59 protein-coding genes and 1 pseudogene (1 of these 60 cut by a window edge) are annotated in these 55,290 nt (G+C 71.1%); 38 read left to right on the plus strand and 22 right to left on the minus strand.

Going from position 1 to position 55,290, the window contains the following annotated elements:
* On the plus strand, positions 1-78 hold the end of the coding sequence (locus tag GTY58_RS24275) for a DUF2786 domain-containing protein (RefSeq protein ID WP_010986062.1). 1,050 nt of this gene lie to the left of the window's left edge; only the last 78 of its 1,128 coding nucleotides appear in the window; its start codon lies beyond the left edge, outside the window; its stop codon occupies positions 76-78.
* Positions 79-88: 10 nt separating this feature from the next.
* On the opposite strand, the gene GTY58_RS24280 is transcribed toward GTY58_RS24275, so the two are convergent.
* The 4 genes from GTY58_RS24280 to rpmB all read right to left on the minus strand — a co-directional run bounded on the left by GTY58_RS24280 (position 89) and on the right by rpmB (position 2,185).
* Entirely contained in the window at positions 89-607 is a 519-nt protein-coding gene (locus tag GTY58_RS24280) for a DUF4232 domain-containing protein (RefSeq protein WP_010986063.1), read from the minus strand.
* A 462-nt stretch (positions 608-1,069) separates the two neighbouring features.
* The gene (locus tag GTY58_RS24285; RefSeq protein WP_010986064.1) at positions 1,070-1,579 is read right to left on the minus strand and encodes a hypothetical protein; all 510 of its coding nucleotides are present in this window, start codon (positions 1,577-1,579) and stop codon (positions 1,070-1,072) included.
* Between the two features lie 64 nt (positions 1,580-1,643).
* Positions 1,644-1,949 (minus strand): 30S ribosomal protein S14, encoded by a 306-nt coding sequence (rpsN, locus tag GTY58_RS24290; RefSeq protein WP_010986065.1) that lies wholly within the window; start codon positions 1,947-1,949, stop codon positions 1,644-1,646.
* Positions 1,949-2,185: a 50S ribosomal protein L28 gene (gene rpmB / locus GTY58_RS24295; protein ID WP_037649145.1), complete on the minus strand. Its 237-nt coding sequence runs from the start codon at positions 2,183-2,185 to the stop codon at positions 1,949-1,951. Before rpmB ends, rpsN begins: the two co-directional genes overlap by 1 nt.
* A gap of 70 nt (positions 2,186-2,255) precedes the next feature.
* On the opposite strand from rpmB, the gene rpmG reads away from it, so the two are divergent.
* From rpmG to GTY58_RS24325, 6 genes and pseudogenes are all read left to right on the plus strand, one after another.
* A complete protein-coding gene (gene rpmG, locus GTY58_RS24300) occupies positions 2,256-2,420 on the plus strand; it encodes a 50S ribosomal protein L33 (protein ID WP_010986067.1) in 165 nt (54 codons plus the stop codon).
* A gap of 5 nt (positions 2,421-2,425) precedes the next feature.
* Positions 2,426-2,674: a type B 50S ribosomal protein L31 gene (locus GTY58_RS24305; RefSeq protein WP_010986068.1), complete on the plus strand. Its 249-nt coding sequence runs from the start codon at positions 2,426-2,428 to the stop codon at positions 2,672-2,674.
* A 4-nt stretch (positions 2,675-2,678) separates the two neighbouring features.
* Complete coding sequence (locus GTY58_RS24310; protein WP_010986069.1) at positions 2,679-4,022, plus strand: GTP-binding protein; 1,344 nt, start codon at positions 2,679-2,681, stop codon at positions 4,020-4,022.
* Positions 4,022-4,258, plus strand: a complete 237-nt coding sequence (gene rpsR / locus GTY58_RS24315) for a 30S ribosomal protein S18 (protein ID WP_010986070.1) — start codon at positions 4,022-4,024, stop codon at positions 4,256-4,258. Before GTY58_RS24310 ends, rpsR begins: the two co-directional genes overlap by 1 nt.
* A gap of 97 nt (positions 4,259-4,355) precedes the next feature.
* A pseudogene (locus GTY58_RS24320) lies at positions 4,356-4,674 on the plus strand (SRPBCC domain-containing protein); the annotation flags it as partial.
* Positions 4,675-4,810: 136 nt separating this feature from the next.
* Positions 4,811-5,074: a DUF397 domain-containing protein gene (locus GTY58_RS24325; RefSeq protein WP_037649147.1), complete on the plus strand. Its 264-nt coding sequence runs from the start codon at positions 4,811-4,813 to the stop codon at positions 5,072-5,074.
* A gap of 120 nt (positions 5,075-5,194) precedes the next feature.
* On the opposite strand, the gene GTY58_RS24330 is transcribed toward GTY58_RS24325, so the two are convergent.
* Positions 5,195-5,740: an ATP-binding protein gene (locus tag GTY58_RS24330; protein WP_078234370.1), complete on the minus strand. Its 546-nt coding sequence runs from the start codon at positions 5,738-5,740 to the stop codon at positions 5,195-5,197.
* A gap of 334 nt (positions 5,741-6,074) precedes the next feature.
* Between GTY58_RS24330 and GTY58_RS24335 the strand changes: the two genes are divergently transcribed.
* The 6 genes from GTY58_RS24335 to GTY58_RS24360 all read left to right on the plus strand — a co-directional run bounded on the left by GTY58_RS24335 (position 6,075) and on the right by GTY58_RS24360 (position 11,697).
* Entirely contained in the window at positions 6,075-6,899 is an 825-nt protein-coding gene (locus GTY58_RS24335; RefSeq protein ID WP_010986073.1) for a helix-turn-helix transcriptional regulator, read from the plus strand.
* Positions 6,900-7,031: 132 nt separating this feature from the next.
* Positions 7,032-8,492, plus strand: coding sequence for an aldehyde dehydrogenase family protein (locus GTY58_RS24340; protein WP_010986074.1), 1,461 nt, complete (start codon positions 7,032-7,034; stop codon positions 8,490-8,492).
* Positions 8,493-8,691: 199 nt separating this feature from the next.
* Positions 8,692-9,231 (plus strand): DinB family protein, encoded by a 540-nt coding sequence (locus GTY58_RS24345; RefSeq protein WP_010986075.1) that lies wholly within the window; start codon positions 8,692-8,694, stop codon positions 9,229-9,231.
* A 24-nt stretch (positions 9,232-9,255) separates the two neighbouring features.
* Entirely contained in the window at positions 9,256-9,897 is a 642-nt protein-coding gene (locus GTY58_RS24350; RefSeq protein WP_010986076.1) for a PadR family transcriptional regulator, read from the plus strand.
* An 88-nt stretch (positions 9,898-9,985) separates the two neighbouring features.
* Positions 9,986-10,918: a daunorubicin resistance protein DrrA family ABC transporter ATP-binding protein gene (locus tag GTY58_RS24355; RefSeq protein ID WP_010986077.1), complete on the plus strand. Its 933-nt coding sequence runs from the start codon at positions 9,986-9,988 to the stop codon at positions 10,916-10,918.
* Between the two features lie 17 nt (positions 10,919-10,935).
* On the plus strand, positions 10,936-11,697 hold the full coding sequence (locus tag GTY58_RS24360; RefSeq protein WP_010986078.1) for an ABC transporter permease: 762 nt from the start codon (positions 10,936-10,938) through the stop codon (positions 11,695-11,697).
* Positions 11,698-11,721: 24 nt separating this feature from the next.
* On the opposite strand, the gene GTY58_RS24365 is transcribed toward GTY58_RS24360, so the two are convergent.
* Positions 11,722-13,134 carry a glutamate decarboxylase gene (locus tag GTY58_RS24365; RefSeq protein WP_010986079.1) on the minus strand — a complete coding sequence of 471 codons (1,413 nt, stop codon included), beginning with the start codon at positions 13,132-13,134 and terminating at the stop codon, positions 11,722-11,724.
* 33 nt (positions 13,135-13,167) lie between these two features.
* Positions 13,168-14,451, minus strand: a complete 1,284-nt coding sequence (locus GTY58_RS24370) for an ion channel protein (RefSeq protein ID WP_010986080.1) — start codon at positions 14,449-14,451, stop codon at positions 13,168-13,170.
* A 99-nt stretch (positions 14,452-14,550) separates the two neighbouring features.
* Here GTY58_RS24370 and GTY58_RS24375 point away from each other — a divergent pair, with 99 nt between their 5' ends.
* The gene (locus GTY58_RS24375; protein WP_010986081.1) at positions 14,551-15,312 is read left to right on the plus strand and encodes a MerR family transcriptional regulator; all 762 of its coding nucleotides are present in this window, start codon (positions 14,551-14,553) and stop codon (positions 15,310-15,312) included.
* A gap of 63 nt (positions 15,313-15,375) precedes the next feature.
* On the opposite strand, the gene GTY58_RS24380 is transcribed toward GTY58_RS24375, so the two are convergent.
* The gene (locus GTY58_RS24380; protein ID WP_010986082.1) at positions 15,376-15,741 is read right to left on the minus strand and encodes a YbjQ family protein; all 366 of its coding nucleotides are present in this window, start codon (positions 15,739-15,741) and stop codon (positions 15,376-15,378) included.
* A gap of 140 nt (positions 15,742-15,881) precedes the next feature.
* Here GTY58_RS24380 and GTY58_RS24385 point away from each other — a divergent pair, with 140 nt between their 5' ends.
* Positions 15,882-16,901, plus strand: a complete 1,020-nt coding sequence (locus tag GTY58_RS24385; protein ID WP_010986083.1) for a VTT domain-containing protein — start codon at positions 15,882-15,884, stop codon at positions 16,899-16,901.
* 102 nt (positions 16,902-17,003) lie between these two features.
* Here the strand turns inward: GTY58_RS24385 and GTY58_RS24390 are convergent, their stop codons facing one another.
* Both GTY58_RS24390 and GTY58_RS24395 read right to left on the minus strand, forming a co-directional pair.
* Positions 17,004-18,650 (minus strand): threonine/serine exporter family protein, encoded by a 1,647-nt coding sequence (locus GTY58_RS24390; RefSeq protein ID WP_037649152.1) that lies wholly within the window; start codon positions 18,648-18,650, stop codon positions 17,004-17,006.
* A 147-nt stretch (positions 18,651-18,797) separates the two neighbouring features.
* On the minus strand, positions 18,798-19,289 hold the full coding sequence (locus GTY58_RS24395) for an inorganic diphosphatase (RefSeq protein WP_010986085.1): 492 nt from the start codon (positions 19,287-19,289) through the stop codon (positions 18,798-18,800).
* 79 nt (positions 19,290-19,368) lie between these two features.
* Here GTY58_RS24395 and dacB point away from each other — a divergent pair, with 79 nt between their 5' ends.
* From dacB to folE, 6 genes are all read left to right on the plus strand, one after another.
* On the plus strand, positions 19,369-21,051 hold the full coding sequence (gene dacB / locus GTY58_RS24400; RefSeq protein WP_042493492.1) for a D-alanyl-D-alanine carboxypeptidase/D-alanyl-D-alanine-endopeptidase: 1,683 nt from the start codon (positions 19,369-19,371) through the stop codon (positions 21,049-21,051).
* A 95-nt stretch (positions 21,052-21,146) separates the two neighbouring features.
* On the plus strand, positions 21,147-22,280 hold the full coding sequence (locus tag GTY58_RS24405) for a zinc-dependent metalloprotease (RefSeq protein ID WP_010986087.1): 1,134 nt from the start codon (positions 21,147-21,149) through the stop codon (positions 22,278-22,280).
* A gap of 195 nt (positions 22,281-22,475) precedes the next feature.
* Entirely contained in the window at positions 22,476-23,513 is a 1,038-nt protein-coding gene (gene tilS, locus GTY58_RS24410) for a tRNA lysidine(34) synthetase TilS (RefSeq protein ID WP_010986088.1), read from the plus strand.
* A 53-nt stretch (positions 23,514-23,566) separates the two neighbouring features.
* The gene (hpt, locus tag GTY58_RS24415) at positions 23,567-24,127 is read left to right on the plus strand and encodes a hypoxanthine phosphoribosyltransferase (protein ID WP_010986089.1); all 561 of its coding nucleotides are present in this window, start codon (positions 23,567-23,569) and stop codon (positions 24,125-24,127) included.
* A gap of 197 nt (positions 24,128-24,324) precedes the next feature.
* Positions 24,325-26,352, plus strand: a complete 2,028-nt coding sequence (gene ftsH, locus GTY58_RS24420) for an ATP-dependent zinc metalloprotease FtsH (protein WP_037649154.1) — start codon at positions 24,325-24,327, stop codon at positions 26,350-26,352.
* Positions 26,353-26,494: 142 nt separating this feature from the next.
* Positions 26,495-27,100, plus strand: coding sequence for a GTP cyclohydrolase I FolE (folE, locus tag GTY58_RS24425; RefSeq protein WP_010986091.1), 606 nt, complete (start codon positions 26,495-26,497; stop codon positions 27,098-27,100).
* Positions 27,101-27,148: 48 nt separating this feature from the next.
* On the opposite strand, the gene GTY58_RS24430 is transcribed toward folE, so the two are convergent.
* The 6 genes from GTY58_RS24430 to GTY58_RS24455 all read right to left on the minus strand — a co-directional run bounded on the left by GTY58_RS24430 (position 27,149) and on the right by GTY58_RS24455 (position 32,380).
* Positions 27,149-27,637: a DUF3180 domain-containing protein gene (locus GTY58_RS24430; RefSeq protein WP_010986092.1), complete on the minus strand. Its 489-nt coding sequence runs from the start codon at positions 27,635-27,637 to the stop codon at positions 27,149-27,151.
* A 53-nt stretch (positions 27,638-27,690) separates the two neighbouring features.
* Entirely contained in the window at positions 27,691-28,302 is a 612-nt protein-coding gene (gene folK / locus GTY58_RS24435) for a 2-amino-4-hydroxy-6-hydroxymethyldihydropteridine diphosphokinase (RefSeq protein ID WP_010986093.1), read from the minus strand.
* Positions 28,299-28,658 (minus strand): dihydroneopterin aldolase, encoded by a 360-nt coding sequence (folB, locus tag GTY58_RS24440; RefSeq protein WP_010986094.1) that lies wholly within the window; start codon positions 28,656-28,658, stop codon positions 28,299-28,301. The genes folK and folB overlap by 4 nt, the downstream gene beginning before the upstream one ends.
* Before the next feature lie 270 nt (positions 28,659-28,928).
* Positions 28,929-29,438, minus strand: coding sequence for a nuclear transport factor 2 family protein (locus tag GTY58_RS24445; RefSeq protein WP_010986095.1), 510 nt, complete (start codon positions 29,436-29,438; stop codon positions 28,929-28,931).
* On the minus strand, positions 29,435-30,367 hold the full coding sequence (gene folP, locus GTY58_RS24450) for a dihydropteroate synthase (RefSeq protein ID WP_010986096.1): 933 nt from the start codon (positions 30,365-30,367) through the stop codon (positions 29,435-29,437). The genes GTY58_RS24445 and folP overlap by 4 nt, the downstream gene beginning before the upstream one ends.
* A 207-nt stretch (positions 30,368-30,574) precedes the next feature.
* Positions 30,575-32,380 (minus strand): phosphatidylglycerol lysyltransferase domain-containing protein, encoded by a 1,806-nt coding sequence (locus tag GTY58_RS24455; protein ID WP_010986097.1) that lies wholly within the window; start codon positions 32,378-32,380, stop codon positions 30,575-30,577.
* 229 nt (positions 32,381-32,609) lie between these two features.
* Here GTY58_RS24455 and GTY58_RS24460 point away from each other — a divergent pair, with 229 nt between their 5' ends.
* Positions 32,610-33,740 carry an alpha/beta hydrolase-fold protein gene (locus GTY58_RS24460; protein ID WP_010986098.1) on the plus strand — a complete coding sequence of 377 codons (1,131 nt, stop codon included), beginning with the start codon at positions 32,610-32,612 and terminating at the stop codon, positions 33,738-33,740.
* A gap of 270 nt (positions 33,741-34,010) precedes the next feature.
* On the plus strand, positions 34,011-35,597 hold the full coding sequence (locus tag GTY58_RS24465; protein ID WP_107082979.1) for a hypothetical protein: 1,587 nt from the start codon (positions 34,011-34,013) through the stop codon (positions 35,595-35,597).
* A gap of 99 nt (positions 35,598-35,696) precedes the next feature.
* On the opposite strand, the gene GTY58_RS24470 is transcribed toward GTY58_RS24465, so the two are convergent.
* Together GTY58_RS24470 and GTY58_RS24475 are read right to left on the minus strand one after the other, a co-directional pair.
* The gene (locus GTY58_RS24470) at positions 35,697-37,070 is read right to left on the minus strand and encodes a PH domain-containing protein (RefSeq protein ID WP_010986100.1); all 1,374 of its coding nucleotides are present in this window, start codon (positions 37,068-37,070) and stop codon (positions 35,697-35,699) included.
* A gap of 14 nt (positions 37,071-37,084) precedes the next feature.
* Entirely contained in the window at positions 37,085-37,606 is a 522-nt protein-coding gene (locus GTY58_RS24475) for a PH domain-containing protein (protein WP_010986101.1), read from the minus strand.
* Between the two features lie 31 nt (positions 37,607-37,637).
* On the opposite strand from GTY58_RS24475, the gene GTY58_RS24480 reads away from it, so the two are divergent.
* On the plus strand, positions 37,638-38,789 hold the full coding sequence (locus GTY58_RS24480; RefSeq protein ID WP_010986102.1) for an NADH-quinone oxidoreductase subunit D: 1,152 nt from the start codon (positions 37,638-37,640) through the stop codon (positions 38,787-38,789).
* On the opposite strand, the gene GTY58_RS24485 is transcribed toward GTY58_RS24480, so the two are convergent.
* A complete protein-coding gene (locus GTY58_RS24485; protein ID WP_010986103.1) occupies positions 38,754-39,812 on the minus strand; it encodes an SAM-dependent methyltransferase in 1,059 nt (352 codons plus the stop codon). The two genes, GTY58_RS24480 and GTY58_RS24485, sit on opposite strands and share 36 nt — an antisense overlap.
* 118 nt (positions 39,813-39,930) lie before the next feature.
* Here GTY58_RS24485 and GTY58_RS24490 point away from each other — a divergent pair, with 118 nt between their 5' ends.
* The 3 genes from GTY58_RS24490 to GTY58_RS24500 all read left to right on the plus strand — a co-directional run bounded on the left by GTY58_RS24490 (position 39,931) and on the right by GTY58_RS24500 (position 42,553).
* The gene (locus GTY58_RS24490) at positions 39,931-41,136 is read left to right on the plus strand and encodes a sensor histidine kinase (RefSeq protein ID WP_010986104.1); all 1,206 of its coding nucleotides are present in this window, start codon (positions 39,931-39,933) and stop codon (positions 41,134-41,136) included.
* 80 nt (positions 41,137-41,216) lie between these two features.
* Positions 41,217-41,888, plus strand: coding sequence for a response regulator transcription factor (locus GTY58_RS24495; RefSeq protein WP_010986105.1), 672 nt, complete (start codon positions 41,217-41,219; stop codon positions 41,886-41,888).
* Positions 41,889-41,920: 32 nt separating this feature from the next.
* Positions 41,921-42,553 carry an AAA family ATPase gene (locus tag GTY58_RS24500; RefSeq protein WP_010986106.1) on the plus strand — a complete coding sequence of 211 codons (633 nt, stop codon included), beginning with the start codon at positions 41,921-41,923 and terminating at the stop codon, positions 42,551-42,553.
* Between the two features lie 6 nt (positions 42,554-42,559).
* Here the strand turns inward: GTY58_RS24500 and GTY58_RS24505 are convergent, their stop codons facing one another.
* On the minus strand, positions 42,560-43,678 hold the full coding sequence (locus GTY58_RS24505) for a DUF5937 family protein (RefSeq protein WP_037649244.1): 1,119 nt from the start codon (positions 43,676-43,678) through the stop codon (positions 42,560-42,562).
* A 266-nt stretch (positions 43,679-43,944) separates the two neighbouring features.
* Between GTY58_RS24505 and GTY58_RS24510 the strand changes: the two genes are divergently transcribed.
* Positions 43,945-44,160 (plus strand): hypothetical protein, encoded by a 216-nt coding sequence (locus tag GTY58_RS24510; RefSeq protein WP_037649159.1) that lies wholly within the window; start codon positions 43,945-43,947, stop codon positions 44,158-44,160.
* 65 nt (positions 44,161-44,225) lie between these two features.
* Here GTY58_RS24510 and GTY58_RS24515 read toward each other — a convergent pair whose 3' ends face one another.
* Complete coding sequence (locus GTY58_RS24515) at positions 44,226-45,467, minus strand: beta-eliminating lyase-related protein (protein WP_010986109.1); 1,242 nt, start codon at positions 45,465-45,467, stop codon at positions 44,226-44,228.
* Between the two features lie 172 nt (positions 45,468-45,639).
* Between GTY58_RS24515 and GTY58_RS24520 the strand changes: the two genes are divergently transcribed.
* The 10 genes from GTY58_RS24520 to GTY58_RS24565 all read left to right on the plus strand — a co-directional run bounded on the left by GTY58_RS24520 (position 45,640) and on the right by GTY58_RS24565 (position 54,292).
* On the plus strand, positions 45,640-46,560 hold the full coding sequence (locus GTY58_RS24520) for a DUF2520 domain-containing protein (protein WP_010986110.1): 921 nt from the start codon (positions 45,640-45,642) through the stop codon (positions 46,558-46,560).
* The gene (gene panC, locus GTY58_RS24525) at positions 46,557-47,558 is read left to right on the plus strand and encodes a pantoate--beta-alanine ligase (RefSeq protein ID WP_010986111.1); all 1,002 of its coding nucleotides are present in this window, start codon (positions 46,557-46,559) and stop codon (positions 47,556-47,558) included. The genes GTY58_RS24520 and panC overlap by 4 nt, the downstream gene beginning before the upstream one ends.
* Positions 47,555-49,372, plus strand: a complete 1,818-nt coding sequence (locus GTY58_RS24530; protein WP_010986112.1) for an L-aspartate oxidase — start codon at positions 47,555-47,557, stop codon at positions 49,370-49,372. Before panC ends, GTY58_RS24530 begins: the two co-directional genes overlap by 4 nt.
* A gap of 5 nt (positions 49,373-49,377) precedes the next feature.
* On the plus strand, positions 49,378-50,364 hold the full coding sequence (gene nadC, locus GTY58_RS24535) for a carboxylating nicotinate-nucleotide diphosphorylase (RefSeq protein WP_037649162.1): 987 nt from the start codon (positions 49,378-49,380) through the stop codon (positions 50,362-50,364).
* 9 nt (positions 50,365-50,373) lie between these two features.
* Positions 50,374-51,171, plus strand: a complete 798-nt coding sequence (locus GTY58_RS24540; RefSeq protein ID WP_010986114.1) for a type III pantothenate kinase — start codon at positions 50,374-50,376, stop codon at positions 51,169-51,171.
* A 337-nt stretch (positions 51,172-51,508) separates the two neighbouring features.
* Positions 51,509-52,201, plus strand: coding sequence for a hypothetical protein (locus GTY58_RS24545; protein WP_037649163.1), 693 nt, complete (start codon positions 51,509-51,511; stop codon positions 52,199-52,201).
* Between the two features lie 43 nt (positions 52,202-52,244).
* The gene (locus GTY58_RS24550) at positions 52,245-52,424 is read left to right on the plus strand and encodes a hypothetical protein (RefSeq protein WP_010986116.1); all 180 of its coding nucleotides are present in this window, start codon (positions 52,245-52,247) and stop codon (positions 52,422-52,424) included.
* Positions 52,425-52,590: 166 nt separating this feature from the next.
* Entirely contained in the window at positions 52,591-53,124 is a 534-nt protein-coding gene (locus tag GTY58_RS40860) for a BlaI/MecI/CopY family transcriptional regulator (protein WP_010986117.1), read from the plus strand.
* Between the two features lie 10 nt (positions 53,125-53,134).
* A complete protein-coding gene (locus GTY58_RS24560; RefSeq protein WP_042493499.1) occupies positions 53,135-53,707 on the plus strand; it encodes an amino-acid N-acetyltransferase in 573 nt (190 codons plus the stop codon).
* Positions 53,708-53,956: 249 nt separating this feature from the next.
* Complete coding sequence (locus GTY58_RS24565; protein WP_010986119.1) at positions 53,957-54,292, plus strand: Lsr2 family protein; 336 nt, start codon at positions 53,957-53,959, stop codon at positions 54,290-54,292.
* On the opposite strand, the gene GTY58_RS24570 is transcribed toward GTY58_RS24565, so the two are convergent.
* The gene (locus GTY58_RS24570; protein ID WP_010986120.1) at positions 54,271-54,972 is read right to left on the minus strand and encodes an SCO3374 family protein; all 702 of its coding nucleotides are present in this window, start codon (positions 54,970-54,972) and stop codon (positions 54,271-54,273) included. The genes GTY58_RS24565 and GTY58_RS24570 overlap by 22 nt on opposite strands.
* Between the last annotated feature and the right edge of the window lie 318 nt (positions 54,973-55,290).

The following is a 55,290-nucleotide window of genomic DNA, read 5'->3' on the forward strand; positions in this document are numbered from 1 at the left end:
AGCGACGCGGCCGGATGGGAGCAGGGGGCGGCCGCCGCCGACCGGGCCCAGGTCAGGGGCCGGCGGCCGATCCCCTGACCCCGCCGGCTCAGTCGCCCGCGACCTGGAAGGGGCTGACGGAGGCGTTCGGGTCGTCCCCGGTCTTCAGCGCGACAGCGCCGTACGACCACGGGAAACTCTTCGCGTCGCCGCCGCCGGGGATCGTGATCTTCACGGTCTTCACGGCGGCGCTGTCCTTGGCGCCGGACTTCCCGCGGACGTAGGTGATCGTGAAGGTCGCCGCGGTGTCCGGCTGGAGCGTGACCTTCGCCGCCTTCGCGCCCGGCTGCCTCCCGGCGGTCCAGGAGGCGTCGCCGCTGTTCAGCTCGATGCCGGGGAAGCCCTTGAGCGTGCAGGGGGCCGAGTCGAGGTTGGTCACCGTGACAGGGACGTTGCCGGTGTCGCCGGCCGTGGTGGCGGCGTTGCCGGGCTCGACCTCGATGCCGAACCGGCAGGAGGCGGCCTTGCTGCTCTGGTCGCTGCTGCCGCTGCCGCTGCCGCCGCTGTCGCAGGCGGTCAGGGCGAGGGCCGCCGCGAGGGCGGTGACGGCGATGGGGATGGCGCGCATGAGGATCCTCTGGAGCTACGGGAGCCGAAGCCGTACGTCGTGACGGCGCCCATGGATCATCACGCAGGCGGACGGGCAGGCGTCGCGCGCCCCCCTCCTACCACCGCGCTCCCTGCACGGAGGACCGGAGCCGTTCGTCCACAAGGGCGCCGATCTCCTGCCGGAGTCGCCCGTCGCGCTCACCGAGACCCGCGCAGGCGAAGCAGGCGGCGACGCGAACGCGAACGGACCGCGGCGACGCGAACGCGAACGGACCGCGGCGACGCGAACGCGAACGGACCACGACGGCGCGAACGCGAACGGACCACGACGGCGCGAACGCGAACGGACCGCGGCGACGCGGACCCGAGCGGGCCGCGACGACCCGAGCGGGCCGCGACGACCCGAGCGGGCCACGACGGCGCGAACGCGAACGGACCGCGGAGCCCGAAGGACTCCGCGGCCCGTCGAAGCACGGCCGGCTCAGGAGCTCAGGCTCGCCGTGGGCAGCCCGCTCGGCAGGGCCCCGCCCTTGGACTTCATGTACGTCTCCGCGCCGAGCTTGCCCGTCCACGTCACCTTCATGGACTTGGCGTCGACGGAGTCGACCATGCCGGTCTTGCGGTCCGTGTTCCCGTCGCTGCACTTCAGGTGGATCATCTGCATGCCCGCCTCCTCGCCGGCGGTCCCGCTGCACACCGTGCCGCCGGTCGAGAAGAGCCCGGCCTGCTTGCCGGTGATCACCAACGCCACGGCCTTGCCGTCGGAGGTGGCCAGCCAGCTGCCCTCGAGCTTCCCGGCCGCGGCGCTCGGTGAGGCTTTGCCGGAGCCGCCGCTGTCCGTAGCGGACGAGGACGCGGACGCGCTCGGGGTCGAGGAGTCGCTGTCGCCGGATCCGCTGCTGCACCCGGTCAGCGCGAGCGCGGCCGCCAGACCCGCGGACGCGACCGCGATACGCGCCGGACGGTGCGGGACGTAGGACGCCGAAGTCACTGAAGTCTCCCAACGATGTGCCGGTGATGTCGCCCGAACGGCAGCGGCGAACGACAGCGGCAAGCTACCAGGAGGACTTACGAACGCCCGGGAGAAATCCCGCGTGCGCTTGCTCACGCAGGTTCACCCGGGACAGGCCGAAGGCCCGGTGATAGCCGCGTGGCCGGCCGTCCACGCTGTCCCGGTTGCGTACGCGCGTGGCGCTGGCGTCGCGCGGCTGCCTGCGCAACTCCTGCTGGGCGGCGCGCCGCTCGGCCTCCGGTGTCGACGGCCGGCGGATGATCTCCGTCAGTTCGGCCCGCCGTGTGGCGTACCGCGCGACGGTCTCCTGGCGCCTGTCGTTCTTCGCGATTTTGCTCTTCTTCGCCATCAGACCTTCACCCCGCGGGCCCGGATCCGGGCGACGGCCGCTTCGACGCCGAGGGTGTCGACGGTCTTGATGCCCTTCGCGCTCAGTCGCAGCCGCACATGGCGGCCCTCGCTCGCCAGCCAGTAGCGCTTGCTCTGGATGTTGGGGTCGAAGCGGCGCGAGGTGCGCCGGTGGGAGTGGGAGATCCGGTTGCCGAAGCCCGGCCGGGCGCCGGTCAGCATGCAGTGGGCGGACAGGGTGACGCACCTCTCTCGGTTCGCTGGAGCGACTTGTGGAAATGGAAGTCGTTTTCAGTAAGATACCAGCATGGCACGCAACGAACTCCGTCCCGTCATCAAACTCAGGTCCACGGCCGGAACCGGTTTCACCTACGTCACCCGCAAGAACCGCCGCAACGACCCGGACCGCATGACCCTGCGCAAGTACGACCCGATCGCCCGCCGGCACGTCGACTTCCGAGAGGAGCGCTGAGCGTCATGCGCGAAGGAATCCACCCGGCGTACGCGCCCGTCGTCTTCCGGGACCGCGCCGCGAACCACGCCTTCCTCACCCGCTCGACCATGACGAGCGAGAAGACGGTCGAGTGGACGGACGGCCACACGTACCCCGTGGTCGACGTCGAGATCTCGAACGTCAGCCACCCCTTCTACACGGGCACCGCACGCGTGCTGGACACGGCCGGGCGCGTGGAGCGCTTCGAGCGCCGGTACGGAAAGGGGAGCTGAGCCGATGAGTCACCTCTCAGTGGTGATCGTCGGCGGGCTGCACGCCGACGCGCGGCGGGCCGCCGTCGCACGGTTGCTCGCCGACGTACCGGGCAGCGTCGCGCTCCACCACGACCTCGCGACCGCCGCGGCGGGCACGGTCGTACGCACCGTCCGCGACGCCACCGGCCTGCTGTCGGCCGGTGAGGCCCCCCTCGTCGACGACTGCGCGTGCTGCGCCCTGCGCGAGGACCTGGTGCCGGAACTGGAGCGCCTCGCGGACGCGGGCCGCACCAGGCTGGCCGTCGTCGAGCTGTGGGACTCGGTCGAGCCGAAGGCGATGGCCGAGGTGGTGGCGGGGAGCGGGCTGCGGCTCACCGGGGTGATCACCGCGGTCGACCCCGCGCTGCTGCTGCCCTGCCTCGGCAACGGGGACGATCTCGCGGACGCCGGACTCGCCGCCGCCGCCACGGACCGGCGGACGGTCGCCGACACGTTCGCCCGGCAACTGGAGTACGCGCCCGTCCTGGCCGTCGCCGAGTCCGAGCACGCCGACGACGAGGACCGGGCCCTGCTCGCGCAGCTGCACCCGACCGCCCGCCAAGTCCCCATCGCGGGCGACCGGCCAGAGGGCTCGGCGGGCTCGGGCCACCAGGGCGGGGAGCCCGCCGACGGGCACACGGTCAACGGGCATACGGACGACGGGCACACGGTCAACGGGCATACGGACGACGGGCATACGGACGACGGGCATACGGGCGTCGGGCGCACGGAGGGTATGCGTACGGAGAGCGTGCGCGCCTCGGGACGGACACCCGCGGGCGCGCCCCTCTCGGCGCTCGCGCACGCCGCCCTCGCCGGGTTCGACGTGGAGGCGGCCGCCGCCGCCCAGCACCCGGCGTGCGCGAGGCTGCCCGCCGAGGCCGATGCCCACGGCGTCGCCACCCTCGTATGGCACCGCAGGCGCCCCTTCCACCCCGAGCGGCTGTACACGGCCTTGGAGGATCTGACCTGCGCGGCGGCCCGGAGCCGAGGACGGTTCTGGCTCGCCGACCGGCCCGACACACTGCTGCACTGGGACGCCGCCGGGGGTGCGCTGTGCGTGGAGAACGCGGGGCCCTGGCTGGCCTCGCTGCCGGACGCGGCCTGGGACCTGGTCCCACCGGTGCGCCGGGCCGCCGCCGCGCTGGACTGGCACCCGGAGCACGGGGACTGCTGCCAGCACCTGGTCTTCACCTCGCCGGGCCTGGACCGCGACGGCCTCGAACTCCTTCTGGAGTCCTGCCTGTTGACCGACACCGAGTACGCCGCGGGCCGCGCCGCCTGGCAACAGCTGCCGCCCGCCTTCGACACCCTCCTGGAGGCCTGATGCCCCGCAAGCCCGTCCGCAAGGTCGCGTCCACGCCGCGGCCGAACCCCCTGGACCAGAACGGCATCACCTACATCGACTACAAGGACACCGATCTGCTGCGGAAGTTCCTCTCCGACCGAGGCAAGATCCGCAGCCGCCGGGTCACCCGCGTGACGGCCCAGCAGCAGCGGCTGCTGGCGAGGGCCGTCAAGAACGCGCGGGAGATGGCGCTGCTGCCGTACTCCAGCCGCTGATCCCGAAGCCGGGCACCGGTACACGACGCCTCCGCGCGGTACGACGCCCTCCGCGCGGTACACGACGCCCTCCGCGCGGTACACGATGACGTTCGTGCGGTACACGATGACGTTCGTGCCGCGGCCCCGACTCCGGCTTCTCCGGCACGGTCTACGTGCGGGTTCTCGCGTTCTCGGCCCGGCGGACGCCGCGCGTCCGCCGGGCCGACGCCGACCCCGCCCGTCCCGCGGACTGGACCATTACGTGGACACTGGAACAGGAAGGCCGCGGTACGCGTCTGTTCCTAGTACATGAGGGATTCGATCCGGACGACCCGGCACGGCTGATGGCGCGGAAAATCATGGACGGGGGCTGGAGATCGCATGTGGTGCGAGCTCCGGGGAAAGCGCTTGAGCGACTGGTCAAGCAACCGTAAAAGCTGTAATCGCGGGACCACCCCCCGTGCACGTGCATCTGCTCATGCATCTGCATGTGAACGGAGTTATGATCCGGGGCAGTTGACCACTGCATCAATGGCCACATCAGCCAATGCACCACCCGGGGAGCGACCTGTGGACCACGACGTGTACGACGTGGATGACGTGTACAACGGCATGGCTGCGACGAGGCTGCACGGGGCGGCCTGGCAGAAGAGCAGGCACAGCAACTCGCAGGGGTCCTGCGTGGAGTTCGCCCGGCTGCCCGGGGGTGAGGTGGCGGTGCGGAATTCGCGGTTCCCCGACGGGCCGGCGCTCGTCTACACCCGTGCCGAGATAGAGGCCATGCTCCTCGGCATCAAGGACGGCGAGTTCGATCACCTGATCGTCGGCGGCTGAACCCACGACGCGCGGCAATCGCGCGACGACCCTGCGTGACGCGCGTAGAACCGCGGCGCACAAAGGCGCCGCGGTGTGTAACACGCGTAGATACGGGGCGTCAGAAAACGCCGTGGTGCATTACTCGGAAGCCGGATTGTGGGTCAGCCGGAACAGCGCCCAGACCACCTTGCCGTTGAACGCGGCGGTGACCGCGTGTCCGCGCCCCGACTCGTGGTGCGGGCTCGGTGACGGGTGCCAGCCCCAGCTGTCCGCGAACGAGTCGACCAGGAACAGGCCGCGGCCCGACTCCGCCGAGAAGTCCTCCGACTCCCGTGCGACGGGACTGTCGTGGCTGGGGTCGCGCACGGCGCACACCAGTCGCGAGGTCCAGCGCATCAAGTGGAGCCGCACGGGCGGGTCCTGCTCGTTCGTGCGCGGGGTGTCCGAGGGCAGCGCGTGCCGCAGAGCGTTGGTGACGAGTTCGGAGACCACGAGACATATGTCGTCGAAGCGGTCGCCGGCGTCCCACTGGTCGAGCGTTCTGCGGGTGAACTGCCGCGCCTCGCGCACCGCTTCATAGCGGGCGGGCAGGGCACACGAAGCGGCGTTGGACACGGCCGCGGGATCGAGTGGCGGAAGCCCCTGCCGTAAGGGTTCGAGCATGGTCGATCCATTCGTCCCCATGCGAGGCACTCCCGGGTGTTCGCGGTCGTTGCGATGCAGCGGTGGCGCGAGACCATGGTTTCGGATGCGTACAGCAGATGCAAGGGCAGATGCACGTGCACGCGCCTGAATTGACCTCCCCGTACCGCTTGTTACTCATTTCTTCTGTCACTTTCTTCCCGCCTGCTTGCCTTTTCCTGATCATCCCCTGTGGCTCATCCGTAACTCCTTACTCTTTCTGTAACTGGATGAGTACAGCTCGGAGTGTTTTAGTGGCAGACTTCGCGGTCGGAAGACGGTTGGGGAGGCTGAGGAAGTGAGCGCTGGGGAGTCGAGCGGCTCGGTGGTGCGGCGCATGCTGCTGGGATCGCACCTCAGGCGTCTGCGGGAGTCGCGCGGCATCACCCGGGAAGCGGCCGGCTACTCGATCCGCGCCTCCGAATCGAAGATCAGCCGCATGGAGTTGGGACGGGTGAGCTTCAAGACGCGCGATGTCGAGGACCTGCTGACCTTGTACGGCATCACCGACGACTCCGAACGCACCTCCCTCCTCTCGCTCGCGAAGGAAGCCAACGTCGCGGGCTGGTGGCACAGTTACTCGGACGTCCTGCCGAGCTGGTTCCCGACGTACGTCGGCCTGGAAGGCGCGGCGCACCTCATCCGGTCGTACGAAGTCCAGTTCGTGCACGGCCTGTTGCAGACCGAGGCGTACGCGCACGCGGTCGTCGCGCGCGGCATGCAGGGCGCGTCCGCCGCCGACATCGACCGGCGGGTGGCGCTGCGTCTGGAGCGGCAGAAGTACCTTGCCGCGAAGTCCGCCCCCGAGTTCCACGTCGTCCTCGACGAGGCCGCGCTGCGCCGCCCGTACGGCGACCGCACGGTGATGAGGGGCCAGCTCCAGCACCTGATCGACATCTCGGAGCGCCCCAACGTACGGCTTCAGGTCACGCCGTTCAGCTTCGGCGGGCACTCGGGCGAGAGCGGCTCCTTCACGATCCTCAGCTTCCCCGAGTCCGATCTGTCCGACGTGGTGTACCTGGAGCAGCTGACCAGCGCGCTGTATCTGGACAAGCGCGAGGACGTCACCCAGTACGAGGGCGCGCTGAAGCAGTTGCAGCAGGACAGCCCCGGGCCGGCCGAGAGCCGCGATCTCCTCAGGGGACTGCTCCAGCTTTCCTGAACGCCTCCCCGGGCTCCCCGAGTTGCCCTCAACTCCCTTGAAACACACGTACGATGACGTGTAATCAGACCGTGATGTCGACCGACGTCGATCGGGTGTCCGCCCCGGCTGCAAGGGATTGAGGGATCACACATGTCGTCCTACTTCACCGATCTGGCTCAGCAGTACATCGGTGGTGAGTGGCGCCCGGGCACAGGGTCCTGGGACATCATCGACTTCAACCCGTACGACGGTGAGAAGCTCGCGTCGATCACCATAGCCACGGTCGACGAGGTGGACGAGGCCTACCGGGCGGCCGCCGCGGCCCAGAAGGAATGGGCGGCGACCAACGCGTATGCCCGCCGTGCCGTGTTCCAGCGGGCCCTGCGCCTCATCGAGGACCGCGAGGCCGAGATAACCGAGGCCATCATCGCCGAGCTCGGCGGCACGCATCTGAAGGCCGGCTTCGAGCTGCACCTCGCCAAGCAGTTCCTCCTGGAGTCGATCAACCTGGCGCTGCGCCCCGAGGGACGGATCATCCCCTCGCCGGTCGACGGCAAGGAGAACCGCCTCTACCGCGTGCCCGTCGGCGTCGTCGGCGTGATCAGCCCGTTCAACTTCCCCTTCCTCCTGTCGCTGAAGTCCGTCGCCCCGGCCCTGGCCCTCGGCAACGGCGTGGTCCTCAAGCCGCACCAGAACACACCGATCGTCGGCGGCTCGCTGATCGCGAAGATCTTCGAGGACGCGGGTCTGCCGGGCGGCCTCCTGAACGTCGTGATCACCGACATCGCGGAGATCGGCGACGCCTTTCTCGAGCACCCGGTCCCGAAGGTCATCTCCTTCACCGGCTCCGACAAGGTTGGCCGCCACGTGGCCACCGTCTGCGCCGCCCAGTTCAAGCGCTCGGTGCTCGAACTCGGCGGCAACAGCGCCCTGGTGGTCCTGGAGGACGCGGACATCGACTACGCCGTGGACGCCGCGGTCTTCAGCCGGTACGTGCACCAGGGGCAGGTCTGCATGGCCGCGAACCGCGTTCTCGTGGACCGCTCGATCGAGGCGGAGTTCACCGAGAAGTTCGTCGCCAAGGTGAAGACGCTGAAGTCCGGTGACCCGCGCGACCCGCAGACGATCATCGGCCCGGTCATCAACTCCTCGCAGGCGGACGCGATCTCGGGCGCCGTCGACCAGGCGATCGCGGACGGCGCCATCGCGCTGGTGCACGGCACCACCACGGACAACCTCGTGGAGCCGTCCGTCCTGACCGGCCTGGCCGCCGACGCGCCCATCCTCCAGGAGGAGATCTTCGGCCCGGTCGCGCTCCTCATCCCCTTCGAGGGCGAGGAGGAGGCGGTCCGTATCGTCAACGACACCCCGTACGGCCTGAGCGGCGCCGTCCACACGGCCGACGTCGAGCGCGGTGTCGCCTTCGCCAAGCAGATCGACACCGGCATGTTCCACGTCAACGACGGCACCGTCCACGACGAGCCGCTGGTCGCCTTCGGCGGCGAGAAGTCCTCGGGCATCGGCCGGCTGAACGGCGAGGCGACGGTCGAGTCGTTCACCACGCAGAAGTGGATCTCGGTGCAGCACGGGCGGAGCTTCTTCCCGTTCTGATCCCGGGCACATGCCCTTCGGATCCCTTTCGGATCCCCTCGGATCCCCTTTCTGGTCCCCTTCGGATCCCCTTCTCATCCCGGGCCGACCCCGGGAGTGATTCTTTCGGTACGCCGGGTCCTTGCGGACAGAACCTGACCGCAAGGGCCCGTAGCTTCGTCGGTGTCAGGCAAGAGGAACCGAAGAAAGGCGGCCGGTCATGGTCACCCACGTATCCGCGGAAGCACCCGGCGACGAGCGCGGGGCGCTGCTCTCCTTCCTCGAGGGCGAGCGCGGAGGTATCCGGCGGGCGCTGCTCGGCCTGACCGACGAGCAGGCCGCGACCAGGCCGAGCGCCAGCGAACTGTCCCTGTCCGGGCTGGTCAAGCATGTCGCCGAGGTCGAGCAGAGCTGGATCGCCCGCGCCCGGCAGGAGGCACCCGCGGTCAAGCGGGACGAATCGAACTGGCACGAGTGCTTCGTGCTCGTCGGCGACGAGACCGTCGCGTCGCAGCTCGCGTACTGGGAGAAGGTCGCGGCACAGACGGAGGCGTTCATCCGCTCCGTACCCAGCCTCGACGACACCTTCCCGCTCCCGAACGATCCCTGGTTCCCCCCGGACGAGCGGGTCTCGATGCGCTGGGTGGCGCTCCACCTGATCCGCGAGACGGCCCGCCACGCCGGCCACGCCGACATCATCCGGGAGTCCCTCGACGGCGCGACCGCCTTCGAGCTGGTGGCCCGGGAGCAGGCCGGTTGAGCACCGCGCTCTAACCTGGACCGCATGTCAGCGATCCGTCTCCTGGTGCTCGGCGCGGTCCGCCAGCACGGGCGGGCCCACGGCTACCAGGTGCGCAACGACCTGGAGTACTGGGGCGCGCACGAGTGGTCCAACGCCAAGCCCGGCTCGATCTACCACGCCCTCAAGCAGATGGCGAAGCAGGGGCTGCTGCACGCCCACGAGATCGCGCCGTCCACGGTCGGCGGGCCGCCGCGCACGGAGTACGAGATCACGCCCGAGGGAACCGAGGAGTTCCGCTCGCTCCTGCGTGAGTCCCTGGTCGCCTACGACCAGAAGATGGACATCCAGTCGGCGGGCATCGGCTTCATCGTCGATCTGGCGCGGGACGAGGCGGTGGCGCTCCTGAAGGAGCGGATCCGGCGGATCGAGGAGTGGCGGGCCGCCGTCACCGAGCACTATGTGCCCGAGGACGGCCCCGAACAGCTCGGCCACATCGGCGAGATCATGAACCTTTGGGTCCACCGGGCCGACTCCGACGCCGCGTGGACCCGTGGGCTCATCGAGCGGATCGAGGGCGGTGCCTACACCTTCACGGGCGAGGGCGAGCCGTTCGTCGGCGTGCTGACGGAGGGCGAGGAGAACCCGTACGCGACGGGGGAGCGGCATCCGGAGGACGCTCGCTAATCAAGTTTGACTAACGCCTCGAGCGGGCATAGCCTCCGTCGGCAGTGCACTAGTCAAGTTTGCATACTTGGGAAGTGGGGGATGGCTGATGACCGACGCGATCGTCGTCGAAGGCCTACGGAAGCGGTACGGGGACAAGGCGGCCCTGGACGGGCTCGATCTGACGGTGGCGCGCGGCACCGTCCACGGTCTGCTCGGCCCGAACGGCGCGGGCAAGACCACCGCGGTGCGCGTACTGACCACGCTGCTGCGGCCGGACGAGGGCCGCGTCGAGGTCGCCGGACGCGATGTCCTGCGCCGGGCCTACGACGTGCGTCTGCGCATCGGCCTCCTCGGCCAGCACGCCGCGCTCGACGAGGAGCTGGGCGGCCGGCAGAACCTGGAGATGTTCGCGCGCCTGCACCATCTGCGCACCCGCCACGCGCGCGTGCGGGCCGGCGAGCTGCTGGACCGCTTCGGGCTCGCGGACACCGGACCCAAGGCGGTCAAGCACTACAGCGGCGGCATGCGGCGCCGCCTCGACCTCGCCGCGTCCCTCATCGCCGAGCCCGAGGTGCTGTTCCTCGACGAGCCGACCACCGGCCTCGACCCGCGCGGACGCGCCGAGGTGTGGGCCGCGGTGCGCTCCCTGGTCGGCGGCGGCACCACCGTGCTGCTCACCACCCAGTACCTGGAGGAGGCCGATCAGCTCGCCGACCGCATCTCGGTGGTCGACCACGGGCGGGTCGTCGCGGACGGTACGGCGGACCAGCTGAAGGCGCGCACCGGCGGCGACCGCATCGACGTCGTTCTGCGGGACGCCGGTCAACTGGGCGCCGCGGTCGCCCTGTTGCCGGTCGGTACGTCCGGGGTCCGCGTGGACCGCGACCGCCGTCTGCTCAGCGCCCCGGTCACCGACCGCATGGCGGCGCTCTCCGGGGTCGTACGCGCCCTGGAGGCGGCCGGCATCGAGGCGGAGGACGTCGCGCTGCGCAGGCCGACGCTGGACGAGGTGTTCCTGCGCCTGACCGGACGTGCCTAAGCTACGAAGGAGGCCGTGTGAGCACGTATGCGCTGATCGATTCCTGGACCATGACCCGGCGCGAACTCGCCCACTGGGCGCGGCAGCCGGTCCAGGCGCTCATCGGCCTGGTCTTCCCCGTGATGCTGCTGCTGATGTTCGGCTACCTGGTCGGCGGCGGCCGGGGCGTCGCGGGCGACTACGTCGACTTCCTGGTGCCCGGGATGCTCGCGCTGACCATGGCCTTCGGGCTGGAGGGCACGATGCTGGCCGTCACCCAGGACCTCAACAAGGGCGTGATCGACCGGTTCCGCTCGCTGCCGATGGCCAACGGCGCCGTCCTGGTGGGCCGCGCGGCCGCCGACATGCTCCAGTCGGCGCTGGGCCTGGCCGTGCTGACCGGCGTCGGGTACGCCATCGGCTGGCGGGCGCACGGCGGACCCGGGGCCTTCCTCGCGGCCGTGGCACTGCTCCTGCTCCTCCGTTTCGCGATGCTCTGGATCGGCATCCACCTGGCGATGGTCGCCGGGCGGCCGGAGATGGTGCAGGCCGTGCAGATCCTGGTCTGGCCGGTCGGCTTCCTGTCCAACGCCTTCGCGACCCCCGACGCGATGCCCGGCTGGCTGGGCACGGCGGTCGAGTGGAACCCCATGTCGCACACGGTCACAGCGGTACGGGACCTGTTCGGCGGCCCCGGCGGCGAACCGGGGCACATCTGGGCCGCCGTGGCCTGGCCCCTGGCACTGCTGGCGGTGTTCTTCCCGCTGGCGGTACGGAGGTTCGCGCGCCTGAGCCGCTAGGGCCGGAAGTCCGCCGGGCAGGCCCTAGTGATGGAAACCGGTCGCCGCGTCCTTGTCGTGGGTCTGTGGGCGCGCCTGGCGGCGCAGGTCGGGCAGGAGGCGGCTCAGGTCCTCGACGAACAGTTCGGCGAGGTCGGTGGAGAAGCCGTTGCGGCACACCACCCGCAGCACGGACAGGTCCTCCCGGTTCGGCGGGAACGTGTACGCGGGCACCAGCCAGCCGTGCTCACGCATCCGCCGGGACACGTCGAAGACGTCGTACGAGGCGACCTCCGGCGCGGTCGTGAAGGCGAAGACGGGCAACTCGTCGCCGCGGGTGAGCAGATGGAAGTCGCCCAGCGCCGCCACACGCTCGGCGAGGCTGCGCGCCACGTTCCGCGTCGTCTGCTGCACGGCCCGGAAGCCCTCCCGGCCGAGCCGCAGGAAGGTGTAGTACTGCGCGACGACCTGGGCTCCCGGCCGGGAGAAGTTGAGCGCGAAGGTCGGCATGTTGCCGCCCAGGTAGTTGACGCGGAAGACGAGTTCCTCGGGCAGCGCCTCGCTGTCCCGCCACAGCGCCCAGCCGACGCCCGGGGAGACGAGGCCGTACTTGTGCCCGGACGTGTTGATCGACGCGACCCGCGGCAGCCGGAAGTCCCAGACCAGGTCCTCGTCGAGGAAGGGCGCGATCATGGCGCCGGACGCGCCGTCCACATGCACCGGTATGTCGAGCCCGGTCCGCTCCTGGAGGGCGTCGAGGGCCGCGCACAGTTCGGCGATCGGCTCGTACGACCCGTCGAAGGTGGAGCCGAGGATCCCGACGACCCCGATGGTGTTCTCGTCGCACAGCTCGGCGGCGGCTCCCGGATCGAGGTGGTACCGCTCGCCCTCCAAGGGGACCTGGCGCATCTCGACCTCCCAGAAGTTGCAGAACTTCTCCCAGCAGACCTGGACGTTGATGCCCATGACGAGGTTCGGACGGACGTCCCTCGCGGGGTAGCGGTCCGCGTTGCGCCGCGCCCAGCGGCGCTTCAGCGCCAGCCCGGCGAGCATGCACGCCTCGCTCGAACCGGTCGTCGAACAGCCCACGGCCGCCCCCGCGTCGGGCGCGTTCCACAGATCGGCGAGCATCGCCACGCACCGCTTCTCCAGCTCGGCGGTGCGCGGGTACTCGTCCTTGTCGATCATGTTCTTGTCCTGGCACTCCGCCATCAGCACCCCGGCCTGCGGCTCCATCCAGGTGGTGACGAAGGTGGCGAGGTTGAGGCGCGCGTTGCCGTCCAGCATCAGTTCGTCGTGCACGAGCTGGTACGCCGTCGAGGGCGGCAGCGGCCCGTCCGCGAGCCGGTGCTTGGGCGGGGCCTCGGTCATCCCGCTGACCGGATTGGCCTCCCCGAAGAACGGGTTGAAGGACATCGGGCGTTCGTCGGACTTCACGGGGCCTTTGTGGAGCGGCATGGGGTCTCTCCTCAGCAATTCCGCCAGGGGTTCCTAACGGACCGGGGTTCCGTCTTCGTGAAGCTGCATCTGGGGTCTGCCGGTCACCAGCAGCCAGGCCGGCAGGGACGCGATGCAGAGCAGGGCGATGATCGCGGGCGAGGCCACCAGCACGGCGGCCGTGAACAGGCTCACCCAGCCCTGCCGGGTGATGGCGAGAAGCATCCCCAGCACGCCCGCGGCGACACCGAGGGCCGGGGGAACGGCGGATACGAGGGCATGGGCGAACAGGCCGAACGCCGCACCGATGAAGACGGACGGGAAGATCCGCCCGCCGCGGAACCCGCAGGACGCGGCGACCAGCAGCGCCGCCAGCTTCACCACCGCCATGGTCAGGAACTGCCCGGCCGACCAGCCGTCCGGGTCCTTCGCCAGGTCCCCCACCTCGTCCAGCCCCTTGAAGAGGGTCAGATGGCCGCCCAGGGCGGCCAGCAGGCCGAGGACGAGCCCGCCGGCCGGCAGCGCCACCATGGGGTGCCGCAGGCGTAAGAAGGCGCCGTGGACGTACGGGAAGGCATAGACCGCGACCATCCCGAGCGCCGCGGCCGCGGCGGCGACGACCATCGCGGCCAGGACGTCGGTCCAGCCGGGCCTGGCCAGCGGGGGCAGGCCGAGGTCGAGGGTCGGATGGGCCACCAGGGTGGTCGTGATGGCACCCGCGCCGGCCGCGACCAGCGGGGCGAAGACGCTGTCCCACAGCGGCCCCTTGGCCTGCTGCCCGGCGAGCGCCTCGGACAGGAGCAGTGCCGCGGCGACGGGCGTCCCGAACAGCGCGCCGATCGTCGCCGCCTCGGCCAGCGCGATCCACAGGCCGCCGGGCAGCCGGGGTACGAACCTGCGGCCCAGCCAGTAGGCCAGCGCGATGTTGGAGGCGATGATCGGGTTCTCGGGGCCGAGGCTCGGACCGCCCGCCAGCATCAGCCCGGTCGCCAGCAGCAGCCCCGGCAGGACGGCGGGCGCCAGCGGCGGGGCCCCGCCGAGTCCGAGGGTCGCCGGGTCGGGTCCCGCGTGACCCGGCACCTTCCAGACGATCAGCCCGACCAGCACACCCGTGCAGGTGAGCATGATGATCATCCAGAGCACCGAGTACCGCCCGATGCCCAGCGCGTCGGGCAGGTCCTGCCACAGGACGTTCTGGAGCTTCCCGGCGAGCGCGCTCACCCCCACGAACAGGAGACTGGCCGCGACCCCGACGACCAGTGCCGGGAGGATCTGCGGCAGCAGGACACGCGCGGGGGTCGCCGGAGCGGGTGCCGGGTGCACGGTGTCGTGGGCCACGGGGTCACCTTAAGCGGGCAAAACGGACATGACATTTCCGCTTGCACCTCACGCGGCGTGAGGGCGCAGCCTGAAGCGCGTACCGAGAAGGGAGCGGAAGTGAGCTACTCCGTGGGACAGGTCGCCGGTTTCGCCGGGGTCACGGTGCGCACGTTGCACCACTACGACGAGATCGGACTGCTCGTACCCGGCGAGCGCAGCCACGCGGGGCACCGGCGCTACAACGACGCCGACCTCGACCGGTTGCAGCAGATCCTGTTCTACCGGGAACTCGGCTTCCCGCTCGAGGAGGTCGCCGCCCTGCTCGACGACCCGCAAGCGGACCCGCGCGCGCATCTGCGCCGCCAGCACGAACTGCTGACCGCCCGGATCGAGCAGCTACAGAAGATGGCCGCGGCCGTGGAGCACGCCATGGAGGCACGCACGATGGGCATCAACCTCACACCCGAGGAGAAGTTCGAGGTCTTCGGGGACAAGGATCCGGAGGAGCACGCCGAGGAGGCCGAGCGCCGCTGGGGCGGCACCGAGGCGTACGCCGAGTCGCAGCGCCGTGCGGCCCGCTACACCAAGGACGACTGGAAGCGCATGCAGGCCGAGGTCGCCGACTGGGGCGAGCGCTACGACGGCCTGATGGCCGCGGGCGAGCCACCGGCCGGCGCCCGCGCGATGGACATGGCCGAGGAGCACCGGCTGCACATCGACAAGTGGTTCTACGACTGCTCCTACGACATCCACCGCGGACTCGGCGAGATGTACGTCTCCGACGAGCGGTTCAAGGAGTTCTACGACTCCATGCGCCCGGGCCTGGCCGAGCACCTGAGGGACGCGATCGCGGCGAACGCGGACCGGCACGGGGGATGACGGCAGCGGTAAGGGGCGTTCGCCGTTGCGGACGCCCCTTACCGGCCGGTGCCACTGCCGGCGCTATGCCTTGACCAGCACCACCGCCGTGCCGTAGGCACACACCTCCGTACCCACGTCCGCCGCCTCGGTGACGTCGAAGCGCATCATCAGGATGCCGTTGCCGCCCCGCACGCGTGCCTGCTCCACCAGCCGTTCCATGGCCTGGTTGCGGGTCTCCACGAGCGTCTTGGTGAGGCCCTTCAGCTCGCCGCCGATCATCGACTTCAGACCCGCGCCGATCTGGCTGCCCAGGTGACGTGAGCGGACGGTGAGGCCGAAGACCTCGCCGATGACGTGCTGGACGCGGTAACCGGGTACGTCGTTCGTCGTCACGACCAGGACGTCCGAGTGGGGACCCTGGCCACCGCCGTACTCTTCGATGCCCATGGCTCACAGCTTTGCCCCAGTGGGCGCACAGTGCATCCTGGAGGCGCCGATGGAACCTGGCGTGGACACGTGGCGTTGATAGCTTTGTCCGGCCGTACCAGGACGCCGTACTTCCTTCCACCCCTCAGGAGCCCGGAACCGTGACGACGCTTGCCCTTGGACCAAGCTGGCTGGATCCGAACACGCTCCTGGACAACTTCGGCATCTGGGGCCTGCTGCTCATCGTCTTCGCCGAGTCGGGCCTGCTCATCGGCTTCTTCCTGCCGGGTGACTCGCTGCTGTTCACCTGCGGCCTGCTGATCACCGCGGGCACGCTGGACTTCCCGTTGTGGGCCGCGATCGCCCTGATCTGCCTCGCCGCGATCCTCGGCGACCAGGCGGGCTACATGTTCGGCAAGAAGGTCGGCCCGTCGCTGTTCAACCGCCCCGACTCCCGGCTGTTCAAGCAGGAGAACGTGGTCAAGGCGCACGACTTCTTCGAGAAGTACGGCCCGAAGTCCCTGGTCCTGGCCCGCTTCGTGCCCATCGTGCGCACGTTCACGCCGATCATCGCCGGCGTCAGCGGCATGAAGTACCGCTCGTTCCTCGTCTTCAACGTCATCGGCGGCGTCCTGTGGGGCGCCGGCGTCACGCTGCTCGGCTCCTGGCTCGGCAACATCGAGGTCGTCCACAAGAACATCGAGGCGATCCTGATCCTGATCGTCCTCGTCTCGGTGGTCCCGATCGCCATCGAGTTCCTGAGGGCGCGCTCCAAGTCCAAGAAGAACCCGCCGCAGGACCCCACCCCGGCCCGGCACCCGGACCAGGACCGGCCCGCGGCACCCGTCATGGACGACGCGACGAGGCCGCTGCGAGTGCCCCCGATCCAGCAGGGCCAGGACCAGGCGTACGGCAACCAGGGCCAGGACCAGGCGTACGGCAACCAGGGCCAGGACCAGGCGTACGGCAACGGCCAGTCGTATGGCGACCAGGCTCAGGGCTACCCGCAGGACTACGGCCAGGGTCAGCAGCAGTACTACCCCGAGGAGCAGTACCCCCAGCAGTACCCCCAGCAGGGCTACGGCCAGGGTCAGCAGTACCCGGGGCAGGGCTACGGCCAGGACCAGAACTACGGTCAGGACCAGAACCACCCCTACGGCCAGGGTTACCCGCAGAACTGAGTACGCCGTCAGGAACCGCGCCCCGCCAGGGGCGCGGGGAACTGCGCGACCAGCCCCCACCGCCCCGCGGCGAAACCCAGCCGCCCCCCGCGGGAACCCTCGCTAGAACCCTCGCGTCCGCTTGGCCGCGCGGCGCCCCGCCGCACTCGCGGCCCCCGGCACCCGCAGGAACAGCCGGGAGATCTCCGACCCCAGGTTCACGCCGATCGCGATGGCCATGGCGAGCGCGGCGGCCTTGGTGAGCGACACCAGGCCCTTGTCGACGTTGTTCTGGGCGATCGACAGCAGCCCGAAGTACGTCGCCGAACCGGGCAGCAGCGGCCCGATCGCCGCCGTCGTGTACGGCAGCGCGGACGCGAACCGGTAGCGGGACAGCAACTGCCCGAACAGGCCCACAAGGCCCGCCGCCACGGCCGTCGAGGCAACCGGGGAGATGTCGCCCGCGTAGTGCATCGCCCCGTAGACGGACCAGGCCACACCCCCGTTGAGGGTCACCGCCAGCACAGTGGATCGTTCCTGCTGGAGCAGGATCGCGAAGGTCAGCGACAGCAGCATGGACGCGACGATCTGGAGTACCGGCCGCTCGGAGATGCCCAGCGCCTGGTCCGGGTTGAGCTGGGCGCCCAGCTTCACGCCGAAGTAGAGCACCACCAGCACACCGGCGACGATGCCCACGAAGAAGTACATGACCTCCAGCAGGCGCGCGGACGCGGTGATGTAGAAGCCGGTGAGGCCGTCCTGCACGCCGGCCACCAGGGCCCGCCCGGGCAGCAGCGCGAACAGTCCACCGGTGACCACCGCGGACGCCTTCACATCGACGTGCGTCAGCGTGAGCGCGATGCCGATCGCGGCCGGGGGCATCGCGGCGACCGTGAACTGGTAGAACTCCGGCAGTCCGCGCCCCGCGCACAGCCACGCCAGCCGGTCGCCGAGCATCGCGCCCAGCGCGGCGGCGACGAACACGACCGCGTCACCGCCGACGAGCACGGAGGCCGCACCGGCGAGCAGCCCGCCGGCCGCCGTCAGGACCCAGCCGGGGTACGGGTGCCGGTTGCGGCGGATCTCGGCGAGCCTCCGGTAGGCCTCCTCCAGGGAGATCGCCGTCTCCGGGTCGCTGAGGTCGTCGACGAGCGCGTAGACGGCCGCGAGCCGGGTGTAGTCGGTGACCCGGCGGCGTACCGTCCGGGAGGCCGTCACGGGGTCGTCCACCAGAGACGGCTGGTGCGAGATGGACAGCAGGGTGAAGGTGACGTTCGGCTCGCAGCGGTCCAGGCCGTAGGAGCGGCAGACGGCGAACATGGCCGTCTCCACGTCCTCGGCGCCCTCACCGCCCGCGAGCAGCAGCTCCCCGATACGGAGGGTCAGGTCGAGCACGCGTGGCACCGCGGGCCCCGCCTCGTCCACCTTCTGCACCGGCTCGGGCGCGGGCCGCTCGGTCACCGGCATGCGCAGCATCGTGCGCATCCGGTCCTGCCAGGGCGCTTCCTTGGTCAGTTTGACGACGGGGATGCCGCTCGGCGGGGTGAAGGCGGGCGGCGCGTGCTTGGCGCTGTAGGTGTGCGGGGTGCTGAACGCGGACCCCTCGGCATCGCCGGTGGGCGGCTGCGGTACGTCGAGCCCCTTGGGGAGCGCGAACTCGGACGTCGTGGACGACTCGTCGTCGCTCGACGTGACGCCCACCGGAGCGGCGAACGCACTCCTCGCCTCGTCCGACTGCGGTTTGCGATCCTCCGCCTCCGGCTCCGTCACCCGCTCCTGCCTCACCTTTCGTATGCCTGCTTCTCACACGTACCTTGCGTATGCCTCAGTATGCGTACGAAAGTTTGCGTTCGGATACGCGAACGGGCCGCGGCACTCCCGTGAGGGAGCACGCGGCCCGTCGGGGGGCGGAGACGGTCAGTGACCGCCCTGCTCCTTCAGGCGCTTGTAGGAACGCTCGATCTCGGCCTCGGCGTCCGTGCGGCCCACCCAGTTGGCGCCCTCGACGGACTTGCCGGGCTCCAGGTCCTTGTAGACCTCGAAGAAGTGCTGGATCTCCAGGCGGTCGAACTCCGACACGTGGTGGATGTCCCGCAGGTGCTCCACGCGCGGGTCGTGCGCCGGGACGCACAGCAGCTTGTCGTCGCCGCCGGCCTCGTCCGTCATCCGGAACATGCCGATGGCGCGGCACTTGATGAGGCAGCCGGGGAAGGTCGGCTCGTCCAGGATGACCAGCGCGTCCAGCGGGTCGCCGTCCTCGCCGAGAGTGTTCTCGACGAAGCCGTAGTCGGCCGGGTAGCTGGTCGAGGTGAAGAGTCGACGGTCCAAGCGGATCCGACCGGTCTCGTGGTCCACCTCGTACTTGTTCCGCGAACCCTTCGGAATCTCGATCGTGACGTCGAACTCCACCGGTGGCTCCTCCATGATCAACACATAGTTCTGGTGGTTAAGTGTCCCTCACGCAGGTGTGTGATCGCGAAAGGGGCTGGTGGTCGTGCCAGAGCTGAGGCCTTGGCGGGCCGCGAGACCGCATGTCGTGCGGATCGCGAGGGCCGTGAGACCGCGACTGGCGCGGACCGCCCAAGCCGTGAAACCGCGACCGGCGCGGCTCACCGGGGTCGTGAAACCAGGGCTCGCCCGGCTCACCGGGAGCGTGAAACCGCACGTCGCGCGGGTCGCGCACGTCGTGCGCCCGCGCTCCGGAAGGCTCACGGCCCCGAAGCTCACCACCCCCCAGCTCACGGCCGTTGCCGCCACCGTGGGCCTTGCACTGACGGCCGGGGTGGTGACCGCGGCCGGTCCCTGGGACTCCTCCGGTCAGCGTACGGCCGAGCGCGAGTGGGCCGCCTCCCGGGGCGGAGAGGGTGGCGCAGATCACGGACGTGATTCCCGTACGCCGGCCACGGCGCCCAGGCCCGCGCCGAGCGCCGCGTCGGTGCTGACCGGGCTCGGCGGCGCCACCGGCACGGACGTGACCACGAAGTCGGCGCCGACCGAGAAGGCCCTGGCGGGCGTTCTCGACCCGCTGCTGAAGGACGGTTCGCTCGGCACCCGGCGCTCCGCCGCCGTCGTCGACGTGGCCACCGGCAGGCGGCTGTACGGCAAGGGAGTGGACGAGGCGCTGACCCCGGCCTCCACCACGAAGATCGCCACGGCGGTGGCCGTGCTCTCGGCGGCCGGCGCCGACCACCGCATCAGCACGCGCGCGGTGCTGGAGCCCGACACCAAGGAGCTCGTCCTCGTCGGTGGCGGCGACCCGACCCTCACCGCCCGCAAGGAGGGCGGGGGAGGCTGGGCAAGTCTGCGCACGCTCGCCGACCGGACGGCGGCCGCGCTGAAGAAGCGCGGCATGACCCGGGTGACGCTGTCGTACGACGTCTCCCTGTACGCGGGTCCCGTACTGCACCCCATCGGGGAGAACCCGAACCTCGCCCCGGTCAGCCCCCTGATGGTCGACGAAGGGCGCGTCGACGACACGGTCGGCGGCCCCGCGACCCGCAGCAAGGAGCCGGCGGCGGACGCGGCGCGCGCGTTCGGCGCGTTGCTCCGCGCCAAGGGCATCAGGACGACCGCGCCGGGTCCCTCGAAGGCGACGGGCCGGTCACAGGCGCTGGCCGAGGTCGAGTCGCCGCCGCTGTCCGCACTGGTCGAGCGGATGCTGACCAACAGCGACAACGACATCGCGGAGGCGCTGGCCCGTCAGACGGCCCTCGCCGGCGGCGAGCGGGCGAGCTTCGAGGGCGGGTCGCGGGCGATCGCCGCCCAGCTGAAGAAGCTCGGACTGCCGCTGGGCGGCGCGGAGTTCCGCGACGGCAGCGGACTGAACCGCGAGGACAGGCTGACGGCGGGCCTGCTGACCGCCCTCCTGGCCAAGGCGGGCGACCCCGCCCACGCCGAACTCCGCCCGGTCCTGACGGGCCTCCCGGTGGCGGGCTTCACGGGCACCCTGAGCGACCGCTACGAGGACGGGGCGCAACGTTCCGGCACGGGCGTCGTACGCGCCAAGACCGGCTCCCTGACGGGCGTCAACACCCTCGCGGGCACGGTGGTGGACACGGACGGCCGTCTGCTGGCCTTCGCCTTCCTGACGTACGAGTCGATGGACCAGGAGACGGCGAGGGCGGCCCTGGACCGCACGGCGGCGGCACTGGCGGAGTGCGGCTGCCGATGACCCCCGCGGCACCACCCCCCTGAACCCCACCCCGGTGGCCCGCCCGGCCGTCGTACCCCTAACCGCACTCGCACACGCTCACGTACGGTTGACGCATGACGAGCATCGGTGGTGCTGCTTCTTCTGGGATGGTCGACTGGAATCTCGCGGTGGCGACCGCGACCCGGCTCGTGCGGCCGGGCCCGGAGGTGAGCCGCGACGAGGCCCGGGCCGTCGTCGCCGAGCTGCGCCGGCATGCGAAGGCGTCGGAGGAACACGTCCGCGGTTTCACCCGGATGGGCACCGAGGACACCCACGACACCCCCGTACTCGTCGTCGACCGCCCCGGCTGGGTCCGGGCGAACGTGGCCGGGTTCCGGGAGCTCCTCAAGCCCCTGCTGGACAAGATGCAGGAGCGCAGGGGGAACACCCCGGGCGGCGCCGTGCTCGGGGCCGTCGGCGGCAAGGTCACCGGCGTCGAGCTGGGCATGCTGCTGTCGTTCCTGTCCTCCCGGGTCCTCGGGCAGTACGAGACCTTCGCCCCGCCGACCCGGGACCTCCCGGCGGCCGAGAACGGCGGGGGCAGGCTTCTGCTGGTCGCGCCCAACATCGTGCACGTGGAGCGCGAACTCGACGTGCAGCCCCACGACTTCCGCCTCTGGGTCTGTCTGCACGAGGAGACGCACCGCACGCAGTTCACCGCCGTGCCCTGGCTGCGCGACCACGTCGGGGGCGAAATCCAGTCTTTCTTGGGAGAGACCGAGGTGGATCCCATGACCGTGCTGGAGCGGATCAGGGAAGCCGCCCAGTCGCTCGCCGGCGGTCGTCCCGAGGGCGAGGAGGGCGACGACGGCCGGTCCATCGTGGAACTCGTGCAGACGCCGGCCCAGCGGGAGATCCTCGGCCGGCTCACCGCCGTGATGTCCCTCCTCGAAGGGCACGCGGACTTCGTGATGGACGGAGTCGGCCCCGACGTCGTCCCGTCCGTCGGGGAGATCCGCGAGAAGTTCCAGCAGCGACGGGCGAAGGGCGCCTCCCGGCTGGACCTCGCCCTGCGCAAGCTGCTGGGCCTGGACGCCAAGCTCAGGCAGTACCGGGACGGCGAGCGGTTCGTGCGGGCGGTCGTCGAACAGGTCGGTATGGACGGATTCAACCGGGTGTGGACTTCCCCGAACACGCTCCCGACCAAGACGGAGATCGCCAAACCGGCGGACTGGATCGCGCGGGTGCACCGCAAGGCGGAGTCGTGACGCCCGGTGGAGGGTCGTGAAACGAATCCGGCCGACGGCAGGTGAACGCCCCTTCAATCACCCGTCCGAGGGACCGTGAGGCATGCGTAGGCGTGCAATGCTCGGGGAACGGCCCGTTTCTGTCACCATCTACACACTCTGAGTGACCGATCCTCGGGCTCACCCCCCCCGAAAACTTCATGAAGGGAACCGGACATGGGTCCCCATCCTGCGGTCGCGGCGATACGCCTGGCGGTCCGCCGCGTACTCCACGACATCCTCATCGAACACGCGCCCGGCTCTGCCGACCTGCCGCGCGACGTGCCGCACGATCTGCCGCCCCCGCCGCTCGTGCTCGTCGCCTGCTCCGGCGGTGCCGACTCCATGGCGCTCGCCTCCGCCCTCGCCTTCGAAGCCCCCAAACTCGGCATCCGCGCCGGCGGCATCACCGTGGACCACGGACTCCAGTCCGGCTCCGACCTGCGCGCCGACGAGGTCGTCGGCCGCCTGGTCGATCTGGGTCTGACCCCGACCGAGTCCATCGCCGTCACCGTCGGCCGTGACGGCGGCCCCGAGGCCGCCGCCCGCGATGCCCGGTACGCCGCCCTGGATGCCGCCGCGCGGCGCCACGGAGCCTGTGCGGTCCTGCTCGGCCACACCCGTGACGACCAGGCCGAGACCGTCCTGCTGGGCCTCGCCAGGGGCTCCGGCATCCGCTCCCTGTCCGGAATGGCCGCGGTCTCGGGGACCGGCGGCCGTTACCGCCGCCCCTTCCTCCAGCTCGACCGGCAGACCGCCCGCAAGGCCTGCATGGCCCAGTCGCTGCCCGTGTGGGACGACCCGCACAACGCCGACCCGGCCTATACGCGGTCCAGGCTGCGCCACGAGGGCCTGCCCGCCCTGGAGAAGGCGCTCGGCAAGGGTGTCGTGGAGGCCCTCGCCCGGACGGCCCAGCTCTCCCGTGACGACGCCGACGCCCTAGACGTGTGGGCCGGCCAGGCCGAGGCCTCCGTACGCGACGCCGCCGGCCTCCTGGAGTGCGCCAAGCTCTACGCGCTGCCGCCCGCCGTGCGCCGCCGCATTCTGCGCCGCGCCGCCATCGAGGCGGGCGCCCCGGCCGGTTCGCTGTTCGCCCGTCACATCGAAGAAGTCGACCGGCTGATCACCGGCTGGCGCGGTCAGGGAGCCATCAATCTCCCGGGCAAAGTCGTCGCCCAGCGACAGGGTGGCAGACTGGTGATTCGGCAAGGCTGAATCCGGACCCCCTCGGGCGGAACCGGGCAGCCCCGGTGGGACGACCGAAAGTGATGCGGGTGGACGCGAAAGACATGGGCACCGACCTCAAGTCGGTGCTCATCACCAAGGAAGAGATCGACGCGAAGCTGGCCGAGCTGGCCGCGAAGATCGACGCGGAGTACGCGGGCAAGGACCTGTTGATCGTCGGTGTCCTCAAGGGCGCCGTGATGGTCATGGCGGACCTGGCGCGTGCGCTGTCCACCCCCGTCACGATGGACTGGATGGCGGTGTCCTCGTACGGCGCGGGCACCCAGTCCTCCGGTGTCGTGCGGATCCTCAAGGACCTCGACACGGACATCAAGGGGAAGCATGTCCTGATCGTCGAGGACATCATCGACTCCGGGCTCACCCTGTCCTGGCTGATCTCCAACCTCGGCTCCCGCGAGCCCGCCTCCCTCAAGGTGTGCACGCTGCTGCGCAAGCCGGAGGCGGCCAAGGTCGCGATCGACGTGGAGTGGGTCGGCTTCGACATCCCCAACGAGTTCGTCATCGGCTACGGCCTCGACTACGCCGAGAAGTACCGAAACCTCCCGTTCGTCGGTACGCTCGCGCCCCACGTCTACGGCGGCTGAACCCCCTGGGCCCGGTTCTCGTAAGACGATCGGGAACCCCAGCGGGTTTCGCGCCGTTGTGCATGCGAGGACTGGATTGTCGGCAGTCCCCTGCGGCGTCGGGTGACAATGCTGGGGTACCGTCCGAAGAACAGTCTTTCTAAGTCTTTATCAAACTCACTATGGCAGGAGGGACGGGGCGGCACCGCTCCGTATGGATGGACGTGAAGCGATACTTCCGTGGGCCGGTCATGTGGATCGTGCTGGCCGTCCTTGCCGTGGTCGTGTTGATGCAGGTCGTCGGCTCGTCCGGCGGCTACAAGACAGTGGACACCGGCCAGGTCGTCCAGGCGATCAATGAGAACAAGGTCCAGCAGGCCAAAATCACCACCGGTGACGAGCAGGTCATCAAGGTCGAGCTGAAGGACGGCCAGAAGGTCGACGGCAGCTCGAAGATCCAGGCGAGTTACATCGGCGACCAGGGCGTGACCCTCGCGGGCACGCTCCAGGACAAGTACCAGAACAAGCAGATCCCGGACGGCTATACGGTCTCGCCGTCCAAGCAGAACCCGTTCGTGGGCATCCTGCTCTCTCTGCTCCCCTTCGTCCTGATCGTCGTCGTCTTCCTGTTCCTGATGAACCAGATGCAGGGCGGCGGCTCCCGGGTCATGAACTTCGGGAAGTCCAAGGCGAAGCTCATCACCAAGGACACCCCCAAGACGACGTTCTCGGACGTCGCGGGTTCGGACGAGGCGGTCGAGGAGCTCCACGAGATCAAGGAGTTCCTCCAGGAGCCGGCGAAGTTCCAGGCCGTCGGGGCGAAGATCCCCAAGGGCGTGCTCCTGTACGGGCCTCCCGGTACCGGCAAGACGCTGCTGGCGCGTGCCGTCGCGGGCGAGGCCGGGGTCCCCTTCTACTCGATCTCCGGTTCCGACTTCGTCGAGATGTTCGTCGGTGTCGGTGCCTCCCGAGTCCGTGACCTCTTCGAGCAGGCCAAGGCGAACGCCCCGGCGATCGTCTTCGTCGACGAGATCGACGCGGTCGGCCGCCACCGCGGCGCCGGCCTCGGCGGCGGTCACGACGAGCGCGAGCAGACGCTGAACCAGCTGCTCGTCGAGATGGACGGCTTCGACGTGAAGGGCGGCGTCATCCTGATCGCCGCCACGAACCGGCCCGACATCCTCGACCCGGCTCTCCTGCGCCCCGGCCGCTTCGACCGCCAGATCGCGGTCGACCGCCCGGACATGCAGGGCCGTCTGGAGATCCTCAAGGTTCACCAGAAGGGCAAGCCGGTCGCCCCGGACGTCGACCTGTCGGCCGTCGCCCGCCGCACCCCCGGCTTCACGGGTGCCGACCTCGCCAACGTGCTGAACGAGGCCGCGCTCCTCACGGCCCGCAGCGACAAGAAGCTGGTCGACAACTCCATGCTGGACGAGGCGATCGACCGCGTGGTCGCGGGCCCGCAGAAGCGGACCCGGATCATGTCGGACAAGGAGAAGAAGATCACCGCGTACCACGAGGGCGGCCACGCCCTGGTCGCGGCGGCGTCTCCGAACTCCGACCCGGTCCACAAGATCACGATCCTGTCGCGCGGCCGTGCCCTCGGCTACACGATGGTCCTGCCGGACGAGGACAAGTACTCCACGACCCGCAACGAGATGCTCGACCAGCTGGCGTACATGCTGGGCGGGCGCGCGGCCGAGGAGCTCGTCTTCCACGACCCGACGACGGGCGCTGCGAACGACATCGAGAAGGCCACCGCCACGGCCCGCGCGATGGTCACGCAGTACGGCATGACCGAGCGTCTCGGCGCGATCAAGTTCGGCGGCGACAACACCGAGCCCTTCCTGGGCCGGGAGATGTCGCATCCGCGCGACTACTCGGAAGAGGTCGCCGCGCTCGTCGACGAAGAGGTCAAGAAGCTCATCGAGAACGCGCACAACGAGGCCTGGGAAATCCTGGTCGAGAACCGCGACGTCCTCGACGCCCTGGTGCTCCAGCTGCTGGAGAAGGAGACGCTGAGCAAGGAGCAGATCGCCGAGGTCTTCGCTCCCATCGTCAAGCGCCCGGCCCGCCCCGCGTGGACCGGCTCCTCCCGGCGCACCCCGTCCACCCGCCCGCCGGTGCTCTCCCCCAAGGAGCTGTCACTGACGAACGGGGCGAACGGCGCGTCGCCGGCGATCGCCAACGCGACGGAGTCGGTGCCGGCCGCGGAGTCGGCTCCGGAGGACCGCACCGAGGGCTGACACCCCTCGGCGGCCGCCCTCATCAGGCCCGGAATGAATGCCGCGCCCCCCAGGTTCTAGCCTGGGGGGCGCGGCATGTTCGTATGCTCGTACATCAGGCGCGTGATCCGTGCGCGTCGCAGGTTCAGGAACGAGGCACCAGATGACCGACCCGGTGACGCTGGACGGTGAGGGCACCATCGGCGAATTCGACGAGAAGCGTGCCGAGAACGCCGTGCGGGAGCTGCTGATCGCGGTCGGTGAGGACCCGGACCGTGAGGGTCTCAGGGAGACTCCGGGGCGGGTGGCCCGGGCATACCGGGAGATATTCGCGGGGCTGTGGCAGAAGCCCGAGGACGTGCTGACGACCACGTTCGACATCGGACACGACGAGATGGTCCTGGTGAAGGACATCGAAGTCCTGAGCAGCTGTGAACATCACCTGGTGCCGTTCGTCGGTGTGGCCCATGTCGGGTACATCCCGTCCACCGACGGAAAGATCACGGGTCTCTCGAAGCTGGCGCGGCTCGTGGACGTCTATGCCCGCCGGCCCCAGGTGCAGGAGCGGCTCACCACGCAGGTCGCCGATTCCCTCATGGAGATCCTGGAGCCGCGCGGTGTGATCGTCGTCGTCGAGTGCGAGCACATGTGCATGTCGATGCGCGGGGTGCGCAAACCCGGGGCGAAGACCATCACGTCGGCGGTGCGCGGTCAGCTGAGGGACCCGGCCACGCGCAACGAGGCCATGAGCCTGATCATGGCGCGCTGACGCCGCACGTCGTACGCCGCCCGCTGGAGGGCGTACGCCTGGCGCCCGTTACGCCGCCGGAGCCGTCCCGCCGCCGTTGGTGTCGTCGTCCTCCGGGAGTTTGCACACGCGCTCCAGGAAGAACGCCGCCGCTATGACGCCGACGCCGGCGAGGACCGAGAAGCCGGCGTAGATGGCCTGGTCGCGGCGGGCGGGGATGTCGAGGGATTCCAGGAGGAAGGCGCCGGTGCCGCCGTACATACCGGCGACCAGGGCCGCCACCAGCGCGCTCGCCTGGCCGAAGACCACCGCGCGGGCCGCCATCAGGGGGTCGACGCCCTTGGCGCCGGGGCGGCGCTCCCGCTGGGCCTTGAGGCGGGCGCGCAGCGAGAGTGCCGTGGCCAAAAGGACGACCGCGATCAGAGCCAGGACGATGGGGGCGGCCAGCGGGACGCGGGGCAGTGTGCCCACCGAGTTCCACAAGCGGGCTCCGGCCCAGGACAGTACTCCTGCCACGACGAACACCGCGGCCAGCGTCCTGATGCGCAGCTCTTTCACTTTGCCCCTTCGGTAAGCCGGCCTCTCGGCGTCTCGCGTCTAGACCTTAACGACTACTCGGGCAGCCGGAGTTCCAGGTCGGCGCGCGGCACGATGCCGTCGCGCGTGACGGCCGCCAGCAGCTGCTCCACGGGGCCGCGGCCGGGGAGCTGGGCCTCCGGGTCCACGTCGTACCAGGGGGCCAGGACGAACGCCCGCTGGTGGGCGCGGGGGTGGGGAAGCGTGAGCACCGGATCGTCGGAGACCACGTCGGCGTACGCGACGATGTCCACGTCGATCGTGCGCGGGCCCCAGTGCTCGTCCCGGACGCGGTGGAACGCCTCCTCGACGGCGTGGGCCCGCTCCAGGAGGGACGACGGGGGCAGGGTCGTCTTCAGGAGCACCACCGCGTTGAAGTACGCGGGCTGGCTGCCGGGCTCCACGCCCCACGGCTCCGTCTCGTAGACAGGAGAGACCGCCTTGACGCGGACGCCGGGCGTGTCCTCCAGGGCGTCGATCGCGCCCTGGAGCGTCTCCAGGCGGTTGCCCAGGTTCGAGCCCAGGGAGATCACCGCGCGCTTGGGGTTGGAGAGGGTCGTGTCGGCGGCGTCCACCCGCTCCACCACGGAGGCGGGCACCGGCTGAACGGTCGGGTCGCTCTGACCCTCGGTGTAGAACGCGGTCATACTCGGCTCCTGGTGATGGTGACGGTCACGTCGTCGAAGGGGACCGTGATCGGTGCGTCCGGTTTGTGGACGCACACCTCGACCTCCAGGACCGGTGCGTGTTTGAGGCAGGAGAACGCGATGCGCTCGGCGAGCGTCTCGATGAGGTCGACGGGATCGCCCTCGACGACGGCCACGACCTCCTCCGCCACGATGCCGTAGTGCACGGTCTTCGACAGGTCGTCGTCGGCCGCGGCGGGCCGGGTGTCCAGCCCGAGGACGAGGTCCACGATGAAGGTCTGGCCCTCTTCGCGCTCCTTGGGGAACACCCCGTGGTGCCCGCGGGCCTTCAGGCCGCGCAGCGCGACACGATCCACGCGAATCACTCCTGCAATCGTCGGGACGGCCGGCATCCACCGAGTGCGGTCGGCGCACCAGCCTCAAACGAATCTACCTGCGGGCACTGACAGCACTCGCTCTTGGGGGCGCGCGCCCGTGTGAAGGCCAGGAGGGTTCATCGGGCGTTTCCCCTGGGGCGCACGGCGGCTCACGGGTTGGTAGCCGTCCCTACCCAGGGGTAGGTGATTCCAACCACTACGCCGCGCCCGCCCGCTCGGGCGGGGGATCGCCTCGGGCGAAGATCGTCCTCAGTCGGGAGACTCGTCGCCCTCTTCCGCACCGGTTTCGGCCAGCACGGGGGACGCGTGGTGCGACCAGAGCTTCCAGCCGTCGGGGGTGCGGCGGAACACGTTCGTGGCGACGACCAGCTGGCCGACGAGCGGCCCGAGCTCGTCGCTGTCGTCGGGGGGCGGGCCGCCGCTGAGGATGTTCTCGGTGCAGGTCACCAGGGCGGTGTCACCGGTGACGGAGACATGCACGTCGGTGAGGAAGAACTGGATGTACTCGGTGTTCGCCATGATCAGCGCGTACGACCTGAGGACCTCGCCGCGGCCGCTCAGCACCGGCCAGCCGGGGTGCACGCAGGAGACCACGCCGGCGTCCGCCGGGTCGTGGTACTCCTCGTCGACGCCGAGGTCGGCGGGGGTCAGCCAGAGTGAGGACAGTGTCTCGAAGTCGCCGCGTTCCATCGCCTCGTAGAAGGCGGTGTTGGCGAGTCCTACCTGTTCGACATCGGTGTCGGGGGTGGGGGTGCTCACCGGGCTCCCTCTGCGGCCTGGGCGGTGTCCGGGGCGGCCGCCGCGGGGGCTGCCTGCGCGCTGCGCTCGGAGCGGGCGCCTTCCACGGCGCGGGCGACGCGTACGGCGTCCGCCGTGGCCCGTACCTCGTGCACGCGGACCGCCCACGCGCCCTGGTGGGCGGCGAGCGCGGAGACCGCGGCGGTGGCCGCGTCGCGCTCCCGGGCGGGCGGCGGGGCGCCCTCGGGGCCTGCCAGTACGCGGCCCAGGAACCGCTTCCGGGACGCGGCGACCAGCAGCGGGTGGCCCAGGTCGCGCAGCCGGTCGAGGTGGGCCAGCAGCGTCAGGTCGTGGTCGGCCTCCTTGGAGAAGCCGAGGCCCGGGTCGACGACGATCCGGTCGGGCGCGATGCCGCCTTCCAGAACGGCCTCCACGCGTGCGTGCAGTTCGTCGACCACTTCGGAGACGATGTCGTCGTACGTCCCTCGTATGGTGCCGCCGGCCAGGAAGCCGCGCCAGTGCATCACCACGAAGGGGGCGCCCGCGGCCGCGACGACCGGGATCATCTCCGGGTCGGCGAGGCCGCCGCTGACGTCGTTGACGAGGGCCGCGCCGGCCGCGAGGGCCTGCTCGGCGACGGAGGCGCGCATGGTGTCCACGGAGATCGTGACGCCTTCGGAGGCGAGACCGCGGACGACCGGGATGACGCGCTTGAGTTCCTCGGCCTCGTCGACGCGGGTGGCGCCGGGGCGGGTGGACTCGCCGCCGACGTCGACGAGGTCCGCGCCCTCGGTGACCAGGTCGAGTCCGTGCTTGACGGCGGTCGTGGTGTCGAACCAGCGGCCGCCGTCGGAGAAGGAATCAGGCGTCACGTTGACGACCCCCATGACCGCGCAGCGGTCCCATGTAGGCAGTCCCGCCACTCGGCCGCGCCCGCTCTTCTTGCTCATGCGTCCAGCCTAGGCCTCCCGGTGGTCGGCCGAATCGCCTCGGGAGGGGGGAGGCGTTGCCGCCGGGCGGGTGGGGGCTGCCCGTGGCGGGGGCTCGCCGGCCGCCTCGCGGCCTGTTTCCCACCGCCCTGCCGGTTTCCCACCGCCCTGCCCGTCCCGTGCCTCTGTCTCGCGCCTGCCCGTCCGGCGGGCGGCGTTCCAGGTCGCCTACGCGGCCCGAACGCCCCTCTCCGCCACCCTGTGGGCGCACGGGGTGGGGATCGCCTTCCGGCGGCGCAGCAGGCGCGGCAGGGCCAGGTTCACGAAGCCCTCCGCCTGCATCGCCGCGAGGCCGATGCGCGGAAGGTCGCGCGACGACGCGTAGACCACGAAGCGCGGCTCCCAACGCGGACGGAACTTCGCGTTGAACTTGTAGAGGGACTCGATCTGGAACCAGCGCGAGAGGAACACCAGCAGTCCCCGCCACGCCCTCAGCACGGGGCCCGCGCCGATCTTCTCGCCGCGTGCCAGTGCCGCCCGGAACATCGCGAAGTTCAGCGAGACGCGCACGATGCCGAGCTTCGGAGCGGCCTGGAGCGCCGCCACGATCAGCAGTTCGTTCATGCCGGGGTCCGCCGAGCGGTCCCGGCGCATGAGGTCGAGCGACACGCCGTCGGTGCCCCACGGGACGAAGTGGAGTACGGCCTTCAGATCGCCGTACGGACCGGGATCCGCGTCCGCCTTGTGGGCGGTCGCGATCAGACAGTCGCCGTCGGCCGGGTCGCCGATGCGGCCGAGCGCCATGGAGAAGCCGCGTTCGGTGTCGGTGCCGCGCCAGTCCTCGGCAGCGCGCCGAATGCGCTCCAGCTCGCCCTCGCTGAGGTCACGAATACGCCGTACCCGGGTCTCGTAACCGGCCCGCTCGATGCGCTTCACCATCTGGCGCACATTCCGCATCGCGCGCCCGGCCAGGGAGAAATCCGCGACGTCCACCACCGCCTCGTCACCCAGTTCGAGGGCGTCGAGGCCGGTCTCGCGGGTCCACACCTCGCCGCCCGTCTCGGAGCAGCCCATCACGGCGGGCGTCCAGGAGTGGGCCTGGGCCTCGTCCATGAAGCGCTCGATCGCGCCGGGCCAGGCCTCGACGTCACCGATCGGGTCGCCGCTCGCGAGCATCACCCCCGACACGACGCGGTACGTGACGGCCGCCTTGCCGCTGGGGGAGAAGACGACCGCCTTGTCGCGGCGCAGCGCGAAGTGGCCGAGTGAATCGCGGCCGCCGTGCTTCTCCAGGAGCGCCCGCAGCCCCTCCTCGTCCTGCGCCGTGAGGCGGGCGGCCGGGTGTTCGGGGCGGAAGGCGAGATAGATCGTCGTGACGGCGGTCAGCAGGCCGAGCGCGCCGAGCGAGAAGGCCACCGTCCAGGACGTGTTGCCCGAGTAGTCGACCGGGCCCTCGAAGCCGCACAGCCCGTACAGGACGTGCTCGATGCGGTCGGACAGGCTCGGGTCGCCGACCAGCCGGTTGGGGTGGGCGCTGACGATGACCAGGCCGAGCAGCAGGGAACCGGCGCCCACGAGGACGAAGTTGGCCAGCGCACGCCAGCGGCTGCGGGGGTCGGGAAGGGCCTCGAATTCGCTTCGGTGGCGCAGCAGCGGCGCGAGCAGCGCCAGCGAGATGACCACGCCGATGAGCGAGTGACGGTACGCGAACTGCGCCACGGCGCCGGCCGGCAGCAGCACCACGGCGGCGCGCCACGCCCGGCGTTTGCGCCGGCGCAGGCCGTGCGCGAGGAGCAGCAGAAGCATGCCCGTGCTGATGGCCAGGGCGGCCGCGAACGGGCCCAGCGCGCCGGGCAGTACCTCGGCGATGGCGTGCATACGGCTGTGCCGGAAGCGCGGGAAGACACCCGCGGCGACGTCCAGGACTCCGACGAGTGTGCAGGCACTGGCGACCACGGCGGGGACGGCCTCGGGGCGCGGACCGCGGACTATGCGCCGCAGCACGCCCGATCGATCCGGAACCTCGTCCGACATTTCCCCATCTATCCTGACAGACATCGCATCCCGTAGTTCCGCGAGAGACCTTGAACCCGGTGCCAATTCCGGCATCCGGCGACATTGCGCCCTCTAGGACGGTGTCTCAGGGAGAGAGGTTCACTCCCCAACGGAAAGCTGGTTCAAAGGCGAAGGAAAGTCCGGGGCAAGCCCGCGCGAAGGTATGGAGGCCGGCCTCGGGACGGAATGCGCAGGCGGGAAAGGGACCATGGGTCTGACGAGCAACAAGGTGCTGGTGCTGGCCGCCTTCTTCGCCGTGCTGCTGTTCATCGGCACGGTGTGGCTCTGGCCACGGCTGGCGCGGCGCAACTGGCGGGCCGTCGGCGGACGGGTCGCTCTGCTGCTCGCCACCCAGGTGGCGATCTTCGCGTCGATCGGGGTCGCCGCCAACCAGGCCTTCGGCTTCTACGCCAGCTGGGCGGACCTGTTCGGCCGGGAGAGCGGTCAGGGCGTGGTCGTCGACCACAACGCCGGCGGCGGTTCGGGCGGCGGCCCCCTCCAGATGCTCGGCACCCAGCCGGTGAACGTCACGGGCGGCGGGCGGCCGCAGCTCGGCGGCCAGATCCAGAAGGTCGGCATCGTGGGTCGTACGACGCACATCGCCACGCGCGCGTACGTGTATCTGCCGCCCGAGTACTTCCAGCCGCAGTACCGCACGCGCACCTTCCCCGCGGCCGTCGTCCTCACCGGCTACCCGGGCACCGCCGAGGCGCTCATCAAAGGGCTGCACTATCCGCAGACGGCCCATGAGCTGGCCAAGAACGGCCAGGTGCAGCCGATGATCCTGGTGATGCTGCGGCCGACGGTGGCGCCGCCGCGCGACACGGAGTGCGTGGACGTCCCGGGCGGCCCGCAGACGGAGTCGTTCTTCGCCAAAGACCTTCCCGATGCCGTACTGGCCCACTACAGGGTGGGCAGAAAGCCGGGCAGCTGGGGCATCGTCGGCGACTCGACGGGCGGCTACTGCGCCCTGAAGCTCGCCATGCACCATCCGAAGGTGTACGCCGCCGGGGCGGGCCTTTCGCCGTACTACAAGGCGCCGCTCGACCCCACGACCGGAGATCTCTTCCGCGGCGACAAGGGGCTGCGGAACCGGGCCGATCTGTTCTGGTATCTCAAGAACATGCCGGCCCCGGACACTTCACTGCTCGTCAGCAGCAGCAGGATCGGCGAGGCCAACTACCAGAACACGCTCAAGTTCATGGAGCAGGTGAAGGCCAAGCGTCTGACGAGGGTCTCGTCGATCATCCTCGACAGCGGCGGCCACAACTTCAACACCTGGCGGCGGGAGATCCCGGGGACGCTCCAGTGGATCAGCGGGCGGCTCAGCGACCGCTGAACGCCGTCCGGCGGGCTCTGTGAATGCGCGGCGGAATTCGCCGAGAAGTACGAGTTCGGTTCCCGGAGTAAGAGAACGCCGAACCACTGCCGGATCACTGACGAACCACTGCCGAAGCACTGTCGAAGTGCCACCGAACCGCCGCCGGAAGGAAATGATCAAGAAGGTGGGGCCTTTGTGCGCTCCCGTGGCGGGGTGAAGGTTTCGGGGTGGCTGGGTTTTTACCGCGCGGGGCACCAAGATTCGCCTACGCGCGGTAAGTTTCTGGCCATGCCACGTGGACGTCACCGCCATTCCCCGCCCCTGCACAGGATGTTGCCTCCTTCGGTCATCGCGGGCGTGTCGCTCGTCTGCGCTCTGGGGCCCTGGCTGTTCACGGAGCCGATGGTGCTCCGCGGGCTGGCCGGGGGCGCCGCGGTGACCGCGATCGTCGGCGCCGTCGTCCTGCGCCGCTGGGACACGGCGGCGGGCAAACGCGTCGCGGACCTCACGCGCGCGCGTGCGAGCGACGAGTGGCGTCACGAGGAGCGGGTCGCCAAACTGGAGACCGACCTCGAGGAGTCGCGCGAGCTGCGCGTCAAGCTGGAGCACAAGCTGCGCGCGAAGCGGGCGGAACTGGCGGGCCTACGCAACGAACACGCGGCGCTGCTGCGGCGGTACGCCACGGCGGAGACGGAGCGGGCCACAGCGCTGGAGGGCCGCCGCCTGCTCGAGATAGAGGCCACGACCCCGGCCCGGGCGCTGCCCGCGGCCCCGGTCCGCCCGCAGACGCCGGGCGGCTCGGAGACGCCGGGCGGCTCGGAGACGCAGGGTCGTACGGAGACGCCGGGTGGCTCGGCGGATTCGGGTTCAGCGGACGCGGGAGTGGCGGACGCGGGAGCGGCGGGGACGCCCGAGACGGCGACGGTGGCCGAGCCGGAATCGACCGAGCCGGTCGAGTCGGCGGAGGTCGAGGCGGCCGAGTCGGCCGAGGCGGAGACCGACGAGTCCGTGTCGCCCGCTTCCGCGGTCTTCTCCCCGTCCGGCTCCCCGCTCTTCCTGCGGGCCAACTCGGCGCTGGACGCGCTCACGAAGGCCGAGGCGGCCAAGAAGGCCGCGGCCGACGACACGGCACCGGCGAGCGCCGGGCCCGCGCCGGAGGCTTCCGCGCCGGAGGCCACCTCCGTACGGGACGACGACTCCGTAGGGGCCGATTCGGTACAGGACGACTCCGTACAGGGTGACTCCGTACAGGACGCCCCCGTACAGGAGAGCGCGCCCAAGGACGAGTCCCCCAAGGGCGGCACCCCGAAGAGCGAGGCCCCGGACGCCGGCTCCGTCGAGGAGGCCGTGCGGGAGGACGAGGCGGAGGGGAAGCCCGAGGCGGTCGACGGGAATGAGCGCGCGGCCGCCGTGCCCGCACCCGCCGTTCCCGTATCCGCCGTGCCCGCGCCCGAGGAGCCCGAGCACTCCGCCGTGGCCGCCGCATCCACCGAGGCCCACCCGGCGAAGCCCGCCGAGCCGGCCTCGTCGGCCCGGCGCTCCGGGCACTTCACCGTGCCGACCGCGGTGGCCGTCGTACCGGCGTCGCCCCGGCGGCGGCCCACGGTCGAGGGCGGTTTCGACTTCTTCGGTACGCAGAAGGGGACGTCCGCGCAGGCCCTGGAGGCCGTGCAGAACGAGGACCTCGCGGACGTGGTCGGCCAGGAGGCGCTCGCCCTCCACAAGGCCGAGGCCGAGTCCGGCTTCAAGCCGGCGGGCGAGGGCTCCCGGGGTGTCGGCCAGGTCATCGACCTGACCGCCCACGACGAGACGGAACATATCGACGTACAGGAACTGCGCATCGACGTGAAGGAACTGCGCAGCGCGGTTTCCTGAGCCCGCAGGGCAAGGGGCTGACGGGCGGGCGGCACACAGCCGCCCGCCCGAGTCATTCGGATTCGGCCCGCCCGAGTCACCCGGATCGGCCCGCCCGAGTCACTCGGATTCGGCGCCCTTGGCCATCCACCGGTCCGGTCGGGCCTCCCGTCGCCCCGTCCGGGACCGGTCCGCCTGCGCGTGCAGCAGCGCCGCCGCCTCGCCGGCGTCCCGCAGGCGCGCCGTCACCGTCTTGTTCGCCCCCGTGTCCACATGCACGTCGGCGACCTTCTTGAAGCGCGCCCACGGCCCCTGTTCCAGCCGTACGCTCTGCACCTTCGCGTGCGGGACGAGCGCCAGTCTGCGGCGCAGCAGGCCGTGCCGGGCCGCGAAGACCGTGTCCGTGACGGCGAGCCCGTATCCCCGCCACCACAGCGGCACGCACCACCCCGCCCGCCGCGGCGGGCGCGGCAGCGAGCGCGGCACGGTCACCCCCGGCAGCACCCGGGCGATCACGGCCTCGGCCGCCTCGCGCGGAGCGACGGGCACGAGGACGGAGTTCGACGACCCCGCCACGTCCAGCTCCACCCGCACCCACCCACGCCGCCGCCACAGCAGCGGCTCCACGATCCGCACGGTCTGTACGCGTCCCGGCGGCACCGTCTCGTGCGTACGGTCGAGGAGGCCGTGGTCGATGCGCAGCCCGTCCGGCGATTCGCCCACCGTCCAGTCGTACTCCCCGAGGAAGCGCCCCACGCTGCTCGCGCCCGCCGCGCCGAGCAGCGGCAGCCCGGTCGCCAGGACCGTCCACACGCTGTGGGTGCCGAACCACAGCAGCGGCGGTACGACGACGGCGGCGAGCAGCGAACCCCAGGTGGCGCCGGTGAGCAGCACGGACACGGCGAGCTTGCCCGGCGGCACGTGCAGCAGCTGTCGTACCGGGGCCTCGCCCACCTCGTGCGCGGTCTCCGGTGCGAAACCGGCCGCGCGGGCGAGCAGTTCGGCGCGCAGGGCACGTGCCTCGCCCTCGCCCAGGTAGGCCAGTTCGTCCTTCTTGTCCGTCCCGACGACGTCGAGTTTCAGCTTGGCGACGCCGGCGACCCGGGCCAGCAGCGGCTGGGTGACGTCGACGGCCTGGAGCCGGTCCAGCCGGATGTGCGCGGTGCGGCGGAACAACAGGCCGGTGCGGATGCGCAGTTCGGAGTCGGTGACCGCGAAGTGGGTGAACCACCAGGTGAGGAAGCCGTAGAGGGAGGCGGCGGGTATGAGTACGGCAAGCCCGATGAGCAGCATGGTCGTGGTGAGTCTGGTCAGCTGCTCCTGGGCCGCGTTGGGGTCGTGCACCGCCCAGCCGACGAGCACGGCGACCGGCGCCCACGCCCGCCGGAACGGGGTCACGGGATGCAGCCGCCGTTCGTCCAGCGGCCTCTCCCCGCCCGCCGCCGGCTTCTCCCCGCCCGCCGCCGCCGGCGGCCCGTCCGCACTCACGGCCATCGGCTTCTCCGCGCTCACAGCCCCGCCGATCGGGCCTGGCCCAGCTCCGTGAGCCGGTCCCGCAGCCGCTCCGCCTCGGCCGGGTCGAGCCCCGGGATGCGCGCGTCCGTCGCCGCGGCGGCCGTGTGCAGCTGCACGCTCGCCAGCCCGAAGTGCCGTTCGACGGGCCCGGAGGTCACCTCGACGAGCTGCATGCGCCCGTACGGCACCACGGTCTCCTCGCGGAACAGCACCCCCCGGCTGATCAGCAGGTCGTCCGCGCGTTCGGCGTACCGCCAGGAGCGCCAGTTACGGCCGAGCATGACCCAGCCCCACGCCATCAGGACCGGCGGCAGCAGCGCGAAGGCCGCCCAGCCGGGTCCGGCGAGCAGTCCCAGCAGCAGGCCGACGCCGATGGTCAGCAGCCCCAGCCACACCACCAGCAACAGCCGTCGCATCCGCAGCAGGCCCGGCGGCAGTCCGGTCCAGACCGGCTCGGGCCCCGATCCGCCGGTGGTCGCGGTGTTCCCCGCGTTTTGGGCGCTCCCCGTTTCCATGCCGCAAGCGTACGTACGAGAGACTGTTCCCATGACTCCCACGACGGAGACCATGGTCGGTATCGGCGGCGCCGCGGAGAGCACCGACATGGTGCTCAACATCGGGCCCCAGCACCCGTCCACGCACGGCGTGCTGCGGCTGCGGCTCGTGCTCGACGGCGAGCGCATCCAGCACGCGGAGCCGGTCATCGGCTATATGCACCGCGGCGCGGAGAAGCTCTTCGAAGCGCGCGACTACCGCCAGATCATCATGCTCGCCAACCGCCACGACTGGCTGTCCGCCTTCTCGAACGAGCTGGGCGTGGTCCTCGCCGTGGAGCGGATGCTCGGCATGGAGGTGCCCGAGCGCGCGGTGTGGACGCGTACGCTCCTCGCCGAGCTGAACCGGGTCCTGAACCACCTGATGTTCCTGGGGTCGTACCCCCTGGAGCTGGGCGGGATCACCCCGATCTTCTACGCCTTCACGGAGCGCGAGGAGCTCCAGCACGTGATGGAGGAGATCTCCGGCGGCCGCATGCACTACATGTTCAACCGGGTCGGTGGCCTCAAGGAGGACCTTCCGGCCGGATGGGCCACGCGTGCGCGTGCCTGCGTCGCCGCCCTGCGCTCGCGCCTGGACGTGTACGACGACCTGGTGCTCGGCAACGAGATCTTCCGCGGTCGCACGCGGGGCGTGGGCGTCCTCACGCCGGAGGCCGTCCACGCGTACGGGGTGAGCGGACCGATCGCGCGCGGCTCCGGGGTGGACTTCGACCTGCGCCGCGACGAGCCGTATCTCGCTTACGGGGAACTCCAGGACACCCTGAAGGTCGTCACCCGGCAGGAGGGCGACTGTCTCGCCCGCTTCGAGTGCCTGCTGGAGCAGACGCACAACGCGCTCGACCTGGCCGACGCCTGCCTCGACCGGCTGGCCGAGCTGCCGCCCGGACCGATCAACCAGCGCCTGCCGAAGGTCCTCAAGGCACCCGAGGGCCACACGTACGCCTGGACCGAGAACCCGCTGGGCATCAACGGCTACTACCTGGTCAGCAAGGGCGAGAAGACGCCGTACCGGCTGAAGCTGCGCTCCGCCTCGTTCAACAACATCCAGGCGCTGACCGAACTGCTGCCCGGCACGCTGGTCGCGGACATGGTGGCGATCCTGGGCTCACTGTTCTTCGTGGTCGGCGACATCGACAAGTAGGCCCCTCAGCCGCCTCATCTGCCCGTTCGACATGCCAACGGGCTGAAGCAGCCAGCCGAAGTCGCCCAGGCCGCCGGGCGCGGTCAGCTCGGCGGCCGCCCCGGCGCCCGCGAGGGCACGTACGTACGCCGCAGGGTCCGTGCTCGCCAGGGACAGCGGCGGGCGCTCCCCGCTCACGCCCAGCGCGCGCAGGGCGTCCCGCTGGCTCAGCAGCCGGGCCCCCGGCAGCGCGCACGCGTCCAGGGCGACGTGCGCGGTGAGGTCGCACGAGCCGTCCGGTACGGGGAGGGTCTCCCGGCCCTCCCGGAAGCCGGTCAGCGTCCCGAAGGGCGGGCGCGTGTCCACGAAGTGGGCGTAGTCGACGGCGACCGCCAGACCGCGGTGGACGGTGCCGACGGCCGAGGCCCAGGCGATGTCCCTGGGGAGACCGATCTCGGCCCGCAGGCCCTCCTCGGGGGCAGGGGGCCACCAGCGCGTCAGCCACTGCGACTCCGCCCCCGCGACGGGCTCCCCGTGGCGCTCGGTCCCGTCGTCCCGTACGAGAACCAGCCGGGCTACGCCCGCGGAGTCCACCTCCGCCACCTCCACCGGCACGTTGTCCAGCCACTCGTTGGCGAACAGGAGGCCGGTGATCCCCTCCGGCGGCTCGGCGAGCCACTCGATCCGGTGGTCAAGATCTTCGGGGCGGCCGGCGAGCTCGACGGCGTACCCACGCGCGCGGGAGGCGATGTCCGGGGGGAGGGCGGCGAGGACACCGGTGACCAGCTCGCCGCGGCCCGCCGCCATGTCGACGAAGGCCAGCTCGGACGGGCGCCCCAGGGCTTCGTCGAGGTCGCGCAGCAGCCGGGCCACGGCACCGGCGAAGAGCGGGGACGCGTGCACCGAGGTGCGGAAATGGCCCGCGGGGCCCTCGGGCCGCCGATAGAACCCGGCGGGGCCGTACAGCGCCTCCTGGGCTGCCTCCCGCCACCCGCGCCACTCGCCGCCCGGCACGCGGCCGCCCCCGTCCGTCTCATCTGTCACCAGGCCAGGCTAAGCGCCCAGGTAAACCGGGCCTCCACCTTGCGGAGTACGAGCGCCCGTCCCGGATCGACCCTCCGGTTGACCCCTGCACCCTGCACGCTTCCCTACTCTGGGTTACGTGCAGCGCCTCTATGACTTCCTCCGCAGGCACCCGACGTGGGTCGACAGCTTCTGGGCCGTCGTCCTCTTCGGGATCACCGGCGTGAGCATCTCCAGCGTCAATGGGGCGCCGGACCAGCACGGCTCACTCGCCGAGGCGGTCCCGATCTCCTTCGTCCTGTCTCTCGTCGTCGCGCTGCGGCGCCGCATGCCGGAGAAGATGCTCGTCCTGGCCGCCGCGATGGGGCTGCTCCAGCTGATCCTGGACGTCCAGGTCCTGGCCGCCGACTTCGCCATGCTGGTGATCATCTACACGGTGGCCGCGGACGGCGCCCGCTGGGCCTCCCGGTTCGCCCTGGTCGGCGGGCTGTTCGCGGCGCCGGTCTCGCAGCTGCGCTGGCCCGAGCTGCACTCCAGCACCGCGGGCAACGTCCTGATAGCGGTCTTCCAGACGGTGCCCTTCGTGCTGGCCTGGGTGCTGGGTGACTCCATCCGCACCCGCCGCGCCTATCTCGCCCAGCTCGAAGAGCGCGCCGCCCGCCTGGAGAGGGAGCGCGAGGCGCAGTCCAAGGTCGCCGTCGCCGCCGAGCGCGCCCGGATCGCCCGCGAGCTGCACGACGTCGTCGCGCACAACGTGTCCGTGATGGTGGTGCAGGCGGACGGCGCCGCCTACGTCCTCGACACCGCCCCCGACCAGGCGAAGAAGGCTTTGGAGACGATCTCCTCCACCGGCCGCCAGGCCCTCGCCGAGATGCGCCGCCTGCTCGGCGTGCTGCGCACCGGGGAGCACCAGGAGGGCGGCGAGTACGTGCCGCAGCCCGACGTCGAGCAGCTCGACGACCTCATCGAGCAGTGCCGCAGCAGCGGCCTGCCCGTCGACTTCAAGGTCGAGGGCACCCCCCGGCCGCTGCCCAGCGGTGTGGAGCTGACGGCGTACCGCATCGTGCAGGAGGCCCTCACCAACACCCGCAAGCACGGGGGGCCGAACGCGGGGGCGAGTGTGCGCCTGGTGTACTTCGACGACGGACTCGGACTGCTCGTCGAGGACGACGGCAAGGGCGCCCCGCACGAGCTGTACGAGGAGGGCGGCGCCGACGGCCGGGGCCACGGCCTGATCGGCATGCGCGAGCGGGTCGGCATGGTCGGCGGCACCCTGGACGCGGGACCGCGTCCCGGCGGCGGCTTCCGCATCAGCGCCCTGCTGCCGCTCAAGGCCGCCCATTGACATGACCACTGACATCTGTCCGTGATTGACACCTGTACATACACCTGTACATACACCTGCACATACGTGAAAGGACCCCGATGGCGATCCGCGTGATGCTCGTCGACGACCAGGTGCTGCTGCGCACCGGGTTCCGGATGGTGCTCGCCGCCCAGCCGGACATGGAGGTCGTCGCCGAGGCGGGCGACGGCGTCGAGGCCCTCCAGGTGCTGCGTTCCACCGAGGTCGACGTGGTGCTGATGGACGTACGCATGCCGAAACTCGACGGCGTGGAGACCACCCGCCGCATCTGCTCCGAGCCGAACCCGCCGAAGGTGCTGATACTGACCACCTTCGACCTCGACGAGTACGCCTTCTCGGGACTCAAGGCGGGCGCCTCCGGTTTCATGCTGAAGGACGTGCCGCCCGGCGAGCTGCTCACCGCGATCCGCTCCGTGCACAGCGGCGACGCGGTGGTCGCGCCCTCCACCACCCGGCGGCTGCTCGACCGCTTCGCGCCGATGCTGCCCAGCGCCGGCAAGGAGCCCCAGTTCAAGGAGCTGGAGCGGCTCACCGACCGCGAGCGCGAGGTCATGGTGCTGGTCGCGCAGGGCCTGTCGAACGGCGAGATCGCGGCCCGGCTGGTGCTGTCCGAGGCGACCGTGAAGACGCACGTCGGGCGCATCCTGACCAAACTGGGCCTGCGGGACCGGGTGCAGGTGGTCGTCCTCGCCTACGAGACCGGTCTCGTACGGGCCGGCGGCCAGACCTGACCGGGAGCCCGCGAGCTCGTTAGGGTCTGCTCATGCTCCTGTGGATCAACGGGCCCTTCGGGGGCGGCAAAACACAGACCGCACACGAGATCCAGCGGCGCCTGCCCGGCAGTGTCATCTGCGATCCGGAACACGTCGGCTTCGGTCTGCGCCGCATGCTGCCGCCCGGACTGCGCGCGAACTTCCAGGACCTCGCCTCCTGGCGGCAGGGCGTGGTCGAGGTCCTGGACCTCGCGCTCACCCGGCACGACGGGGTCGTGATCGCCCCTATGACGATCACCGACTCCGGCTGCTTCGCGCAGACCGTCGGCCGGCTGCGCGAACTGGGCCACGACGTAAGGCACTTCGCGCTTCTCGCCGAGCGCGAGACCGTACTGCGGCGGCTGCGCGAACGCGGCTTCGGACACCTCCTGCGGTACGTTGCCGGGAAGGACGCCCCCTTGCGCGGGGAGAGCTGGGCGGTCGGGCAGCTCGACCACTGCCTGGAGCGGCTGCGCGAACCGGAGTTCGGCGAGCACCTGTGGACCGACCAGTCGACCGTGCCGAAGACGGCCGACCGGATCGCCGTACTGGCGGGGCTGACGCTCGCCCCGAACACGGAGGGCGCGCTGCGGACGCGGCTGCGGCAGGTGCGGGTCGGAGTGAAGCACATGCGGTTCGACTGACCGGCCCTACCTGAGGATCCCCTCCAGGAAGTCGCTCCCCAGGCGCGCCACCACCGTCACGTCCAGCTGATGCAGCACGTACCGGCCGCGGCGGCGCGTCGTCAGGAGCCCCGCCTTCTTCAGGACGGTGAGGTGCCGTGAGACCTCCGGCGCGCTCAGGTCGTGCGCGTGCGCCAGCTCTCCGGTGGTGTACGGCGCCCTGGCTATGTACCGGCACAGGCGCAGCCGGACCGGATGGGCGAGCGCTTCCAGGCGCAGCTTGAGCAGCTCCACCGAGGCCGCGCTCGGCAGCTCGGGCGCCGCGACCGGGTAGTGCACGACCGGCCGCCAGCCCGAGGCGTGCAGCACCAGCAGATGCGGCCAGCCGTGGTACGACGGGACGAAGGTGACGCCCGGGCCGACGGCGGGGTCCGTCGCGGTCGCCGCGCCGTGGGCGAGCTTGTCCGCCTCGATGCGGGTGCGGCCCCCGGCCGTGTTCAGCGACAGCGCGGCCGAGACCGAGGTGAGTGCCTCCTCGAGTCCCTTGTGGCGCAGGAGCTCCGTCTTGTGCCGGGCGTCGGCGGCCAGTTGGGGGTGCACCCGGCGCCAGGTGTCGGCGAAGAACGCCTCGTCGCAGTCCTCCAACAGACGGCGCACCCAGGCCCGTACGGTCGGCGGGTCCGCCAGCAGCCGCTGGGTGAAGCCCAGTTGCCTGGGGCCGCGGCTGGCCGCCAGCTCCAGGGCGATGGCGTGGCGCGCGCGGTCGACCAGCGGGGAGGGCAGCCCGGCCGCGTACTGGGAGCCGCAGCTGAACTCCAGAGCCGCCGTGACGAACTCCTCGTCGTCCAGCCGGTCCAGGATGTCCAGGTCCTCGGCGAGCGTCGCCCCCGGCCGGACGTGGCCCCCGGCGACGCCCGCGAAGGGCATGAAGATGTCCGAGAACGTGCTCCGCCACAGGAAGTCCGCCTCGCTCAGCCGGTCGGCCAGGTCCGGCTTCAGCGCGGCGCTGATCGCGGTCGCCCAGCCCTGCGTCGCCGGGTGATGGCCGGGCTCGGCGAGGGCGTGCAGGGCGACCGCCAGCTCGGCCAGCGGCGACGTCTCGAAGACGATCCGCTCGGCCGGCAGCCCCGTGATGTCGATGCACACGCTCATGGCCTCATGGTGCGCCCCGCCACTGACAACGCCGCCGCCGATTGACAGGCCCCGTCAATCGGGACGACGTGCGGCCCGGACAGGCGCAGGCTGAGATCCACCGGGGCCCGCGGCAACCGCTGACGGGCACGGCCGTTGGGCCTTTGGGATCCCCTTTCCCTCGGCCCTTTCCCTTGTCCCTTTCGCCCGTCCCATTCGCCCGTCTCGTTTCCTCGTCCCGTTTCCTCGTCCCGTTTCCCGTCCCGAAGAGGCGATCGGCCATGAGCGCCACCCAGCAGTACCTTCTCGACAGCTACCGCGCTCAGCGGCTCGGCGAGCCCGTGCCGCCCGCGCCGGGCACCCATGACCGGCGGACCGCGCGCGAGCTGCGCGAGTACCGCCGGTTCCGCGCGGTACTGGCGGGCCGTCCGGCCCACGGACGGGTGCGCACGGCCCTGGCCCGGTGGCTGCGCGGGCGGCCGCGGCCCGTCTGCTGAGGGGCGGGCGCCCGGACGCCGGCCGACAAAGGCGCTATCCGTTGTCCGGCAGCTACCCGGCAGCGCTACCCGGCAGCGCCGGGCAGGCGCGTCACGAACTCCTGGACGGCCGCCTTGACGTCTTCGGCCGTCCACTGAAGGCCGTGCGCCCGTACGGAGACCTCGGTGACCGCCAGGCCCGGCCCGCCGCGGGTCCAGGCGTTGGCGAACAGGAAGGTCCCGGTCTCCTCGGCCTGCCGCGTGGCGGCTTCCGTCACCACCTCGGGGTCGTACGGCAGCCAGAGCTGGAACTCATGGGTGTGCGGCTCCTCGGGGTGCACGCGCAGCCAGGGCACCCCCGCCGCCGCGAACCCCTCGCGCAGCGCCGCGGCGACCACGCGCGCGTGCGCCACGTACTCCGGCAGCCGGGGCAGCTCCTCCTCCAGCCCGGCCAGCGCGGACAGCACCGCCGGGAACTGTTGGACGACCATGCCGCCGTACCGGTGCCGCCAGGTCTTCGCCTCGTCGACCAGGGTTTTCGGGCCGGCCAGTGCCGCGCCGCTGAACCCGCCGAGCGATTTGTAGAACGACACGTAGACGCTGTCCGCGAGGCCCGCGATCTCGTCCAGGGGGCGGCTGAAGTGGGGTGTGCACTCCCACAGGCGTGCGCCGTCGAAGTGGACCACCGCGTCACGTTCCCGGGCGGCCGCCACGACCTCGGACAGCTCCTCCCAGGAGGGCAGGACGTAGCCGACGTCCCGCAGGGGCAGTTCGAGCATGAGGGCCCCGAAGGGCTCCTCGAAGTCGCGCACCTCGTCGGCGGTCGGCAGCCGGGGCTCGTCCGTCACGCGGACCGGGCGCAGTCCGCCGACCGTGCCGAGCGCGTTCCGTTCGTGCACTTCGGGGTGGCTCAGCGCGTGCAGCGCCACGGTCGGGTTGCCGGTACGACCCGCCCAGCAGCGCAGGGCCACCTGCTGGGCCATCGTCCCGGTGGGGAAGAACGCCGCGGCCTCCATGCCCAGCAGCCCGGCGACCCGCTCCTCCAGGGCCGCGACGATCCCGTCCCCGTACATGTCCACGGACTCGTCCAGGTCGTACAGCCGCGACGCGTCCTCCAGGAGCGCCAGCCGCTCCCTGATGGTGGCCCGGAACCCGGGGCGCGACAGGACGCGCCGGGCCCCCCGGTAGGCCGCCGTCCGCCGCGCGCGCCGCAGCTGAGCCGACGCCTCCCCGGTCCCCTCCGCAGATGTCTCCCCGGTCCCCTCCGCCGACGCCTCCCCGGCCCGCTCCGCCGCCCGTTCCTCGCCCTGCTCCGCCGTATCGCTCATCCTCGGATCATGCCGCGCGCCGCATCCGCCGGGCACCCCGATTTCCCCGTCACCGCGCGTCGCGGAAACCCACAGCCTGTGGACAACCGGTCGGCCTTCGAACCAATCGCGTTAACATGACGAGAAATCGTCCGGTACCCCGAGCGGACTGGAACGGGAAGGCCGCCTTCGAGTGAGTACATTCCAACAGCCAGACCCCAGGGACCGCCCCGCGCGGCTCACCGTCGGTGTCGTCGGAGCCGGCCGGGTCGGCCCCGCCCTGGCGGCGTCGCTCCAGCTCGCCGGGCACCGCCCGGTGGCCGTCTCCGGGGTCTCCGACACCTCCGTGCGCCGGGCCGCGGCGATGCTGCCCGACGTGCCGCTGGTGACCCCGGCGCAGGTTCTCGAGCGCGCCGATCTCGTCCTGCTGACCGTCCCGGACGACGCCCTGCCCGGCCTGGTCGAGGGGCTCGCCGAGACCGGTGCCGTACGCCCCGGGCAGCTGCTCGTGCACACCTCCGGGCGCTACGGCACGAAGGTCCTGGACCCCGCGCGCAGCGCGGGCGCCCTGCCGCTCGCGCTGCACCCGGCGATGACCTTCACCGGCACCGCCGTGGACGTCCAGCGGCTGGCCGGCTGCTCCTTCGGAGTCACCGCGCCCGACGAGCTGCGCCTCGCCGCCGAGGCCCTGGTGATCGAGATGGGCGGCGAGCCCGAGTGGATCGCCGAGGAGAACCGGCCGCTCTACCACGCGGCTCTCGCCCTCGGCGCCAACCACCTGGTCACCCTGGTCGCCGAGTCCATGGAACTGCTGCGCACCGCGGGCGTCGAGGCCCCCGACCACATGCTCGGCCCGCTCCTCGGCGCCGCTCTCGACAACGCCCTGCGCTCCGGTGACGGGGCCCTCACCGGCCCCGTCGCGCGCGGGGACGCGGGCACGGTCGCCGCGCACGTCGCCGAGCTGCGCAAGCACGCCCCGGGGACCGTGCCCGGCTATCTCGCGATGGCCCGCGCGACCGCCGACCGCGCGCTCGCCCACGGGCTGCTCAAGCCGGAACTCGCAGAGGACCTCCTCGGGGTACTCGCCAACGGCACCGAGGGAGATGCCGGATGACCACCACCCTGCTGCGCACCGCCGACGAACTGCACGCGCGTGTGCGCCACGGCCGCCGGGCCGTCGTGATGACCATGGGCGCCCTCCATGAGGGTCACGCGACCCTGATCCGCACCGCCCGCGAGATCGCCGGGGCCGAGGGCGAAGTCGTCGTCACCGTCTTCGTGAACCCCCTCCAGTTCGGCCGGGGCGAAGACCTCGACCGCTACCCGCGCACCCTCGACGCCGACCTCAAGATCGCCGAGGCGGCGGGTGCCGACGTCGTGTTCGCCCCGTCCGCGGACGAGGTCTACCCCGGCGGCGAACCCCAGGTGCGCATCTCCGCGGGCCCCATGGGCGAGCGCCTCGAAGGAGCCTTTCGCCCCGGTCACTTCGACGGCATGCTCACCGTCGTCGGCAAGCTGCTGCACCTCACCCGCCCCGACGTGGCGCTGTACGGGCAGAAGGACGCCCAGCAGCTCGCCCTGATCCGCCGCATGGCGCGCGACCTCAACTTCGGCGTGGAGATCGTCGGCGTGCCCACCGTGCGCGAGGACGACGGCCTGGCCCTGTCCAGCCGCAACCGCTACCTCGCCGCCGACGAGCGCCGCACCGCACTCGCGCTCTCCCAGGCGCTGTTCGCCGGCCGCGACCGGCACGCCGCCCAGGAGGCGCTGCGCGCGCGGGCCCGCGAAGTGCCCGCCACGCGCGCGCGTGCCGAGGCCCTCAGCGCCATAGGGGAGTCCCGCGCCGCCGCCGACGCGCACGCGGTCGCCAAGGCGACCCCCGCGGGCACCTCGGGGCCCGCCGCCGTCCGGTGCGCCGCCCGCCTCGTGCTGGAGGAAGCCGCCCGGCTGCAGCCGCCGCTGGTCCTCGACTACCTGGGCCTGGTCGACCCCTCGGACTTCACCGAGATTCCCGACGACTTCACCGGCGAGGCGGTCCTCGCCGTCGCCGCCCGGGTCGGGACGACCCGGCTGATCGACAACATTCCCCTCACCTTCGGAGCCGCCTCGTGACCGGCACAGGTACTGGCAGCACAGGCATAGGACCGCACGGCACCGGTACGGGCATACGCCTGCACGCGCCCGCCCCCGGCTGGTCCATCGCCGCCGACGTCGTGGTCGTCGGCTCCGGCGTGGCCGGCCTGACCGCGGCCCTGCGCTGCGAGGCCGCGGGCCTGACGACGGTCGTCGTCACCAAGGCCCACCTCGACGACGGCTCCACCCGCTGGGCCCAGGGCGGCATCGCCGCGGCCCTCGGCGAGGGCGACACCCCCGAACAGCACCTCGACGACACGCTGGTGGCGGGCGCGGGCCTGTGCGACGAGGAGGCCGTACGCATCCTCGTCACCGAGGGCCCCGACGCCGTACGCCGGCTGATCGCGACCGGCGCCCACTTCGACGAGTCCTCCGAGGGCGGCCTCGAACTCACCCGCGAGGGCGGCCACCACCGCCGCCGCATCGCCCACGCGGGCGGCGACGCGACCGGCGCGGAGATCTCCCGTGCCCTCGTCGAGGCGGTTCGCGCGCGCGGCCTGCGCACCGTGGAGAACGCGCTCGTCCTGGACCTCCTCACGGACGCCGAGGGACGCACCGCGGGTGTCACCCTGCACGTCATGGGAGAAGGCCAGCACGACGGCGTAGGAGCGGTCCACGCCCCCGCCGTGGTCCTCGCCACCGGCGGCATGGGCCAGGTCTTCTCGGCGACCACCAACCCGTCCGTGTCCACCGGCGACGGCGTGGCGCTCGCCCTGCGCGCCGGAGCGGAGGTCAGCGACCTGGAGTTCGTCCAGTTCCACCCGACCGTGCTCTTCCTGGGCGCGGACGCGGAGGGCCAGCAGCCCCTCGTCTCCGAAGCGGTACGCGGCGAGGGCGCCCACCTGGTCGACGCGGACGGCGTGCGCTTCATGGTGGGGCAGCACGAGCTGGCCGAACTCGCCCCCCGGGACATCGTCGCCAAGGGCATCATGCGCCGCATGCAGGAGCAGGACGCCGAGCACATGTTCCTGGACGCCCGGCACTTCGGCGCCGCCATGTGGGAACACCGCTTCCCGACGATCCTGGCCGCCTGCCGCGCCCACGGCATCGACCCGGTGCACGAGCCCGTCCCCGTCGCCCCGGCCGCCCACTACGCCTCCGGAGGCGTCCGCACGGACTCCCGGGGCCGTACGACCGTGCCGGGCCTGTACGCGTGCGGTGAGGTCGCCTGCACCGGCGTCCACGGTGCCAACCGACTGGCCTCGAACTCCCTCCTGGAGGGCCTGGTCTACGCCGAGCGCATCGCCGCCGACATCGCGGCGGGCCCCGCGGAGAACGCCCGCCACGCGCGCGTGCCGCAGCCGGTCCCGCAGCCGGAGAAGCCGGCCCACCCGCTGCTGGCCCCCGAGGCCCGTTTCGCGATCCAGCGGATCATGGCGGACGGAGCGGGCGTCCTGCGCTCGGCCGAGTCCCTCGCGAAGGCCGCCGACCGCCTCCAGCAACTGCACACGGACGCCCGCGACGCCCTAGACGAGAACGGCAAGACGGCCGAGCCGGGCGTCGACACCTGGGAGGCCACCAACCTCCTGTGCGTGGCCCGCGTCCTGGTCGCCGCCGCCCAGGTGCGTGAGGAGACCCGCGGCTGCCACTGGCGCGAGGACCACGCCGACCGCGACGACACCACCTGGCGCCGCCACATCGTCGTACGGCTGAATCCGGATCGCGCACTCGCCGTACGCACCACCGACACAGCAGACTTCCCCCCGACCCTCCCCCCGGCGCTCGGCTCCGCCCGAGCGGGGGAGGCCCCCATGGCCCGACCGGCGCGTCCGTCCCGTCCCCAGGAGCAGTGACAGAAGTGAGCACCCCCGACCTTCCCCTCGCCCAGAGCGGCGGCTGCGGCGACGGCTGCGCCTGCGGCACCGGCCCCGGCGAGGAGCACGAGGAGTACATGGAGTGCGGCCTCGACCCCGCGCTCGCCCAGCTCCTGGCCGACGCCGGACTCGACCCCCTGGAGGTCGAGGACATCGCCAACGTCGCCATCCAGGAGGACCTCGACCACGGCGTGGACGTCACGACGGTCGCGACGATCTCCGAGGACGCCGTCGCCACCGCCGACTTCACCGCGCGCGAGGCGGGCGTGGTGGCGGGCCTCAGGGTCGCCGAGGCCGTGATCTCGGTGGTCTGCACGGACGAGTTCGAGGTGGAGCGCCACGTCGACGACGGCGACCGCGTCGAAGAGGGCCAGAAGCTCCTCACCGTCACCACCCGCACCCGCGACCTTCTGACGGCCGAACGCAGCGCACTGAACCTCCTGTGCCGCCTGTCGGGCATCGCGACGGCCACGCGCGCGTGGGCGGACGCCCTGGCGGCCACGGACACCAAGGTCCGTGACACCCGCAAGACGACCCCGGGCCTGCGCTCCCTGGAGAAGTTCGCCGTACGCTGCGGCGGCGGCGTCAACCACCGCATGTCCCTGTCGGACGCGGCCCTGGTCAAGGACAACCACGTGATGGCCGCGGGCGGGGTGGCGCAGGCATTCCGGGCGGTCGGCGAGATGTTCCCGGACGTACCGATCGAGGTCGAGGTCGACACCCTCCACCAGCTGCGCGAGGTGGTGGACGCGGGCGCCGACCTGATCCTCCTGGACAACTTCACGCCGACCGAGTGCGAAGAGGCCGTGGCGATCGTCAACGGCCGCGCCCTCCTGGAGGCGTCGGGCCGCCTGACCCTCGGCAACGCGGAGGCGTACGCGAAGACCGGCGTCGACTTCCTCGCCGTCGGCGCGCTCACCCACTCCTCACCGATCCTGGACATCGGCCTCGATCTGCGAGCGGCGGAGTAGGTACCTCCCATGCTGCTGACCATCGACGTAGGCAACACGCACACCGTTCTGGGCCTCTTCGACGGCGAGGACATCGTCGAACACTGGCGCATCTCCACGGACGCCCGCCGCACCGCGGACGAACTGGCGGTACTCCTCCAGGGCCTGATGGGCATGCACCCGCTGCTGGGCGAGGAACTCGGCGACGGCATCGACGGGATCGCGATCTGCTCGACGGTCCCGTCGGTCCTGCACGAACTCCGCGAGGTCACCCGCCGCTACTACGGTGACGTACCCGCGGTCCTCGTGGAACCGGGCATCAAGACGGGCGTCCCGATCCTGATGGACAACCCCAAGGAGGTCGGGGCGGACCGCATCATCAACGCGGTGGCGGCCGTCGAGCTCTACGGGGGCCCGGCGATCGTCGTGGACTTCGGCACGGCGACGACGTTCGACGCGGTGTCGGCGCGCGGCGAGTACGCGGGCGGCGTGATCGCCCCCGGCATCGAGATCTCGGTCGAGGCGCTGGGGGTCCGCGGCGCCCAGCTCCGCAAGATCGAACTGGCCCGTCCGCGCGCGGTGATCGGCAAGAACACGGTCGAGGCGATGCAGGCGGGCATCGTCTACGGCTTCGCGGGCCAGGTGGACGGCGTGGTCACGCGCATGGCACGCGAACTCGCGGACGACCCGGACGACGTCACGGTCATCGCGACGGGCGGTCTGGCGCCGATGGTCCTGGGCGAGGCCTCGGTGATCGACGAGCACGAGCCGTGGCTCACCTTGATCGGCCTCCGTCTCGTGTACGAACGAAACATCTCCCGCACGTGACGCTCCGCTGAGGGGCGCTGCGAAGAAGCGCTTTTGTGCTGAGGGGCGGGGCCCTCTCCGTCAGGGCCCCGCCCTCTCCGGTCAGGGCGCCGCCCCCACCATCCCCGCCGACCAGGGCACCGGTCCCCGTCCGGAGGGCACCGCCCGCGGTCACCCGCAACAGCCACGGCCCCCACCCACGCCGCACCACGCACCGCCACCCACGCCGCACCACGCACCGCCACCCGGACGCACCGTACGGGTGGCCCGGACGCGCCACGCCTGCCCCCTGTGCCTCTTTTGTCTGATTAGCGCGTACGGTCACTGCATGCCCACGCCATACGGATCCCGCGGCGGCATGGCGTTCGGTGCGGAGGAGCTGCGTGTGCTCCGCCGCTCCCTCGCCCTCGCCCTCCACCCCGGCTCAGCCTCCGCCGAGGACGTGCAGGACTGCCTCCGCCTCGCCGAGTCCGTCGACGAGGCGGCCCGCGAGAGCGCCCGTCTCAGGGCCTTCCTGCTCGCCGACCTCGCCCGCTACCGCGCCGCCCTGCCCGGCACGGTCAGCGGCTTCCTTCCCCTCCTCCAGGACGCTCTCGACGCCGGCTACCGCCCGACCCCGGACGACCTCGCCGCCCTCCGCGCCCTGCGCGGCAACCCCGCCGCAGCCGCCCTGCTGTACCGCTGCCGCATCCTGGCCGAGCGTGGCGTACGCGCCCGCCCGGCCACCCGCCCGACGGCGTCCACAAGCCCCACCGACGCCCGCCCTGCCGCCGCCCCCCTCTCCCTCTCCATCCCCGCCTCCCGCACCCGCCTCCTCGCCCTCCCGGGCGGCCGCGCGGCCGAAGGCCCGGACGGAAAGCCGGCGGAGAAGCCCGCCCCGGCCCCCACCCCCAAGCCCACGCCGCAGAAGACCCCCCGACCCGACCGGCCCATCCCCACCCCGGGCGAGGTCTTCCCTCCGAAGCGCAAGCCCGGCCCGCCCGCCACCGCCGCTCCACCCGTCCCCCAGGTCCCACCCGCGAACCCCCCACACCAACTCGCGGCGGGCTAGCCCCAACCGACCGGCACCGTCCGGCCCTGGCTACTCTGGGGGCATGGACTACGTCTCCGCGCTCGTGCCCCCCGTTGTGATGGCCGTGTTCTTCATCGGTCTGATCGTGACGATCGTGAAGAGCCAGGGCGGTGCCAACAAGGCCAAGGAGGACGCGTTCGTCGACGCGACCCTCGCGCGCGCGGACAGCGCCCGCCAGGCCTCCGGTGACACCGGCGTCTGACCCACCCCGCCCGCCTCATCGGCGTACGACTCATATGCTTTTCGAGTCGTACGCCCTTTTTGTTGCTGTTTATCGCTGAAAGCGCACGTCCGCCATGCCATTGGTGACATCTCCCACTATTGTGCTGAGAGTGCCTCGCCCATTGGGAGAACTCGAAGACGCGGTCATGACGCGGGTGTGGAAGTGGAACCGCCCGGTGACCGTTCGAGAAGTCCTGGAAGATCTTCAGCGGGAACGGTCCATCGCCTACACCACGGTGATGACCGTTTTGGACAATCTCCATCAGAAGGGCTGGGTACGCCGCGAAGCGGAAGGCCGGGCCTATCGATATGAGGCGGTCTCCACCCGTGCCGCCTACGCGGCCGCGCTGATGAACGACGCCTGGTCGCAGAGCGACAACCCGGCCGCCGCACTCGTCGCCTTCTTCGGCATGATGAGCGAGGAACAGCGGCAGGCGCTCCGCGACGCCATGCGCATCGCACAAGGCCCCGAAGCCGCCGAATCACACGAAACCTTCGCCCGCGCCACTGAGAAGCAGGCCGAGAACAGGGACGAGAACCCGGACGAGAAGGCGGCCGGGAAGGCCGGCCGGAACCCGGACGAGAAGGCGGACGAGAAGGCGGACGAGAACCAGGGCCGGAACCCGGAGGGGATCGTCGCCGAGAACCCCGCCTCCGCCGAGGGCGACCCCGGGCGATAGCGTCCCGCTCATGCCAGCAGAGAGCCCCGCGGAGCATCCCGTGGAGAAGCCCGCAGAGCGCGCCCCCGAAGTCAGCGCAAAAGCCATCACCGTCCGGCGGGCCAGGACCAGCGATGTCCCGGCGGTGCGCCGCCTCCTCGACTCGTACGTCCGACGCGGCATCCTGCTCGACAAAGCGACGGTGACGCTTTACGAGGACATCCAGGAGTTCTGGGTCGCGGAACGGGATGACAACGCCGAGGTCCTCGGCTGCGGCGCGCTCCATGTGATGTGGGAAGACCTCGCGGAAGTCCGCACTCTTGCGGTGAACCCGGACGCCAAGGGGCTCGGCGTCGGTCACCAGTTGCTGGGCAAGTTGCTGCAGACCGCCCGCTGGCTGGGTGTTCGCCGTGTTTTCTGTCTGACCTTCGAAGTGGACTTCTTCGGGAAGCACGGCTTCGTGGAGATCGGAGAGACGCCCGTTGACACCGATGTCTACGCCGAGCTGCTGCGTTCCTATGACGAGGGCGTAGCAGAGTTCCTCGGTCTCGAACGAGTGAAACCGAACACCTTGGGCAACAGCCGGATGCTTCTGCATCTGTGATCGTCGGGCGATCCGCAAGGGATCCTCGACGGGTATTCCGCCGGACCGCCCTGCCCAGGCTCCCTATGTCCGAAACGCGCATGTTTCCGGTCTTCCTGTGGCCTGTCGGTCTCTCCCAGGGGTTTGTGTTTTTCCCGCAAAAGCGGTTTGCTTTCCGACGTACTGCAGTACTGCATATAACAGGGGACTCGAAACAGCGGCGTACGCCGCAGGCCCTCGGCCCTGAAGTTATCGATGAAAGGAAATCCGGTGGCACAGAAGGTTCAGGTCCTTCTTGTCGACGACCTCGACGGTGGCGAGGCCGACGAGACCGTGACGTTCGCGCTGGACGGCAAGACGTACGAGATCGATCTCACGACCGCCAATGCGGACAAGCTTCGTGGCCTTCTCGAGCCCTACGTGAAGGGCGGCCGTCGCACCGGAGGCCGTGCTTCGGGTGGACGTGGAAAGGCGCGGGTCGCTTCCGGCGGCAGCCAGGACACCGCGCAGATCCGCGCTTGGGCGAAGGAGAACGGTTACGAGGTCAACGACCGTGGCCGAGTTCCGGCGTCCATTCGTGAGGCCTACGAGAAGGCCAACGGCTGAGCGCACGAGCGCCGCAGCCGGATCCGGTGGCATTGCGTCGCCATCGTGTCCACCAGTCGTACGAGGTCGGGGGCATCACCATCGCCCCCCACGGCCGACAGCGTCGGCAGCGAGGCTTCCACTTCGCACCCCGGCTCGGGGGGCCGCAGCCAGACGGCGGCCCCCTGTGAACCGGCCCGGCCCAGGGGGAGCGGCCGGGACCCGTTGAGGCCCGACGGCCGGGGCGCCTCGATGTGCCCGCCTGTACCGATCGCCGTGAGGTCCAGGGGCAGCGCGCCCCACTCCAGCCAGTCCAGCAGCCCCGGTAGTTCGTCCGCGCTGCCCGCGGCCACGAGCAGCCGCATCCGGTCTCCCTGAAGAGCCACCGGGGTGGCGGGCCCCAGGTGCCGCAGCGCCGGGAATCCCGCCGCGGCGGGCACGTCCAGGACGTCGAAGCGCAGGCCTGTGGCCAGCCTCAGCGGCAGGCCGGGCATGGTGACCCAGCCCAGCTCGTGCTCGTACCACTGCCGCACGCGACCGCCCGGCCCGCCGGGACCGCCCGGAAACCCCGCGCCACCCGGAACCCCTGGACCACCCGGAACCCCCGCACCACCGAGATCCCCGGGGCCGTCGGGACCGTCGGGACGACCCGGGTCAACCGGGGCGAACGGCCTGCGCGGGAGAGGCACGGTGTGGACCATGCCAAGAGCAACCGTCCGAAACCCCTGAGAGTTACGCTGGGTGGTCCTTTGGATGCACAGAGTGCCGAAAAGGAGGACGCCCGGGGGCGTTCGGCGGCGCAAGGATGTTCGCCCATAGCGGAGGGAACCGGGGCGCGCGGCATGGGAGTGTCAGTGCGTACGGGTAAGACATCCCTAGTGGGAGGGGGCGACACGCAGATAAGGGCGTCTCGCGTTCGCCGTCGGCGTACTGATGGTGAGGGTATCTGCCTGGCCTGCGGGAACATCGTCTCGCACCATCAGGTTGGAGCAGATGTCGGCGTTCGGGGTCAGGAGGCC

This window comes from Streptomyces sp. SID5469, assembly GCF_009862865.1.
In the GTDB taxonomy this organism is placed as follows: Bacteria; Actinomycetota; Actinomycetes; order Streptomycetales; family Streptomycetaceae; genus Streptomyces; species Streptomyces avermitilis.

Coding starts and splice junctions, on each gene's coding strand:
- GTY58_RS24465 (WP_107082979.1), top strand. CDS start 34,011: ATGCCACGTGGACGTCACCGCCATTCCCCGCCCCTGCACAGGATGTTG.
- GTY58_RS24540 (WP_010986114.1), top strand. CDS start 50,374: ATGCTGCTGACCATCGACGTAGGCAACACGCACACCGTTCTGGGCCTC.
- GTY58_RS24355 (WP_010986077.1), top strand. CDS start 9,986: ATGACCGACGCGATCGTCGTCGAAGGCCTACGGAAGCGGTACGGGGAC.
- GTY58_RS24310 (WP_010986069.1), top strand. CDS start 2,679: ATGAGTCACCTCTCAGTGGTGATCGTCGGCGGGCTGCACGCCGACGCG.
- GTY58_RS24460 (WP_010986098.1), top strand. CDS start 32,610: ATGGGTCTGACGAGCAACAAGGTGCTGGTGCTGGCCGCCTTCTTCGCC.
- GTY58_RS40860 (WP_010986117.1), top strand. CDS start 52,591: ATGACGCGGGTGTGGAAGTGGAACCGCCCGGTGACCGTTCGAGAAGTC.
- rpmG (WP_010986067.1), top strand. CDS start 2,256: ATGGCACGCAACGAACTCCGTCCCGTCATCAAACTCAGGTCCACGGCC.
- ftsH (WP_037649154.1), top strand. CDS start 24,325: ATGGACGTGAAGCGATACTTCCGTGGGCCGGTCATGTGGATCGTGCTG.
- GTY58_RS24455 (WP_010986097.1), bottom strand. CDS start 32,380: ATGTCGGACGAGGTTCCGGATCGATCGGGCGTGCTGCGGCGCATAGTC.
- GTY58_RS24560 (WP_042493499.1), top strand. CDS start 53,135: ATGCCAGCAGAGAGCCCCGCGGAGCATCCCGTGGAGAAGCCCGCAGAG.
- GTY58_RS24480 (WP_010986102.1), top strand. CDS start 37,638: ATGACTCCCACGACGGAGACCATGGTCGGTATCGGCGGCGCCGCGGAG.
- GTY58_RS24545 (WP_037649163.1), top strand. CDS start 51,509: ATGGCGTTCGGTGCGGAGGAGCTGCGTGTGCTCCGCCGCTCCCTCGCC.
- GTY58_RS24280 (WP_010986063.1), bottom strand. CDS start 607: ATGCGCGCCATCCCCATCGCCGTCACCGCCCTCGCGGCGGCCCTCGCC.
- rpsR (WP_010986070.1), top strand. CDS start 4,022: ATGCCCCGCAAGCCCGTCCGCAAGGTCGCGTCCACGCCGCGGCCGAAC.
- GTY58_RS24500 (WP_010986106.1), top strand. CDS start 41,921: ATGCTCCTGTGGATCAACGGGCCCTTCGGGGGCGGCAAAACACAGACC.
- rpsN (WP_010986065.1), bottom strand. CDS start 1,949: ATGGCGAAGAAGAGCAAAATCGCGAAGAACGACAGGCGCCAGGAGACC.
- GTY58_RS24365 (WP_010986079.1), bottom strand. CDS start 13,134: ATGCCGCTCCACAAAGGCCCCGTGAAGTCCGACGAACGCCCGATGTCC.
- GTY58_RS24305 (WP_010986068.1), top strand. CDS start 2,426: ATGCGCGAAGGAATCCACCCGGCGTACGCGCCCGTCGTCTTCCGGGAC.
- GTY58_RS24335 (WP_010986073.1), top strand. CDS start 6,075: ATGCTGCTGGGATCGCACCTCAGGCGTCTGCGGGAGTCGCGCGGCATC.
- GTY58_RS24345 (WP_010986075.1), top strand. CDS start 8,692: ATGGTCACCCACGTATCCGCGGAAGCACCCGGCGACGAGCGCGGGGCG.
- GTY58_RS24495 (WP_010986105.1), top strand. CDS start 41,217: ATGGCGATCCGCGTGATGCTCGTCGACGACCAGGTGCTGCTGCGCACC.
- GTY58_RS24515 (WP_010986109.1), bottom strand. CDS start 45,467: ATGAGCGATACGGCGGAGCAGGGCGAGGAACGGGCGGCGGAGCGGGCC.
- tilS (WP_010986088.1), top strand. CDS start 22,476: ATGGGTCCCCATCCTGCGGTCGCGGCGATACGCCTGGCGGTCCGCCGC.
- hpt (WP_010986089.1), top strand. CDS start 23,567: ATGCGGGTGGACGCGAAAGACATGGGCACCGACCTCAAGTCGGTGCTC.
- GTY58_RS24350 (WP_010986076.1), top strand. CDS start 9,256: ATGTCAGCGATCCGTCTCCTGGTGCTCGGCGCGGTCCGCCAGCACGGG.
- GTY58_RS24510 (WP_037649159.1), top strand. CDS start 43,945: ATGAGCGCCACCCAGCAGTACCTTCTCGACAGCTACCGCGCTCAGCGG.
- folP (WP_010986096.1), bottom strand. CDS start 30,367: ATGAGCAAGAAGAGCGGGCGCGGCCGAGTGGCGGGACTGCCTACATGG.
- panC (WP_010986111.1), top strand. CDS start 46,557: ATGACCACCACCCTGCTGCGCACCGCCGACGAACTGCACGCGCGTGTG.
- GTY58_RS24380 (WP_010986082.1), bottom strand. CDS start 15,741: ATGGGCATCGAAGAGTACGGCGGTGGCCAGGGTCCCCACTCGGACGTC.
- GTY58_RS24405 (WP_010986087.1), top strand. CDS start 21,147: ATGACGAGCATCGGTGGTGCTGCTTCTTCTGGGATGGTCGACTGGAAT.
- folK (WP_010986093.1), bottom strand. CDS start 28,302: ATGACCGCGTTCTACACCGAGGGTCAGAGCGACCCGACCGTTCAGCCG.
- GTY58_RS24330 (WP_078234370.1), bottom strand. CDS start 5,740: ATGGGGACGAATGGATCGACCATGCTCGAACCCTTACGGCAGGGGCTT.
- GTY58_RS24475 (WP_010986101.1), bottom strand. CDS start 37,606: ATGGAAACGGGGAGCGCCCAAAACGCGGGGAACACCGCGACCACCGGC.
- GTY58_RS24570 (WP_010986120.1), bottom strand. CDS start 54,972: ATGGTCCACACCGTGCCTCTCCCGCGCAGGCCGTTCGCCCCGGTTGAC.
- GTY58_RS24340 (WP_010986074.1), top strand. CDS start 7,032: ATGTCGTCCTACTTCACCGATCTGGCTCAGCAGTACATCGGTGGTGAG.
- folE (WP_010986091.1), top strand. CDS start 26,495: ATGACCGACCCGGTGACGCTGGACGGTGAGGGCACCATCGGCGAATTC.
- GTY58_RS24550 (WP_010986116.1), top strand. CDS start 52,245: ATGGACTACGTCTCCGCGCTCGTGCCCCCCGTTGTGATGGCCGTGTTC.
- GTY58_RS24470 (WP_010986100.1), bottom strand. CDS start 37,070: ATGGCCGTGAGTGCGGACGGGCCGCCGGCGGCGGCGGGCGGGGAGAAG.